At 46.0% G+C, this 57,671-nt stretch carries 27 protein-coding genes (2 of these 27 cut by a window edge); 11 read left to right on the top strand and 16 right to left on the bottom strand.

Going from position 1 to position 57,671, the window contains the following annotated elements:
- From bamA to BR62_RS0116930, 7 genes are all read left to right on the top strand, one after another.
- On the top strand, positions 1-8,522 hold the 3' portion of the coding sequence (gene bamA / locus BR62_RS0116960) for a bacillomycin D hybrid PKS/NRPS BamA (RefSeq protein ID WP_032871598.1). Its footprint begins 3,427 nt before the window's first position; only the last 8,522 of its 11,949 coding nucleotides appear in the window; its start codon lies off the left edge, out of view; its stop codon occupies positions 8,520-8,522.
- A gap of 44 nt (positions 8,523-8,566) precedes the next feature.
- Positions 8,567-24,691: a non-ribosomal peptide synthase/polyketide synthase gene (locus BR62_RS0116955; protein WP_032871596.1), complete on the top strand. Its 16,125-nt coding sequence runs from the start codon at positions 8,567-8,569 to the stop codon at positions 24,689-24,691.
- Between the two features lie 83 nt (positions 24,692-24,774).
- Positions 24,775-32,634 carry a bacillomycin D non-ribosomal peptide synthetase BamC gene (gene bamC / locus BR62_RS0116950; RefSeq protein ID WP_032871594.1) on the top strand — a complete coding sequence of 2,620 codons (7,860 nt, stop codon included), beginning with the start codon at positions 24,775-24,777 and terminating at the stop codon, positions 32,632-32,634.
- Positions 32,635-32,807: 173 nt separating this feature from the next.
- Positions 32,808-34,343, top strand: a complete 1,536-nt coding sequence (locus BR62_RS0116945) for a glycoside hydrolase family 43 protein (RefSeq protein ID WP_032871592.1) — start codon at positions 32,808-32,810, stop codon at positions 34,341-34,343.
- Positions 34,344-34,404: 61 nt separating this feature from the next.
- Complete coding sequence (locus BR62_RS0116940; RefSeq protein WP_020955895.1) at positions 34,405-35,676, top strand: glucuronoarabinoxylan endo-1,4-beta-xylanase XynC; 1,272 nt, start codon at positions 34,405-34,407, stop codon at positions 35,674-35,676.
- A 143-nt stretch (positions 35,677-35,819) separates the two neighbouring features.
- Entirely contained in the window at positions 35,820-36,527 is a 708-nt protein-coding gene (locus tag BR62_RS0116935) for a response regulator transcription factor (RefSeq protein WP_032871590.1), read from the top strand.
- Between the two features lie 2 nt (positions 36,528-36,529).
- Positions 36,530-37,927 carry a sensor histidine kinase gene (locus tag BR62_RS0116930; protein ID WP_032871589.1) on the top strand — a complete coding sequence of 466 codons (1,398 nt, stop codon included), beginning with the start codon at positions 36,530-36,532 and terminating at the stop codon, positions 37,925-37,927.
- Positions 37,928-37,980: 53 nt separating this feature from the next.
- Here BR62_RS0116930 and BR62_RS0116925 read toward each other — a convergent pair whose 3' ends face one another.
- A complete protein-coding gene (locus tag BR62_RS0116925) occupies positions 37,981-38,292 on the bottom strand; it encodes a magnetosome magnetite crystal formation protein family (RefSeq protein WP_007410147.1) in 312 nt (103 codons plus the stop codon).
- Positions 38,293-38,741: 449 nt separating this feature from the next.
- Between BR62_RS0116925 and BR62_RS0116920 the strand changes: the two genes are divergently transcribed.
- Both BR62_RS0116920 and BR62_RS0116915 read left to right on the top strand, forming a co-directional pair.
- Positions 38,742-40,241 (top strand): cellulase family glycosylhydrolase, encoded by a 1,500-nt coding sequence (locus BR62_RS0116920; RefSeq protein ID WP_032871586.1) that lies wholly within the window; start codon positions 38,742-38,744, stop codon positions 40,239-40,241.
- 255 nt (positions 40,242-40,496) lie between these two features.
- Positions 40,497-41,633 carry an alpha/beta hydrolase gene (locus BR62_RS0116915; RefSeq protein ID WP_032871585.1) on the top strand — a complete coding sequence of 379 codons (1,137 nt, stop codon included), beginning with the start codon at positions 40,497-40,499 and terminating at the stop codon, positions 41,631-41,633.
- 268 nt (positions 41,634-41,901) lie between these two features.
- Here the strand turns inward: BR62_RS0116915 and BR62_RS0116910 are convergent, their stop codons facing one another.
- The 14 genes from BR62_RS0116910 to BR62_RS0116845 form a co-directional block, all read right to left on the bottom strand.
- Entirely contained in the window at positions 41,902-42,171 is a 270-nt protein-coding gene (locus BR62_RS0116910; protein WP_014418037.1) for a hypothetical protein, read from the bottom strand.
- 13 nt (positions 42,172-42,184) lie between these two features.
- On the bottom strand, positions 42,185-42,592 hold the full coding sequence (locus BR62_RS19390) for a hypothetical protein (protein WP_231559591.1): 408 nt from the start codon (positions 42,590-42,592) through the stop codon (positions 42,185-42,187).
- 220 nt (positions 42,593-42,812) lie between these two features.
- A complete protein-coding gene (locus tag BR62_RS0116900) occupies positions 42,813-43,031 on the bottom strand; it encodes a hypothetical protein (protein ID WP_012117666.1) in 219 nt (72 codons plus the stop codon).
- 89 nt (positions 43,032-43,120) lie between these two features.
- Entirely contained in the window at positions 43,121-44,749 is a 1,629-nt protein-coding gene (locus BR62_RS0116895; RefSeq protein WP_015239942.1) for a YndJ family protein, read from the bottom strand.
- Positions 44,743-45,351 carry a DUF4166 domain-containing protein gene (locus BR62_RS0116890; RefSeq protein WP_032871582.1) on the bottom strand — a complete coding sequence of 203 codons (609 nt, stop codon included), beginning with the start codon at positions 45,349-45,351 and terminating at the stop codon, positions 44,743-44,745. The genes BR62_RS0116895 and BR62_RS0116890 overlap by 7 nt, the downstream gene beginning before the upstream one ends.
- Positions 45,348-46,163: a hypothetical protein gene (locus BR62_RS0116885; protein WP_025284796.1), complete on the bottom strand. Its 816-nt coding sequence runs from the start codon at positions 46,161-46,163 to the stop codon at positions 45,348-45,350. The genes BR62_RS0116890 and BR62_RS0116885 overlap by 4 nt, the downstream gene beginning before the upstream one ends.
- Before the next feature lie 118 nt (positions 46,164-46,281).
- The gene (locus BR62_RS0116880; protein WP_032871580.1) at positions 46,282-47,553 is read right to left on the bottom strand and encodes an MFS transporter; all 1,272 of its coding nucleotides are present in this window, start codon (positions 47,551-47,553) and stop codon (positions 46,282-46,284) included.
- Positions 47,554-47,627: 74 nt separating this feature from the next.
- The gene (locus BR62_RS0116875) at positions 47,628-48,629 is read right to left on the bottom strand and encodes a substrate-binding domain-containing protein (protein ID WP_020955884.1); all 1,002 of its coding nucleotides are present in this window, start codon (positions 48,627-48,629) and stop codon (positions 47,628-47,630) included.
- Between the two features lie 83 nt (positions 48,630-48,712).
- Positions 48,713-49,549: an SDR family oxidoreductase gene (locus tag BR62_RS0116870; protein WP_007410158.1), complete on the bottom strand. Its 837-nt coding sequence runs from the start codon at positions 49,547-49,549 to the stop codon at positions 48,713-48,715.
- A complete protein-coding gene (uxuA, locus tag BR62_RS0116865) occupies positions 49,546-50,622 on the bottom strand; it encodes a mannonate dehydratase (protein ID WP_032871579.1) in 1,077 nt (358 codons plus the stop codon). Before uxuA ends, BR62_RS0116870 begins: the two co-directional genes overlap by 4 nt.
- A 1-nt stretch (position 50,623) precedes the next feature.
- Positions 50,624-51,259 carry a bifunctional 2-keto-4-hydroxyglutarate aldolase/2-keto-3-deoxy-6-phosphogluconate aldolase gene (locus BR62_RS0116860; protein WP_032865994.1) on the bottom strand — a complete coding sequence of 212 codons (636 nt, stop codon included), beginning with the start codon at positions 51,257-51,259 and terminating at the stop codon, positions 50,624-50,626.
- A gap of 13 nt (positions 51,260-51,272) precedes the next feature.
- The gene (locus tag BR62_RS0116855) at positions 51,273-52,292 is read right to left on the bottom strand and encodes a zinc-binding alcohol dehydrogenase family protein (RefSeq protein ID WP_032871577.1); all 1,020 of its coding nucleotides are present in this window, start codon (positions 52,290-52,292) and stop codon (positions 51,273-51,275) included.
- A 29-nt stretch (positions 52,293-52,321) separates the two neighbouring features.
- Positions 52,322-53,278, bottom strand: coding sequence for a sugar kinase (locus BR62_RS0116850; protein WP_032871576.1), 957 nt, complete (start codon positions 53,276-53,278; stop codon positions 52,322-52,324).
- A 199-nt stretch (positions 53,279-53,477) separates the two neighbouring features.
- Positions 53,478-54,896 carry an alanine/glycine:cation symporter family protein gene (locus BR62_RS0116845; RefSeq protein ID WP_007410311.1) on the bottom strand — a complete coding sequence of 473 codons (1,419 nt, stop codon included), beginning with the start codon at positions 54,894-54,896 and terminating at the stop codon, positions 53,478-53,480.
- Between the two features lie 376 nt (positions 54,897-55,272).
- On the opposite strand from BR62_RS0116845, the gene BR62_RS0116840 reads away from it, so the two are divergent.
- Positions 55,273-55,626, top strand: coding sequence for a hypothetical protein (locus BR62_RS0116840; protein WP_003153956.1), 354 nt, complete (start codon positions 55,273-55,275; stop codon positions 55,624-55,626).
- Positions 55,627-55,650: 24 nt separating this feature from the next.
- On the top strand, positions 55,651-55,776 hold the full coding sequence (locus tag BR62_RS19970; protein WP_003153957.1) for a hypothetical protein: 126 nt from the start codon (positions 55,651-55,653) through the stop codon (positions 55,774-55,776).
- Positions 55,777-55,828: 52 nt separating this feature from the next.
- On the opposite strand, the gene parC is transcribed toward BR62_RS19970, so the two are convergent.
- A protein-coding gene (gene parC, locus BR62_RS0116835; protein ID WP_012117653.1) for a DNA topoisomerase IV subunit A crosses the window boundary here: on the bottom strand, positions 55,829-57,671 show its 3' portion. The gene runs 581 nt beyond the window's last position; the window shows 1,843 of its 2,424 coding nt (coding positions 582-2,424); the start codon falls outside the window, past its right edge — the gene reads right to left on this strand; it ends in the stop codon at positions 55,829-55,831.

The following is a 57,671-nucleotide window of genomic DNA, read 5'->3' as shown; positions in this document are numbered from 1 at the left end:
ATACAGCAAGTACGGGCAGGGCTCATTTGGATCATGGCATTGCCATGATTGTATCCGGTAAACAAGAACTATCGGATAAGCTGACCCGCCTGATTCAGGGAGACAGAAACCTTCCCGGTGTATACATCGGTTACAAGAATATGAAGGAAATGCTGCCTGCCCATAAAGAAGAGCTGAATCAACAAGCAGCCGCTCTGATTAAGCAGCGTTTACGTACGCAAGATGAACGGATCACATGGCTGCATCGCGCAGCCGAATTATTTGTGCAAGGAGCCGTTATCGATTGGCGCGCGCTTTATTCCGGTGAAACTGTACAAAAGACGCCATTGCCCCTGTATCCGTTTGAACGGAGCCGATGCTGGGCTGAAGCTGACCAATTGCGCTTAAACGAGGGCGAAAAGAAAGGAGGAGCAGCATTGAATATCAATCAATCGAAAGCGCACATTGAATCCTTCCTGAAAACTGTAATCAGCAACGCTTCAGGGATCAGAGCGGAGGAACTCGATCTGAATGCTCATTTTATCGGGCTCGGAATGGATTCTATCATGCTGTCACAGGTCAAAAAAGCCATTGCGGACGAATTTGGGGTAGACATTCCGATGGATCGTTTTTTTGATACGATGAACAACCTTCAAAGTGTCATAGATTACTTGGCTGAGACCGTTCCATCGTCCTTTGCATCCGCTCCCCCTCAAGAGAATGTTCCGGCGCAGGAAATACAGGTCATTTCAGAAGCGCAGTCTGAATCGGATCGCAGAGAAGGTCATCAAGAGCATATGCTCGAAAAAATAATCTCTTCTCAGAATCAATTAATTCAGGATACCTTGCAAGCTCAATTAAATAGCTTTAATTTGCTGAGAAACAGCGGGCATCATTCCGATGAGAAAGAACACGCTAAAGCGCAAGAGAAATCAATTCCTTCTGTCAAGCAGGGGCCTCCGGCCGTCACTGCAGAAAAGAAAGCGGCTCAAGAAGCGAAACCCTATGTTCCTTTCCAGCCTCAGAACCTGCATGATCAGGGACACTATACCGCACGGCAAAAACAATACTTAGAAGACTTCATCAAGAAATACGCCGATAAAACGAAAGGTTCCAAACAATATACGGACAACACCCGATTTGCTCATGCAAACAACCGCAATTTGTCCAGCTTCCGTTCGTATTGGAAGGAAATCGTATACCCAATTATCGCCGAACGTTCTGACGGTTCTAAAATGTGGGATATTGACGGAAATGAATATATCGATATCACCATGGGATTCGGGGTTAACCTGTTCGGGCATCATCCTTCCTTTATTACACAGGTTATCGATGATTCAACCCGTTCATCATTGCCTCCGCTCGGCCCGATGTCAGATGTCGCCGGTGAAGTTGCCGACCGGATCCGCACATGTACCGGAGTGGAAAGGGTCGCTTTCTATAATTCCGGAACAGAGGCCGTCATGGTTGCCCTGCGTTTGGCGCGGGCGGCAACAGGAAGAAAGAAAGTCGTGGCGTTCTCAGGATCTTATCACGGGACGTTTGACGGCGTATTAGGGGTTGCCGGCACAAAAGGCGGGGCTGCGTCTGCGAATCCGCTGGCTCCGGGCATACTGCAGAGCTTTATGGATGATTTGATTATTTTACATTACAACAATCCCGATTCGCTGGACGTGATCCGCAGTCTCGGTGATGAATTGGCAGCCGTACTGGTGGAACCGGTACAAAGCCGCAGACCGGATTTGCAGCCGCAGGCATTTTTGAAAGAATTGCGGGCGATCACGCAGCAATCCGGAACAGCTCTGATTATGGATGAAATTATTACCGGATTTCGGATCGGTCTCGGCGGCGCACAGGAATGGTTCGGCATTCAGGCTGATTTAGTGACCTACGGAAAAATCATCGGCGGCGGACAGCCATTAGGGGTAGTTGCCGGAAAAGCTGAATTCATGAATGCGATCGACGGGGGTACCTGGCAGTATGGGGACGATTCCTACCCGCAAGACGAGGCGAAACGCACGTTTGTGGCCGGCACCTTCAATACTCACCCGCTTACCATGAGGATGTCATTAGCCGTCCTTCGCCATTTACAAACCGAAGGAGAGCATCTGTATGAGCAGCTTAATCAAAAAACAGCCTACCTGGTCGATGAGCTGAATCGCTGCTTCGAACAAGCGCAAGTGCCTATCCGCATGGTTCGATTCGGTTCTTTATTCCGGTTTGTCTCATCGCTAGATAATGACTTGTTCTTTTACCATCTCAACTATAAAGGGGTCTATGTATGGGAGGGACGCAACTGCTTCTTGTCTGTGGCGCATACCGCGGATGATATCGAAAATATTATTCAAGCGGTGAAAGACACGGTGGAGGATCTTCGCCGAGGCGGATTTATTCCGGAAGGCCCGGATTCCCCTGATGGCGGAGGCCGTAAAAAGTCCGGGACGCGCGAGCTTTCACCTGAACAAAAGCAGTTGGTTATGGCATCCCATTACGGGAATGAAGCTTCCGCCGCTTTAAACCAGTCCATTATGCTGAAAGTGAAGGGCGAACTGCAGTATACATCATTAAAACAAGCCGTCCGGCATATCGTTGACCGTCATGAAGCTTTACGTACGGTGATTCATCCCGATGACGAGGTACAGCAAGTGCAGGAACGGATGAATATAGAAATACCTGTCATTGATTTTACCAGTCACCCGCATGAACATCAGGAGCCGGAAATCCAAAAATGGCTGACAGAAGATGCCAAGCGGCCGTTTCATTTCCATGAACAAAAGCCTTTGTTTAGAATCCATGTGCTTACATCGGCTCACAATGAACATCTGATTGTGCTCACGTTCCATCATATCATTGCCGATGGATGGTCAATCGCCGTTTTTGTTCAAGAACTGGAGAGCAACTACGCGGCAATAGTACAAGGAAAACCGATTTCACCGAAAGAGGCAGATGTTTCGTTTCGCCAATACTTAGACTGGCAGCAGGCACAGATTGACAGCGGCCATTATGAAGAAGGGGTCCGTTATTGGCGGCGTCATTTTTCTGAACCGATACAGCAGCCAATTCTGCCAAGCACAGCTTCTGTCCGTTATCCGAACGGGTATGAGGGAGACCGGTGTACCGTCAGGCTTGGACGGCCATTGAGCGAGGCTTTAAGGTCATTAAGCATTCAGATGAAAAATAGCGTATTTGTGACGATGCTGGGTGCATTTCATCTTTTTCTGCACCGGCTTACCAAACAGTCAGGCCTTGTGATCGGGGTCCCCGCAGCAGGTCAATCGCATATGAAACAGCATGATCTGATTGGAAATTGCGTCAATATGATTCCGGTGAAGAACACGTCTTCTTCAGAAAGCACTTTATCCGGTTATCTTGGCAGTATGAAAGAAAGCGTGAATCTTGCAATGCGGCACCAAGCCGTCCCGATGACACTGGTGGCCAGAGAGCTTCCGCACGATCAAGTGCCGGATATGCGTATTATCTTTAATTTAGACAGGCCTTTTCGAAAGCTGCATTTCGGAAAGGCGGAGGCGGAGCCCGTTGCATACCCGGTAAAATGCACCCTATACGATTTATTTCTGAACATAACAGACGCGCATCAAGAATATGTTCTTGATTTCGACTTTAATACGAACGTCGTCAGTCCGGAAATCATGAAAAAGTGGGGAGCGGGTTTTACAAAATTGCTGCAAAAAATGGTTGAGGGAGATTCAATCCCTCTTGACGCCATGATGATGTTTTCCGATGAAGAACAGCATGATTTACAAGCACTTTACGCCGAACACCAGAAGCGGATCACTTCAATAGGAAGCAATACGGCAAATTTTACTGAAGCCTATGAGGCGCCGGTAAATGAAACGGAACGGCAGCTGGCGCGGATTTGGGAGGAACTTTTCGGCCTTGAACGGGTTGGCAGATCAGATCGCTTCCTGGCTCTGGGGGGAAACTCACTCCAGGCAACGCTTATGCTTTCCAAAGTTCAGAAGACATTTCATCAAAAGGTTTCCATTGGACAATTTTTCAATCACCAGACTGTTAAGGAATTAGCACGTTTCATTCAGAACGAAACGAAAGTCGTGCACCTCCCAATGAAGGCTGCCGAGAAAAAAGCGTATTACCCGACATCGCCGGCACAGCAAAGAGTATATTTCCTGCACCAACTGGAACCGGATCAGCTGGCGCAAAATATGTTCGGCCACATATCAATAACAGGGAAGTACGATGAGCAAGCCCTGATCTCATCTCTTCAACAAGTGATGCAGCGGCACGAAGCGTTTCGCACGTATTTCGACATTATAGATGGCGATATCGTTCAGAAACTTGAAAACGAAGTTGATTTTAACGTTCATGTCCGGACAATGAGCCGGGATGAATTTGATGCCTATTCAGACCGGTTTGTAAAACCGTTCCGCCTGGACCAAGCTCCGTTAGTTCGTGCGGAGCTGATCAAGATTGAAAACGAGCAGGCCGAACTGCTCATCGATATGCATCATATCATTTCGGACGGTTATTCCGTCAACATCCTTACAAATGAATTGCTGGCTTTATATCATCAGAAACCATTACCGGACATTGAATTTGAATATAAAGATTTCGCAGAATGGCAAAACCAACGGCTGAATGAGGATGCCATGAAGCGGCAGGAGACATATTGGCTGGAACAATTTCAAGACGAAATTCCCATTCTCGACCTGCCGACAGACGGTTCAATAGCGGCAGAACGGTCTTCTGAGGGACAGCGTGTGACATGCTCCTTACAGCCGGATGTCATCCGTTCGCTTCAAGATTTGGCGCAAAAGGCGGAAACGACTCTCTATACGGTGCTTCTGGCCGCCTATAATGTGCTGCTTCATAAATATACGGGACAAGAAGACATTGTCGTAGGCACGCCTGCTTCAGGAAGAAATCATCCGGATATCGAAAAGATCATCGGTATTTTCATACAAACCATCGGAATCCGGACGAAGCCGCACGCCAATAGAACGTTTACGGATTATCTGGAAGAAGTAAAGCGGCAGACGCTTGACGCTTTCGAAAACCAAGACTATCCATTCGACCGGCTTGTGGAGAAATTAAATGTACAGCGGGAAACAACCGGAAAGTCTCTGTTTAACACGATGTTTGTGCTTCAAAACATTGAATTTCATGAAATCCGGCACAATGAATGTACATTTAAAGTGAAAGAACGAAATCCAGGGGTCTCTTTATATGATTTGATGCTCACGATCGAAGATGCCGGTCAACAGATAGAGATGCATTTTGATTATAAACCGGGACGATTCACAAAAGACACCATTGAACAGATCACCAGACACTATACCGCCATTTTAAACCGCCTTGTTGAGCAGCCGGAGATGACATTGTCTTCCGTTCCTATGCTGTCTGAAACCGAACGGCATCAACTGCTGACGGAGTGTAATGGCACAAAGACGCCGTATCCGCATAAGGAAACGGTATATCGGTGGTTTGAAATGCAGGCGGAACAGAGTCCCGATCATGAAGCCGTTATTTTTGGCAATGAGCGGTATACGTACAGACAGCTCAATGAACGGGCGAACCGATTGGCGCGGACGTTACGGACAAAAGGCGTACAAGCGGATCAATTCGTTGCTATCATCTGCCCGCATCGGATCGAGCTGATTGTCGGAATTTTGGCTGTTCTGAAAGCCGGCGGCGCATACGTGCCCATTGATCCTGAATATCCGGAAGATCGGATCCAATATATGCTGAGAGATTCAAGAGCGGAGGTTGTGTTGACACAGCGCAGCCTGCTGGATCAATTACCGTATGATGGTGACGTTGTGCTTTTGGATGAGGAAAACTCATACCATGAGGAGCACTCGAATCTTGAATCGGACAGCGATGCGCATGATTTGGCCTACATGATCTATACGTCAGGTTCGACGGGAAATCCAAAAGGTGTACTCATTGAGCATCAGGGACTGGCTGATTATATTTGGTGGGCGAAAGAAGTTTATGTAAGAGGTGAGAAAACCAACTTTCCATTATACTCTTCCATCTCTTTCGATCTGACTGTGACCTCGATATTTACGCCGCTGGTTACGGGAAATACCATCATTGTCTTTGACGGCGAAGACAAAAGCGCTGTGCTTTCTGAGATTATGCGGGACTCAAGAATAGACATGATCAAATTGACCCCGGCACATCTGCACGTCATCAAGGAGATGAATATCGCTGGCGGCACCGCAATACGGAAAATGATTGTCGGCGGAGAAAATTTAAGCACCCGTCTGGCCAAAAGTGTCAGCGAGCAGTTTAAAGGCCGGCTGGACATTTTCAATGAATACGGACCGACGGAAGCTGTCGTCGGATGTATGATTTATCACTTCGACGCAGAACGGGACAAGCGGGATTTTGTACCGATCGGCACTCCTGCTCTCAACACGGATATTTATGTGGCCGATGCAAGCAGAAACCTGGTTCCGATCGGGGTAATCGGCGAAATATATATCAGCGGACCGGGTGTTGCCAGAGGGTATTGGAACCGCCCGGATTTAACGGAAGAGAAATTTGTTGAAAACCCGTATGTCCCGGGAGCGAAAATGTACAAATCAGGGGATTTGGCTAAGCGATTGAAGGACGGAAATCTTGTATATATTGGGCGCGTTGATGAACAAGTCAAAATCAGGGGACACCGAATCGAGCTTGGTGAAATTGAAGCAGCGATGCATAACGCGGAAGCGGTGCAAAAAGCCGCGGTAACAGTGAAAGAAGAAGAAGACGGCTTAAAACAATTATGCGCGTATTACGTAAGCGACAAGCCTATAGCGGCTGCGCAGCTTAGGGAACAATTGTCATCCCAGCTTCCGGACTACATGGTTCCGTCCTATTTTGTCCGTCTGGAGCATATGCCGTTAACATCCAACGGGAAAATAAACCGTAAGGCACTGCCTGCACCGGAAGCGAGTCTGCAGCAGACAGCTGAATATGTTCCGCCGGGTAATGAGACGGAGTCCAAACTGACAGATTTATGGAAGGAAGTGCTCGGAATAAGCCATGCGGGGATCAAACATAATTTCTTTGATCTCGGAGGCAACTCCATCCGAGCGGCTGCCTTAGCCGCCAGAATTCACAAAGAACTGGATGTGAATCTGTCTCTCAAAGACATATTCAAGTTTCCTACCATTGAACAATTGGCTGACAAGGCGTTACACATGGACAAAAATCGATATGTACCGATTCCGGCTGCAAAGGAAATGCCATATTATCCGGTTTCTTCAGCTCAGAGGCGGATGTATTTGTTAAGTCACACAGAAGGCGGCGAGCTGACTTACAATATGACGGGTGCCATGAATGTGGAAGGGACGATCGATCCTGAACGGTTAAACGCCGCTTTCCGAAAATTAATCGCGCGTCATGAAGCGTTGCGTACCAGCTTTGATTTATATGAAGGCGAGCCGGCACAGCGTATTCATCAGAACGTCGACTTTACGATAGAACGAATTCAAGCTAGCGAAGAAGAAGCGGAAGACCGTGTGCTTGATTTCATCAAAGCGTTTGACTTAGCCAAGCCGCCGCTGATGCGGGCCGGACTGATTGAAATTGAACCTGCGCGGCACGTGCTTGTGGTGGATATGCATCATATCATTTCTGACGGCGTGTCCGTCAATATTCTGATGAAAGATTTAAGCCGAATCTACGAGGGGAACGAACCGGACCCGCTCTCTATTCAATATAAAGACTTTGCAGTTTGGCAGCAATCGGACATTCAGAAACGGAACATCAAGAGCCAGGAAGCGTATTGGCTGGATGAGTTTCACGGTGATATTCCTGTACTGGATATTCCTGCGGATTATGAGAGACCTGCCATACGCGATTACGAAGGCGAATCATTTGAATTTCTTATACCCGAACACTTGAAACAGCGTTTAAGCCAAATGGAAGAAGACACAGGAGCAACACTGTATATGATTTTATTGGCAGCCTATACGATTCTTTTATCCAAATACAGCGGACAAGAAGATATTATCGTAGGAACGCCATCTGCCGGGCGGACTCATCTGGATGTAGAGCCGGTCGTGGGAATGTTCGTCAATACGTTAGTCATTCGCAATCACCCGGCGGGCCGTAAAACATTTGATGCCTACTTAAATGAAGTAAAAGAAAACATGCTGAACGCCTATAAAAATCAAGACTATCCGTTGGAAGAATTAATTCAGCATCTGCATCTTCCAAAAGATTCAAGCCGCAATCCTTTATTCGATACGATGTTTGTGCTGCAAAATCTTGATCATGCTGAATTGACTTTCGATTCCCTTCAACTCAAGCCGTATCCATTTCATCATCCGGTTGCCAAATTCGATTTGACCTTGTCGATTCAGGCGGACCGCGACAACTATCACGGACTGTTTGAATATTCGAAAAAACTGTTTAAGAAAAGCAGAATCGAGGTTTTATCAAACGACTACTTACACATCCTATCGGCGATTTTGGAACAGCCAAGCATTCTAATCGAACATATCGGATTGAGCGGCAGCAATGAGGAAGAAGAGAACGCGCTTGATTCTATTCAATTGAACTTTTAGGGAAAAGCATTATTTCTTTAAAATATATAAAATGAGGTGCTCCAATGTCGGTATTTAAAACTCAAGAAACGTACTGGGAAAACCTGTTTGATGAAGAAGACGGTCTAAGCGCATTCCCTTACTTTAAAGCAGCGGATAAAGCGTCGTTGGTCCGTACCGGCTACCAGGAAAAATGCATCTGCCGTTCCTTATCTCCGGAAGTATCTCAAAGAATCATGACAATGGCGAATCATTCCGATATGGCGGCCTATCTGATTTTATTGGCGGGTATTGAATGCTTGTTATATAAATATACGGATCGAACGAGCCTGATTCTTGGCATTCCAACGGTATCGAAGCAAAAAGCCGGCCAGTCAGCCGTTAACAACATTGTCCTCTTAAAAAATACGCTTTCAAACGAGAGCACATTTAAAACCGTATTCGGGCAGCTGAAAGAAGCCGTTAATGATTCTCTGAAAAATCAAAACCTGCCGTTTAGAAAAATGGCCCGGCATCTGAGCGTGCAATACAATGACGAGCATATGCCTTTGATTCATACCGTCGTTTCGCTTAACGAAATTCATTCCTTGCAATGTAAAGAAGATACTGCAACCGATACGCTGTTTCACTTTGATTTGGAGAACAACGGGATTCATTTGAAGCTTTTTTATAACGGCAATCTGTACGATGAGCGCTATATCAATCAAATTGTATCCCATTTGGATCAGCTGCTGTCTGTGATCCTGTTTCAGCCTCAAGCCGCGATCCATACGGCAGAGATCTTACCGGAAGCGGAAAAACAGAAGCTATTGTTTGATTTTAACGACACCGTCAGAGATTTCTCCGGGAGCAGAACAGTCTATCAATTATTTGAAGAGCAGGCAGAAAGAACGCCTGAGAATGCGGCCGTCAAATTTAAAAACGACCATTTGACGTACAGGGAACTGAATGAGAAGGCGAGCCGTTTGGCAAGAACATTGCGTAATTGCGGGGTTCAACCCGATACGTTAGTCGCCATTCTCGCTGATCGTTCATTAGAGATGATCGTATCCATTATAGCTGTTTGGAAGGCAGGGGGCGCTTATGTGCCCCTGGATCCTGAATATCCAAAAGAGCGGCTTCAATATTTGCTTCATGATGCGGATGCAGACGTTCTCCTTGTTCAGCATCATTTAAAAAACAGCCTCGCCTTTGACGGCCCGGTGATTGATTTGAATGATGAAACTTCATACCATGCCGATTGCTCATTGTTATCACCAGTAGCGGGACACAGCCATTTAGCCTATGTCATTTATACGTCGGGTACAACAGGAAAGCCGAAAGGGGTCATGGTTGAACACGGCGGCATTGTGAACTCGCTTCAGTGGAAGAAGGCGTTTTTCAGGCATTCTCCGGCGGATCGCGTGCTTGTCTTGTACCCGTATGTTTTTGATGCGTTCATTTTAAATTTCTTCGGCCCGCTCATCTCAGGAGCAACTTTGCACCTTCTGCCTAATGAAGAGAATAAAGAAACTTTCGCCATTCAAAATGCCATAAAACAAGAAAGAATTACCCATTTTTCAACTTCTCCCCGTCTTCTGAAAACAATGATCGAACAGATGAACAGAGAGGATTTCATCCATGTTCAGCATGTTGTTGTAGGCGGTGAGCAGCTGGAAACAGATACAGTTGAGAAGCTGCATTCTCTGCAGCCTCGCATTCGGATCAATAATGAATACGGACCGACAGAAAACAGCGTGGTATCTACATTTCACCCTGTTCAGTCCGCTGATGAACAGATCACAATCGGCAGCCCGGTGGCCAACCATCAAGCTTATATTTTAGGAGCGCACCATCAAATCCAGCCGATCGGCGTACCGGGAGAGCTGTATGTCGGAGGAGCGGGAGTGGCCCGCGGCTACCTCAATCGGCCTGAATTGACGGAGGAAAAATTTGTGGAGCATCTGCATGTCCCTGGTCAAAAGATGTATAAAACGGGGGATCTCGCCAGATGGCTGCCGGATGGAAGAATCGAATATTTAGGGCGGATTGATCATCAAGTGAAAATTCGCGGCTACCGGATTGAGATCGGCGAGGTAGAGGCAGCCATGTTCAATCTGGAAAACGTTCGTGAAGCCGCAGTCGTCGCGCGGGAAGACGCAGACGGGGCCAAACAATTGTATGCCTATTATGTCGGCGAGCCTTCTTTGACCGCTGCGCAGTTCAGAGAAGAATTATCCCGGGAACTGCCGAATTATATGATTCCCTCCCGCTTTATCCCTTTGGAACGCATTCCGCTCACTTCCAATGGGAAGATTGATCTGAAAGCTTTGCCTGCTGCTGACGAAAATACGCGGGCGGAAAACGAATACATAGCCCCGCGGAACACAATAGAAGAACTGCTGGCGTCCATCTGGCAAGAAGTATTAGGAGCAGAACGTATAGGAATTCTTGATAATTTCTTTGATTTTGGCGGAGATTCGATTAAATCAATTCAGGTGTCATCCAGATTGTATCAAGCCGGATACAAGGTTGATATGAAGCATTTGTTTAAACACCCCTCGATTGCTGAACTTAGTCAGTTTGTAGCGCCGGTCAGCAGAGTGGCTGATCAAGGAAAAGTGAATGGCGGAACCAAGCTGACCCCGATACAGCATTGGTTTTTTGAGCAAAAAATGCCGCATGCACACCATTACAATCAGGCCGTCATGTTATATTCGGCGGAAGGCTTTAAAGAGGGCCCGCTTCGCCGGACGATGGAACGGATCGCGTCGCATCACGATGCCTTAAGGATGATTTTTGAAAAAACGCCGGATGGATACGCTCCGCGAATTACAGGAACAGATGAAAGTGAACTATACCATCTGGAAGTGATGAATTATAAAGGGGAAACCGATACGGCTCAAGCGATTGCCGATAAAGCGAATGAGATTCAAAGCAGCATGGTATTAGACAAAGGGCCATTGATGAAGCTCGGTTTGTTCCAATGTCCGGACGGAGATCATTTGCTGATTGCAATTCATCATTTGCTGATTGACGGAGTATCCTGGCGTATTTTACTCGAAGATTTTGCAAGCGGATATGAGCAGGCAGAACGCGGACAAACGATCCAGCTCCCGCAAAAAACAGACTCGTTTCCATTCTGGGCCGATCAATTGTCCAAATATGCGGCGGAAACCGATATGGAAGAGGAGATTGCGTATTGGACCGAGCTTTCAAGTATAAAGCCTCAGCCATTGCCTAAGGACACTATCAGCGAAGGATCGTTATTAAGAGACAGCGAAGAAGTGACGATTCAATGGACAAAAGAGGAAACGGAGCAATTATTAAAACAAGCGAACCGCGCCTACAACACGGATATCAACGATCTGCTGCTGACTTCGTTAGGGCTGGCTGTTCACAAGTGGACAGGCACGGAAGACATTGTCGTGAATTTGGAAGGCCACGGGAGAGAACCGATTATTCCGGATGCTGACATTTCCCGCACGATAGGATGGTTCACAAGCCAGTACCCTGTCGTCCTGAGGATGGAAGCCGGAAAAAACCTGTCGCAGCGGATCAAGATCGTAAAAGAAGGGCTGCGCCGTATCCCTGACAAAGGAATGAATTACAGCATCATCAAATATATATCCGGGCACTCGGAAGCCGACAGCCTGCAGCTGAATCCGGAGATATCGTTTAATTATTTGGGACAATTTGACCAAGACCTGAAGCATCAGGCTTTGCGCATCTCGCCTTTTTCCACAGGGTTGTCAATGAACGAAAACCAAGAGAGAACGGCCGTGCTTGATTTGAACGGAATGATTGCCGAAGGGACATTATCACTGACACTGAGCTACAGTAGCAAACAATACGAAAGATCTACTATGGCGCAATTTGCCCGGGGGTTGAAAGAAAGTCTGCAAGAAGTCATTGCGCATTGCGTAAGCCGGCAGCAGACTTCTCTCACACCAAGTGACATCCTGTTAAAAGACATCTCAATCGACGAACTGGAACAGCTTTTGGAGCAGACGCGTGAATTAGGCGAAGCGGAAAATATTTATCCATTAACGCCGATGCAGAAGGGCATGCTGTTTCACAGCTTATTTGATCCGAATTCTGGTGCTTATTTTCAGCAAACGATGTTTGATCTGCATGGAGATCTGGAAATTGATTCATTTTCAAAAAGCTTGGACGGCTTATCGCAAAAATATGATATTTTCCGCACGAATTTTTACAGAGGCTGGAAGGATCAGCCGCTCCAAATCATATTCAAAACGAAAAAAATCGGTTTTCAATTCAATGACTTACGAGAGATGAAGGAATCTCAAAAAGAAGCGATGATTCAGCAGTATGCCAGAGAAGATAAGATGCGGGGGTTCGACTTAGAAAAAGGCGCGTTAATGCGGTTATTCATCCTTCGTACGGATGAAAAAACATACCGTTTTATCTGGAGTTTCCACCATATTTTGATGGACGGCTGGTGTCTGCCGCTGATTACAAAAGAAATTTTCGAGAATTACTTTGCTTTGCTTCAGCAAAAGCAGCCTGAACAATCGTCAATTACTCCGTACAGTCAATATATTGAATGGCTCGGCCGGCAAGATGCGAAAGAGGCCACGGCTTATTGGGATCAGTACTTGGAGGGATATGAGGAGCAAACCGGCCTTCCTAAGGATCACCATGCAGCGGAGGACGGACGATACGTTCCTGAAAAAGTGACGTGTGACATAAGCTCTGATCTCACTTCGAAAATGAAGCGGACGGCAGGCAAGCATCATGTCACGCTGAACACGCTGCTGCAGACGGTATGGGCGGTTTTGCTGCAGAAATATAACCGCAGCCGGGACGTTGTGTTTGGAAGTGTTGTATCCGGAAGACCCGCTGGAATTCCAAACGTGGAAACCATGATCGGCTTATTCATTAACACCATTCCCGTCCGGTTCCGGTGTGAAGCCGGGACAACGTTTGCTGAGCTTATGAAAGAGGCGCAGGAAAGGGCTGTAGCGTCTCAACAATTTGAGACACACCCGCTGTACGATATTCAAGCGCGTACAACGCAAAAGCAAGATTTAATTACACATTTAATGATATTCGAAAATTATCCGGTTGATCAGTATATGGAAAGTATAGGCCGCCAAAACGGAACATCCATCACGATTTCCAACGTACAAATGGAAGAACAGACCAACTACGATTTTAATTTGACCGTTATACCGGGCGACGAGATGAACATCTCTTTTGAATACAATGCAAATGTGTATGATCGGGCAAGCATAGAGCGGGTTCGGGAACATTTCATGCAAATCCTGCATCAAGTCGTGACAGATGCGGATATCCGGGTGGATCAAGCGGAATTGTTAACGGAAGGCGAAAGAAGAACCCTTCTGCAGACGCTTAACGACACGGCCGCGCCGTTTCCGCAGACGCCGGTTCATCAATTATTTGAAGAGCAATCGGAGCGTACGCCCGATCAAGCAGCCGTCATTGATAAGGACAGGCAGCTCACGTACGGAGAGCTCAATAAGCGGGCCAACCGCCTGGCGCGAACGTTAAGAGCGAAAGGAGTGCAGACGGATCAGCCTGTAGCCATCATCACAAGAAACAGCATCGAATCGGTGGTCGGAATCCTTGCCGTTTTAAAATCAGGCGGAGCCTATGTACCTATAGATCCGGAATATCCGCAAGACCGCATCCGGTATATGCTGGATGACTCCCAAGCCGGAATCGTTTTAATGCAGCGGGACGTCAGGAAACAGCTTGCCTATGAAGGCGTCACGGTTTTACTTGATGATGAAAGTTCTTATCACCAAGATGGCTCTGACCTTGCTCCGATAAGTGATGTGAGCCATTTGGCATATGTCATTTATACGTCAGGTTCCACAGGCCGGCCAAAAGGCGTACTAATCGAGCACGGAGGCTTGACCAATTATATTTGGTGGGCGAAAGAAGTTTATGTAAAAGGCGAGAAAGCCAACTTCCCATTGTATTCGTCAATTTCTTTTGATCTGACGGTGACTTCTATTTTCACGCCGCTTGTCACAGGCAATGCAATCATCGTCTATGACGGAGAGGATAAAACAGCTCTGCTTGAATCAATTGTGCGGGACCCGAGGGTGGATATCATTAAATTGACCCCGGCCCATTTGCAGGTCTTGAAAGAAATGAACATTGCCGATCAAACGGCTGTCCGAAGAATGATTGTGGGCGGGGAAAACTTAAGCACCCGGTTAGCCCGCAGCATTCATGAACAGTTCGAAGGCCGGATTGAAATATGCAATGAGTACGGACCGACGGAAACCGTTGTCGGCTGCATGATTTACCGTTACGATGCCGCAAAGGACAGGCGGGAATCGGTACCGATCGGAACCGCTGCGGCAAACACGAGCATTTACGTTCTTGATGAGAATATGAAACCCGCGCCGATCGGTGTCCCGGGAGAGATCTATATCAGCGGCGCCGGTGTGGCAAGAGGATATTTGAACCGTCCCGAATTAACGGCAGAGAAATTTGTCGATGACCCGTTTGAACCCGGAGCGAAGATGTATAAGACCGGAGATTTGGCGAAGTGGCTGGCGGACGGAAACATTGAATATGCGGGCAGAATAGATGAACAAGTGAAAATCAGAGGCTATCGTATCGAATTAGGCGAGATCGAGGCGGCACTGCTTCAAGAAGAAGTGATTAAGGAAGCTGTCGTTACAGCCAGAGAGGACGTCCACGGGTTTAAACAATTGTGTGCATATTACGTGAGCGGCGGGCAAACAACGGCAGCCCGGCTCCGGAAACAATTGTCTCAAACCCTTGCAAGTTATATGGTTCCGGCTTATTTTATCGAGCTTGATGAAATGCCTTTAACTTCTAACGGAAAAATAAACAAAAAAGGGCTGCCGGCTCCGGATTTCGAACTGCAGGACAGAGCAGAGTATAAAGCTCCCCGAACAAAAGCTGAAGAAATATTAGTTTCTGCCTGGGAATCGGTATTAGGCGCTGAAAACGTCAGTATTCTTGATAATTTCTTCGATCTTGGCGGAGATTCCATTAAATCCATTCAAGTATCCTCCAGATTAAATCAGCAAGGATACAAAATGGAAATCAAAGACTTGTTTCAATATGCAACAATTGCAGAATTGAGTCCGCATATCAAGCAGAATCTGCGTATAGCCGATCAAGGTGAGGTCAAAGGAAAAGTCAGCCTGACTCCTATTCAGCATTGGTTTTTCGAACAAACAACAACAGATCAGCATTATTACAATCAAGCCGTCATGCTGCATGCGCCGGAAGGTTTTCAGGAAACGCAGCTTCGTCAAACCCTGCAAAAGCTTGCTGAACATCACGATGCGCTCCGCATGACGTTCCGGACTACGGAAAATGGCTGTGAGGCACAGAATGAAGAAATCGCCCAAAGCGGACTGTACCGCTTAGAAGTCATGAATCTGAAAGAAGATCCCGATCCGGGACGTACAATTGAAGCCAAAGCTGATGAGATACAAAGCAGTATGCATTTAAGTGATGGGCCGTTAATGAAAGCCGGGTTGTTTCAATGCGCAGATGGAGATCATTTGCTCATTGCCATCCATCATTTGATTATAGACGGGATTTCATGGCGCATACTACTGGAAGATATCGTTAGCGGCTACAAGCAAGCCGAGAACGGGCGAGTGATTCAACTGCCGCAAAAAACAGACTCTTTCCAATTATGGGCTAAGAGACTGTCAGAATATGCGCAAAGTGAAACCATAAAACAAGAACAGGAATATTGGACAAAAATCGAACAAACCGAAGTCAAACCGCTGCCTAAAGATTTTCATGAAACCCATACAACTGCAAAAGACAGCGAAACAGCAACTGTGGAATGGACGAAAGAGGAAACGGAGCTCTTATTAAAACAAGCGAATCGCGCTTATCACACGGAAATAAACGATTTGCTTTTAACTTCTCTGGGTCTTTCCATATCGCATTGGTCAGGACTGGAACAAATTCCGATTCATTTAGAGGGACACGGCCGAGAACAGATTATACAAGATATAGATATCTCCCGCACGGTCGGGTGGTTTACAAGTCTGTATCCGGTTGTGCTGCACGCGCAGCCGGGCAAAGAAATCTCTGATTATATCAAGACGACCAAAGAAGGATTGCGCCAAATTCCGTATAAAGGGATCGGATATGGAATAGCAAGGTACTTAAGCGGCGGAATGCCATCGAAACTCAATCCTGAGATCAGCTTTAACTACCTGGGACAGTTTGACCAAGATTTACAGCAGCATGGGGTTCAGTTATCTTCTTATTCTTGCGGTTCAGACTCAAGCGGAAATCAAGAAAGACCGTATGTATTGAATATAAACGGAATGATCACCGAGGGCCGGCTGAAGCTTACGATCAGCTACAGCAGCAAACAGTACGCAAAAGAAACGATCATGCGGTTATCGGAAACGATTCAAAGCCGCCTGCGGACAATCATTACGCATTGCGTTCATAAAGAACAATCGGAACTGACGCCAAGCGATATTTTGTTAAAAGGCATATCCATTGACGAATTGGATCAGCTCCTCATTCAACTGCCGCATGCAGGTGAGGTTGAAAACGTGTATCCGCTCACTCCGATGCAGAAAGGAATGCTCTTCCACAGCCTGCTGGACGAGGCCTCAAGTTCTTATTTTGAACAAGCATCGTTCGATTTGCAGGGAGAGTTAAAGATTGATTGGTTTAAAGCAAGCCTTGAACGATTATTTGAAACATACGCCGTGCTCAGAACCCGTTTTTACAGCGGCTGGAACGATACTCCTTTACAAATTGTCTATAAAACGCAAACACCGCAAATTCATTTTGCAGATTTGCGTGATATAGAGGAGCACCTGAGAGAGGATGCAATCGCAGCCTATCAAAGAGAAGACAAGGCAAAAGGATTTGACTTGGCTCGGGATCCGCTGATGCGCATAGCGATTTTCCGTATGGAAGACCGCAAATATCATTTGATTTGGAGCTTCCATCATATTGTGATGGATGGCTGGTGCCTGTCTCTTATCACGAAGGAAGTGTTTGATCATTATAGCGCCTTACAGGAAGGCAGGGAACCAGAACCGCCATCGGCAGCTCCTTACAGCGACTATATCGAGTGGCTTGACCGCCAAGATCAGGGAGCGGCAAAGCGGTACTGGAGCGGGTATCTTGAAGGATATAAAGGTGAAACCACGCTTCTTCATAAAATAGCGCAGCATGAACAAAAAGAATACGCTTATGCCAATGTGATCTGCCGATTTGATCACGAACAGACAAAACAATTACAGCAGATCGCAAATCAGCATCAGGTTACGTTAAATACGTTGATCCAAACGTTATGGGGGATTTTGTTACAGAAATACAGCGGGTCCGCAGACGTTGTCTTCGGCAGTGTCGTGTCGGGAAGGCCGGCGGAAATTCCTGATGTGGAACAGATGATCGGTCTGTTCATCAATACGATTCCGGTTCGCATCCGCTGCGATGAGGACAGCACTTTTGCTGATACGATGCAAATGGTTCAACAAAACGCGCTGGCTTCCCAATCGTACGATACCTATCCTTTATACGAAATTCAGGCCCAAACGGAACAAAAGCAAAACTTAATTGATCATATCATGATCTTTGAAAATTATCCGATAGGGCAGCAAGTTGAAGAGGGCCATGATGCTGCGGATTTAAATATCGTGAATTTCCATATAGAAGAACACACCCATTACGATTTTAATGTAGTTGTCATCCCTGGCGAACAACTCACTGTTCATTTTAGTTTTAACCGAAATGAATATGAACAATCAGAGGCAGAGCGGATTCGCGGACATTTTGAACAGCTTATGCAGCAAGTATTGCAGCTGCCGTCTGTCAAAGTAGAAGAAATGGAACTTCTGACGCAGCAAGAAAAAGAACAGCTGCACAGCCGTTTTCAGTCTAACGAAATGCATTACCCACGTGAACAAACGATTCATCAGCTGTTCGAGGAACAAGCACTCCGGACGCCGGACCATGAGGCGGTTATATTCGAGGAGCAGCGTATGACATACCTTGAGTTAAATGAACGGGCCAATCAACTAGCACGCACTTTACGAGCTGAAGGCCTACAGGCCGACCAGCTTGTTGCGATCATGGCTGAGCGTTCTCTAGAAATGATGGTCGGGATTTATGCAATCCTGAAAGCGGGAGGCGCTTATGTGCCAATCGACCCGGATTACCCGGAGGAACGCATCCGCTACATCCTTGAAGATTCAGGAGCGACCCTGCTGCTGTCACAGCGTCACGTGAAAGAACGGGTTGCTTTTGCAGGAACGGTCATCGATCTCGATGATACTTCCGTTTACGATGATGACGTTTCTAACTTGGATCCGCTGTCCGGTGCGGGCGATAGGGCATATGTAATCTACACGTCCGGATCGACCGGCAAGCCCAAGGGGGTTATGGTTGAACATCGTCCGGTTATAAACCGGCTGATGTGGATGCAAAAGGCTTATCCGATCGGCAGCGGCGATACGATTTTACAAAAGACAGCGATCACCTTCGACGTCTCGGTATGGGAGCTGTTCTGGTGGGCTTTGACCGGTGCGAAGGTGTGCCTGCTTCCGCTCGGCGGAGAGAAAGACCCTGAAGTGATTTGGAACACAATAGAAGAGCAAAGTATCACGACAATGCATTTCGTCCCGGCGATGCTGCACGCCTTCCTGAAGTTTGCGGAAACACAGACGGCGAGCGGACAGACAAGCAAGCTGCGTACGTTGCGGCAAGTGTTTGCAAGCGGTGAGGCATTAATGCCGGCACATACGGCAAGATTTCATCGCCTTATTACGCCTGTGAACGGCGCCCAACTGATCAACCTGTACGGCCCGACGGAAGCAACGGTCGATGTGTCGTACTTCAACTGCGAAGCAAACCAAGCGTATGCATCGGTACCGATCGGCAAGCCGATCTCGAATATACAGCTGTATATGATGGCACCGGGATCAATGCGTCTACAGCCAGTCGGAGTACCGGGAGAGCTTTGTATCGCGGGCGACGGACTGGCGAGGGGGTACCTGAACCGTCCTGAGCTGACTGCGGAGAAGTTCGCGGATCATCCGTTCGAGCCCGGCAAACGGATGTACCGGACGGGCGATCTGGCGAGATGGCTGCCGGACGGTAACATCGAATATTTGGGCCGGATCGATCATCAAGTGAAAATTCGAGGATACAGGATCGAACTCGGCGAGGTGGAAGCTCAGCTCTTAAAGATAGAGTCGGTACAGGAAGCAGTAGTCACCGCTCTTGAAGACGGAGCCGGAGAAAAGCAGCTATGCGCATACTTTTCAGCGAACACCGAGCTGATGGTGAGCGAGCTGCGAATAGCGCTGTCGCAGGAACTGCCGGGGTATATGATCCCGTCGTACTTTATCCAACTGGAGCGTTTGCCGTTAACGGCAAACGGAAAAATCGACCGCAAAGCATTGCCAGCACCAGAAGGAGGCGTGCAAACAGGGATCGAATACGTTGCTCCCCGTACAGCGGCGGAAGCGCAGCTGGCGCATATCTGGCAAGAGGTGCTTGGACTTCCGCGTATCGGCGTGAAAGACAATTTCTTTGACATCGGCGGTCACTCGCTGCGAGCAACGACGCTGACAGCGAAGCTGCACAAAGAGATGGGGGTCAGCCTGCCGCTGCGAGAAGTGTTCCGATCGCCAACAATTGAAGAAATGGCAGAAACAATTACCGGAATGAAACACACAGCATATACATCTATCCCGACCGTTGAAGCAAAAGAATACTATGCCGTCTCCTCGGCGCAAAAACGGCTGTACATTTTGAATCAGCTGAAAGGCGGAGAGCTGAGCTACAACATGCCGAGTGTCATGAGAGCCGATGGAGCTCTGGATCGGGAACTTGTCGAGAAGGCGATCCGCAAGCTGATTCAGCGCCATGAAACGCTGCGTACCGGCTTTGAACTGATAGATGGAGAACCGGTGCAGCGGATCTATGACGACGTCCAATTTGCAGTGGAATTCACTCAAGCGAAAGAAGAACAGGCGGAAGCCCTCGTTCATGGTTTTGTGCGTGCATTTGACTTGGAGAAAGCACCGCTGCTGCGGGTAGGATTGATCGAGCTTGCAAAAGACCGCCATTTGCTGCTGTTTGACATGCATCATATCATTTCCGATGGCGTATCTATCAAGAATTTGATTGAAGAGTTCGTTTCATTATATGAAGGAAAAGAATTCCCGCCATTGCGGGTTCAGTATAAAGATTATGCGGCGTGGCAGCTGTCGGATATGCAAAGCGAACGGGTGAAGAAACAGGAAGCGTACTGGCTGGATGTGTTCAGCGGAGAGGTTCCGGTGCTGGATATGCCAACCGACTACGGAAGACCGGCTGCGCGGAGCTTTGAAGGAGGACAAATCGAGTTTGTCATCGGACCGGAGTTGACGGAACAGCTGAAAGGCTTGGCGCTGAAGAGCGAAAGCACGCTGTACATGGTCCTGCTGGCTGCTTATACGACCATGCTTGCCAAATACAGCGGGCAAGAAGACATCGTAGTAGGCAGCCCGATTGCCGGAAGAACCCATTCGGATTTGGAAAGCTTAATCGGCATGTTTGTGGGCACACTCGCGATACGAACGAATCCGGTCGGGGAAAAAACATTCCGGGAATACGTGCAGGAAGTCAAAGAGCATACATTAAAAGCGTACGAAAACCAGGAGTATCCATTCGACGAACTGGTGGACAAGCTGAATGTGTCCCGGGATTTCAGCCGCCATCCGCTGTTTGACACGATGTTCATATGGCAAAACACAGAACAGGGAGAATTGAGCCTCGATGATGTGCGTTTTACCCCTTATCCGGACAACCATGCGATGGCGAAGTTCGACCTGACGTTCCAAGCGGCAGAAAATGAAGACGGAATTACAGGTATGATCAGTTACGCGGCAGCGCTGTACAAGCAGGAAACTGCGGAACGCATGGCAAAGCACTTTATCCAATTGATCGAGGCGATTGCGAATGATCCGCAGGCGCCGCTTTCATCGCTGGAGATGATCACCGCGCAGGAGAAAGAGCAGATTGTGGAAAGATGGGGTCAACCGGCGATAGACTGCCCAAGGGACAAAACAATTCACCAATTGTTCGAGGAGCAGGCGGAGCGCACGCCGGAACATACGGCCGCAGTTTACGAGAAAAGCCGATTCACATACCGTGAGCTGAATGAGCGGGCCAACCGCCTGGCGCGGATTTTAAGAAGCGAAGGCGTGCAGCCTGACCAGCCTGTGGGTATTCTGGCAGAACGTTCTCTGGAAATGATCGTGGGGATTATGGCGATCCTGAAAGCCGGGGGCGCGTATGTGCCGATGGATCCGGACAGTCCGCAGGAACGCCTCCGCTATATTCTGGAGGATTCAGGAGCAAAGGTTCTGCTGGCACAGCCCCATTTACAAGATCGTGTATCCTTTGCCGGAGAGATTTTACTGCTGAATGACGAACGAATGAACAGCGGGGATGGCTCGAATCTGGTGACGGCAGCCGGACCGGATCACTTGGCGTATGTGATTTACACATCAGGCACAACCGGCAAGCCAAAAGGCACGCTGATCGAGCATCGCCAGGTCCTTCATTTGATGGAGGGGCTCCGCGGACAAGTGTACGGTGCTTATGATTCGGGATTGCGTGTGTCTCTGTTGGCACCGTACTATTTCGACGCATCGGTCAAGCAAATTTTCGCGGCACTGTTAGGGGGACATGCACTGTATATCGTCCCTAAAGCATCAGTATCAGACGGTTATGCCTTGTCAAACTATTATCGCACCCACCGCATTGACGTAACAGACGGAACACCGTCACATTTGCAATTGCTTATCGCTGCAGACAGCCTTCATGGGGTAACGATCCGGCACATGCTTATTGGAGGAGAGGCGCTCCCGCAGGCGACGGTGGCGCAATTGCTTGAATTGTTTGCTTCGAACGGGTCATCAATGCCGCTCATAACCAATGTATACGGTCCGACGGAAACCTGCGTGGATGCATCGGTCTTTCACATCGTACCGGAGACATTGGCATCCGCTGACGACGGCGGTTACGTGCCGATCGGCAAACCGCTGGGCAACAACCGTGTGTATATTGTTGATTCCCATGATCGGATGCTGCCTATAGGTGTAAAGGGTGAGCTGTGCATCGCCGGAGACGGAGTAGGACGAGGGTATCTGAACTTGCCTGAATTAACGGGCGAAAAGTTTGTAGCCGATCCGTTTGTAATCGGAGAGCGGATGTATAAAACAGGCGACCTTGCCCGTTACCTGCCGGATGGAAACATTGAATATGCCGGAAGAAAGGATCACCAGGTCAAAATTCGCGGTTACCGGATCGAACTTGGCGAGGTGGAAGCCGCTCTTCTCAACATCGAGCATGTACAAGAAGCGGTGATCCTGGTCAGAGAAAATGCAGAGGGGCAAAGCGATTTGTATGCCTATTTTACAGGGGAGAAGTCACTGCCGATCAATCAGCTTAAAGAAAAACTCTCCGATCAAATACCAGGCTACATGGTTCCTTCATACTTGATGCAACTGGAGCAAATGCCGTTAACCTCCAATGGAAAAGTGAATCGCAGCGCGTTACCGCTGCCTGAAGCAGGCTTGCAGACCGGGATTGACTATGTTGCTCCAAGGACAAGACCGGAAGAGCAGCTGGTTCACATCTGGAAAGAAGTATTGAAGGTAGAACAAGTCGGCGTCAAAGATAACTTTTTCGATCTAGGCGGGCATTCGTTACGGGGGATGACGCTCGTTACCAAGATCCATAAGCAATTCGACAAAAGCATTTCATTGAGAGAAGTGTTTCAATACCCGACGATTGAAGAAATGGCGAGGGTCATTGCAGGCGCGGAAACCAGCGGACCGGATGAAATCCCTATTGCAGAAGCCAAAGATGTTTATCCTGTTTCTTCTGTGCAAAAGATGGTTTACCTGTCTACACAAATTGAAGGCGGAGAACTAAGTTACAACATGCCGGGGATTTTGACATTGGAAGGCAGGATCGACATGAATCGTTTACAATCTGCGTTCCAAAGTCTGATCCAACGCCATGAATCGCTACAAACCGGATTTGAAATGATCCGCGGAGAGCTGGTGCAGGTGATCAAGCCGCAGGCGGATTTCTCTATAGAAAGGTACAAAGCAGCTGATGAAGAGGTCGAGGAGCTGTTCCGCAATTTCGTGCGGCCTTTCAATCTCAGTCAGGCTCCATTGCTTCGGGCCGGACTCATCGAATTAGAACAGGACAGACATGTTTTCATGTTTGACATGCATCATATCGTTTCAGACGGCGCTTCTATGAATATTTTTGTTGAAGAACTGATTCAATTGTATGACGGCAAAGAATTAACCCCGCTCCGGATTCAATACAAAGATTACACTGTATGGCAGCAGCAGGCGGAGCAGAGGGAACGCATCAAGAGGCAGGAGAACTATTGGCTGAACGTATTTCATGAGGAACTCCCGCCATTTGAGCTGCCGAAAGATTTTGCCAGACCGCGAATTCGAAGCTTTGAAGGCAAGCGATACAATTTCGCTCTCGATGAGACCGTGGTCCAGGGTATAAAACAGATGGAAGAATTGACCGGATCGACCGCTTACATGATCTTGCTGTCAGCCTATAACATACTGCTGGCCAAATACAGCGGTCAGGAAGATATCGTCGTCGGTACGCCTATTGCGGGAAGAATGCATGGAGATTTACAGCATATTATCGGGATGTTTGTGAATACGCTGGCCATCCGTACGGCCCCGGCTGGAGAAAAGACTTTTATGGACTATGTAACGGAAACAAAAGAAACGATGCTGAAAGCTTATGAAAATCAAGAGTATCCTTTTGAAGAATTAGTTGAGAAACTGGGAGTGAAACGGGACTTAAGCCGTAATCCGTTATTCGATACGATGTTTGTTCTGCAAAATACGGAACAAACGGATATCGAATTGGACTCTCTCGCGGTCAGACCATATGAACAAACAAATACGGCGGCCAAATTTGATTTGCAGCTGACCTTCGTGATGAATCCGCACGAGATTCAAGGAAGCTTTGAGTATTGCACGAAGCTGTTTAAACAGAAAACCATCGCTACGCTGAGCAAGGATTACGCCATGATTCTGTCGGCGATCATAAAAGACCCATCGATTCCTTTAAAAGAAATTCAATTAAGTGAGAAAGTAAACAAAAGTGAACACTTTGCAAGCGAAATCGAATTGAATTTCTAAAAACGGCCGGTACCGGCTGTCCCCGGCATGATGTTTTTACGGGGACAGCGGTCAGCCGGCTAAAACTTACTGGAGGGATATTAATGTCAGAATTTAAGCAACAGGAGTTGTTCTGGAGCAGCATGTTCGATGCGGAAGATCGTCCCAGTGCAATCCCTTCGTTTCAAATGTCGGACTCAGCAATAGAGCATGATGCGTCGAGTGCACCCAACCGTATTCACAGTTCATTGAGCCCCGATGTATCCCTGCGCATCATGAAGATGACGAATAAATCGCCAATGGCCGTTTATATGGTTCTCCTGGTCGGAATCGAGTGTCTTTTGTACAAATATACGGGGGAAGAGGGCGTTATTGTAGGTGTACCGACCTTTGAAGACGAAACCGATGAAGACCTTCGTTTAGACCAAGTCATGTTAATCAAACAAAACATAAATGCGGACAGCACGTTTAAATCCATATTTAATGAATTCAAACATAAGCTGAACGGAGCCATCTTACATCAGCACGTTCCTTTCGATAAAATGGCCGGTCCATTAAATCTGAACTACGATTCAAATCATTTGCCAATGATCCACACGATTGTATCACTAGATCAGCTTCACCCCATTCGTTTTATAGAAACGGCTGCTTCTGATACGTTATTTCAGTTTTCCATAGAAAATGATTCGATTCATTTAAAGTTAACTTATAATGAACAAGCTTATGATCGCCAGTATATGATGCAAGTGATCGAACATGTAAACCGGATTTTTTCGATTTTGTTATTCCAACCCGACCTTATGATCCGCCAGCTTAATATTCTGTCAGACTCAGAGACAAATCAACTCATCGCCTATAATCAAACGGCTGCAGAGTATCCAAGAGAAAAAACGATTCATCAATTTTTGGAGGAACAAGCGGAACGTACCCCTGATCAAACGGCTGTTGTCTACGAGGATAGCCGTCTGACGTACCGGGAATTGAATGAAAGGGCGAATCAACTCGCTCGGACACTGCAATCTGAAGGCGTACAGCCGGATCAGCCGGTCGGGATTATGGCCGAACGCTCCCTGGATATGATTGTAGGGATCTTCGGGATCTTGAAAGCCGGCGGGGCGTATGTACCGATTGACCCGGGCTATCCCGAGGAACGGGTTCGATACATATTGGAGGATTCGGATACGAAGTTGTTACTCGTGCAGAATCAATCGCGAGAGAGAGTACCTTTTACGGGAAAAGTACTGGATATGAAAGATCCGCAAAACTTTTGTGAAGACGGGTCGAATGTAGAGCCGGCTGCTGGTCCGGATCATCTGGCCTATGTTATTTATACATCGGGTTCAACGGGTAAGCCGAAAGGGGTTATGGTTGAGCACCGGTCGGTCATCAATCGGCTGGTGTGGATGCAGGAAAAATACCCTCTCGATGAGCGGGATGCGATTCTGCAAAAAACTGCGATCACCTTTGATGTATCAGTGTGGGAACTGTTCTGGTGGACGATATCAGGTTCCAGATTGGTTCTGTTGCCAAACGGAGGAGAAAAGAATCCCGAGCTGATTTTAGATACAATTGCACAAAAAGGTGTCAGCACAATGCATTTTGTACCGGCGATGCTGCATGCCTTCCTGGAATCCATGGATCAGAAGCCAAGCGGGATGTTGAAACAAAAATTAGCGTCATTAAGACATGTGTTTGCAAGCGGTGAGGCTTTGAAGCCTGTACATGTCGCAGGCTTCAAACGCATCATAACGTCGGTGAGCCAGGCTCAAATCATCAACTTGTACGGACCGACTGAGGCAACAATTGATGTATCATACTTTGATTGCCAGACGGAAGAAACATATGCATCGATTCCGATAGGCAAACCGATTTCCAACATTCAATTGTATATATTACATGCTGATTTGGAACATATGCAGCCGATCGGTGTGGCGGGAGAACTGTGCATAGCGGGCGATGGGCTTGCAAGGGGCTACTTGAATCGTCCCGAACTGACGGCCGAGAAGTTTGTAAACCATCCGATTGCAGCAGGAGAACGGATATACCGGACGGGAGACTTGGCAAGATGGCTGCCGGATGGCAATATCGAGTATTTGGGCCGGATTGATCACCAGGTGAAAATCCGCGGTTACCGCATTGAAATCGGCGAAGTCGAAGGCGCTTTTTTTCAGCTGCCGGCGATCAAAGAAGCCATCGTTATCGCCCGGGAAATCGATGGGGAAACATCCTTGTGCGCCTATTATACCGCACAACATGCTTTAACTGCAGGCGAGCTCCGTGAAGAGCTGTCCCGGCAGCTTCCATCCTATATGATACCTGCGTATTTCGTTCAGCTGGAAGAGGTGCCGCTTACTTTCAACGGGAAAATAGACCGTAAATCCCTTCCTTCTCCAAGAGAGAATCTTACAGGCATGAACTATGAAGCTCCTCGAACAGAACTGGAAAAAATACTGGCCGCGGTCTGGGAGTCGGTCTTAGGCTTAGAACGGGTCGGAATCTCAGATCATTTCTTCGAATTGGGGGGCGATTCCATTAAGTCGATTCAAGTGTCCTCAAGATTATACCAAGCCGGGTATAAGTTTGAAATCAAACACTTGTTTAAATACCCAACGATCTCTGAGCTTGTTCCATACGTAGAGCCGGTAACCCGAATCGCAGAACAAGGGGAAATTAAAGGCCGGGCGCTGCTGACACCGATTCAGCATTGGTTTTTTGACCAGAAATACCCGGAATTACACCATTACAATCAAGCGGTTATGCTTTATTGGAAAGAGGGACTGGATGAATCAAAGCTTCGGGACGTCATGAAGAAGATCACAGAGCATCACGATGCTTTGCGCATGGTCTATGTTCCGACAGAAGATGGATATGAAGCCCGAAATCGCGGGATCGATGAAGGTGATCTGTTCAGCCTTGAAGTGATCTCATTACGCGAAGAAAAAAATGTGTCCCAGACGATAGAAACCATTTCCAATGAGATTCAGCAATCCATTCATTTAGCCGAAGGACCGCTCATGAAACTGGGATTGTTCCGGTGTCAAGAGGGAGATCATTTGCTGATTGCGGTTCATCATCTGGTCATCGACGGCGTATCGTGGAGGATTTTACTTGAGGATATAGGGGCAGCTTATGAGCAGCTTCAAAACGGCGAAGCGATCCGGCTTCCGAAGAAAACGGACTCTTACCTGTTATGGGCTGAACAGTTGAATCGTTATGCAGAAAGTCAGGAATTCGAAGCGGAAAATCAATACTGGTTCAGACAGAAACATAATCCGCAACATACATTGCCAAAGGACAATGAACAGGAGACCGGTCTGGCCAAAGACAAGGAAACGGTCATCGTTCAATGGACCGTTGAGGAAACCGAACGTTTATTAAAAAACGCTCACCGGGCTTATTCGACCGATATGAACGATTTATTACTGACCGGTCTGGGAACTGCTATTCATCGTTGGACCGGATGTGAAGACATTCTCATTGATCTTGAAGGACACGGCAGAGAGTCTATCATTCCGGATCTCGATATTTCGCGTACGGTGGGATGGTTCACAAGCCTATATCCGGTTTCGCTTCAAATCAAAGCTGAACAGGATATCCCGCAGCGGATTAAAACAGTGAAAGAAAATTTGCGTCAGATCCCCCAAAAAGGAATAGGTTACGGCCTGATCAAATATTTGTCCGATCACCCGAAGGCACATGAATGGACCGGACATCCGGAAATACGTTTTAATTATTTGGGTCAATTTGATCAAGATGTCCGGAACGGCAAGATGGAGGTATCCCCTTACTCAAGCGGGAAAACAGCCAGTGACAATCGTCCCTTGACCTATACACTTGATATCAACGGCATGATTTCAGACGGCCGATTGTCGCTGGCCATCAGCTATTGCGGTAAACAATATCAAAGAGAAACAATGGAAGCCTGTGCCGATATCTTAAAAAGCAGCCTGCAGCAAGTCATCGCACATTGTGATGCTCAAAATCAAATTCACCTGACGCCAAGCGATATTTCGTTAAAAGGTATAACGATCTGTGAACTGGATCAATTTGTGCAGCAAACGAGTCATCTCGGTGACATTGAAAATATATACCCATTAACCCCGATGCAGAAAGGAATGTTGTTCCACAGCTTGATCGATTCGGCTTCCGAAGCTTACTTTGAACAAGCCGCTTTTGATCTGAAAGGTTTCTTGGATATCGATGCATTCAGGATGAGTTTGGCGCATCTGGCCGAAAAATATGACATTCTTCGGACTCTTTTTTATACAGAATGGAAAGATCAGCCTTTGCAGATTGTATTCCGGCAAAAGCCGATTGAAACGGCCGTTGAAGATATTCGCAGCATGAACAGTCATCAGCGCAGCGAGTTTATTGCCGATTTTGCAAGAAGAGATAAGGCGCGGGGATTCAATCTCACCCGGGATGCTTTAATGCGCATATCGATCCTGCGGACAGAGGAAGACCAAGCGCGATTGATATGGAGCTTTCATCATATTTTAATGGATGGCTGGTGTTTGCCTCTTGTTACGAAAGAAGTATTTGAAACCTATTATGCGATACTCGAGCAAAGGCAGCCGAAGCGGGGAGCCGTCACTCCATACAGCCGATATATCGAATGGCTGGATCAACAAGATCACAAGCAGGCGTCAGCCTATTGGCGTAACTATTTAGAAGGTTATGAAGGGCAGACTGTTTTGTTACAAGAACAATCTTCCGGCCAGGCGAAAGGATACGAAAAAGGTGAGCATGAGTTTCGTTTAGGAAAGCGGCTCACAGATGAAATCAAACGGGCCGCAAGCCGTCAGCAAGTCACCGTCAATACATGGATACAAACCGCATGGGGCTTATTGCTGCAAAGATACAACGGGAGTCAGGATGTCGTCTTCGGCACGGTCGTATCCGGCAGACCGGCAGAAATTCCGGGAATTGAAACCATGGTCGGTTTATTTATCAATACCATTCCCGTACGTATTCATACGCAGCCTGAAATGACAGCTGCACAAGTATTGAAAATGAACCAGGAGCGGGCACTGGCTTCTCAAAAATATGATACATTTCCGTTGTATGACATTCAGGCTCAAACTGAGCAAAAGCAGCAGTTGATCAATCATATTATGGTATTTGAAAATTACCCGGTTGAGAAACAAATAGAACATATGAAGCAGGATGACAACGCATTAGACATTCTCGATTTTCATATGGAAGAACATACTCATTACGATTTTACTTTTATAGTGATGCCGGATGGAGAAATTGACATTCGTTTTGTATACAATCGCGATGTTTATGACCAAGCAAGTGTCGAACGGATGCAGACGCATTTCATGCAAATCATGAAGCAAATGGCGGACGATCAAGAAATTCGCGTTCAAGACCTCGATATCGTAACAGCGGATGAGCGATCGCTCCTGATAGACAAGTTCAACGATACGGCAGCCGAGTATCCAAAGGAAAAGACGATTCATCAATTGTTTGAAGAACAAGCGGAGCGAACGCCGGAGCACGTGGCGATTGTTTTTGAAAATAAGGAGCTGACGTATCGGATAGTAAATGAACGCGCCAATCAGCTGGCCCGAACCTTGGTTGCCAAAGGACTTCAGGCCGAGGAGCTTGTCGGCATTATGGCAGAACGTTCACCGGAGATGGTGATAGGCATCCTTGCTATTTTGAAAGCCGGGGGCGTTTACGTACCGATCGATCCGGATTATCCAAAAGAACGCATCCATTATATGCTTGAGGATTCTAACGTCTCTATCTTATTATTGCAGCATCATCTTCTGGAAGGTACCGATTATCAAAGTCAGACTGTCTTCCTTGACGATCCGTCATCATACGGCGCCGAAGCATCTAATCTCAATCTGAACGTGATGCCAAATCAATTAGCCTACATTATTTATACATCAGGAACAACGGGGAATCCGAAAGGCACGCTCATTGAACATAAAAACGTGGTTCGTCTGTTATTTAACAACAAAAATGTTTTTGATTTTAATGCATCGGACACATGGACTTTGTTTCATTCCTTCTGCTTTGATTTTTCAGTATGGGAAATGTACGGAGCGCTGCTGTATGGGGGCAAATTAGTGATTGTTCCGAAACAAATAGCAAAAAACCCGGAAAGGTATTTGCAATTGTTAAAATCGGAAGCTGTGACCATTTTAAATCAAACGCCAAGTTATTTCTATCAACTGATGCAGGAAGAGAGAGCAGATCCCGAATCCAATTTAAACATCCGAAAAATCATATTTGGCGGAGAGGCGTTAAATCCATCCTTCTTGAAAGACTGGAAGCTTAAATATCCTTTAACACAATTAATCAATATGTACGGCATCACCGAAACTACCGTTCATGTCACATATAAAGAAATCACGGAACGGGAAATCGACGAGGGCAGAAGCAACATCGGACAACCTATTCCTACTCTGCAAGCGTATATTTTGGACGAATATCAGCGCATTCAGGTAATGGGCATACCGGGCGAGCTCTATGTTGCAGGAGAGGGACTGGCCAGAGGATATTTGAACCGCCCGGAATTAACGGCCGAGAAATTTGTTGAACACCTGTTTGCCGCAGGCGAAAAAATGTACAAAACGGGAGATGTCGCCCGGTGGCTGCCTGACGGCAATATCGAGTATTTGGGAAGAATTGATCATCAGGTGAAAATCCGGGGCTACCGGATTGAAATTGGCGAGGTCGAAGCGGCTTTATTGCAATCGGAATCTGTCAAAGAAGCGGTCGTCATCGCAATTGAAGAAGAGGGCTCAAAGCAGCTGTGCGCCTACTTGTCAGGAGACGATTCATTAAATACGGCGCAGCTGAAGAGCCATTTGCTGAATAAACTGCCCGCTTATATGATACCGGCTTACTTTGTCCAAATGGAGAAGATGCCGATAACCGCAAATGGAAAAATCGATCGAAAAGCTTTGCCGGCTCCTGAGGGAAATAGGCTCACCGGAACCGAATACGAAGCGCCCGGAACGTTAATTGAAAAGCAGCTGGCCGAGATTTGGAAGAACATTTTAGCTCTCAGTGACCCGGGAATTAAAGATAACTTCTTTGATGTTGGCGGCCATTCGCTCAAAGTATTGCAAGTTATTCATCAAATCAACGACCGTATGGGAATCAAAATGCATTATCAAGCCGTATACGATTTTCCTACCATCGAAACAATGGCACGCGCCATTCAAGCGGCAGTTTTCGAGTCCAAGACGGATAACGTATTCGTCAAGATGAATCAGAGCGGTTCAATCCCTGTGTTCTGTTTCCCGCCTTTAATCGGATACGGGCTGGTCTATAATGAAATGGCGAAAAGACTTGACGGCCGCTGCACCGTCTATGCCGCTGATTTCCTAGAAGAGCCGTCTTACGAAAAAGAGATCGTTGACCGGTATGCAGAAAGCATGATAGGCATTCAGGAACAAGGGCCCTTTGTTTTACTTGGTTACTCCTCGGGGTCGAATTTGGCTTTTGAGGTTACCAAAGCCTTAGAGAAGCGCGGACGCATCGTATCGGACATTATGATGCTTGATTCTAAAAGAGCCGTTTCGGTGAATTATTTTTCGGAAGAGGAAACCGAAGAGATCATTCATCGGAATCTGGATATCATTCCGGATTATTATAGAGAATTATTAACCATTCCTTCGATTAAGGATAAAATCAGAAGCTATCTCACATATCACAATAAACTGATCAATTCCGGCGCGGTGAACGCCAACATTCATCATTTTCTATGCGGCGAGTTGACCGATAGAGGATGGAAGCAATCAACCGCACAGCATTACCTTGAGTACAAATTAAAAGGAGACCATGTGACGATCTTTGACCCTCACAATATTGAAGAAAATACGGATACAATTCGATCTATTATCAAAAGGATTGAAGAACGGCATCATCACGGACTTGTTCTTGAAGAACAACTGTCAATAGGATCGTTTGCTGGCGACACGAAGTTTGACAAAATGTAAGTGATTCAGGGCAAAATGCCGCTGACTGCAACCGGCGGCATTTTTCATAAAAGAGGGTCAGATATTTGCAACGTTCTCACTCTATAAATCATTCATTTTACGCATTCTTCATGACCTGTTGTTATCATATTTTTAAAAAACCTAATATGCGGAAACAGGAGGATGTTAAGCAGATGAAAAAGTGCAGCGTATGTTTATTGATTCTTGCTTTATTATTGAGCTGTTTACCTGGGGAATATGCGAATGCGGTAAGCACTCCAATTGCAAAACATGTTGGGAATTCAAATCCGCTTATCGACCATCATCTGGGCGCAGATCCGTTTGCACTGACCTATAACGGAAGAGTCTACATCTATATGTCAAGCGATGACTATGAATATAATAGCGACGGCACGATTAAGGATAATTCATTTGCCAATTTGAATAAAATATCCGTCATATCTTCAGCGGATATGGTGAACTGGACAGATCACGGAACGATTCCCGCAGCGGGTGCCAATGGGGCGAATGGCGGCCGGGGGATTGCCAAATGGGCAGGAGCATCATGGGCCCCGTCAGCCGCGGTGAAAAAGATCAATGGTAAGGATAAATTTTTCCTTTATTTCGCAAACGGCGGCGGAGGTATCGGGGTTCTCACCGCAGACAGCCCGACCGGCCCATGGACAGATCCGATCGGAAAAGCGCTGGTAACGCCAAATACGCCAGGAATGTCCGGTGTTGTATGGCTTTTTGATCCGGCAGTATTCGTAGATGATGACGGTACCGGTTACCTATATGCCGGCGGAGGCGTTCCGGGCGGTTCAAATCCCGCACAGGGGCAATGGGCCAATCCTAAAACAGCAAGAGTCATGAAATTAGGTCCTGATATGACCAGTGTTGCCGGAAGTGCGTCTACGATTGATGCGCCTTTTATGTTTGAAGATTCGGGAATGCATAAGTATAACGGAAAATATTACTATTCCTATTGTATCAATTTCGGGGGCGCGCACCCGGCCGATAAACCTCCAGGTGAGATCGGTTATATGACCAGCTCAAGTCCTATGGATTCTTTTTCGTATAGAGGGCACTTTCTGAAAAATCCGGGAGCATTTTTCGGAGGCGGCGGGAACAATCACCATGCTGTTTTCAATTTTAAAAACGAGTGGTATGTGGTGTATCATACTCAAACTGTCAGCTCCGCTCTTTACGGGGCCGGCAAAGGATACCGTTCTCCCCATATTAATAAGCTTGTGCATAATCCAGATGGCTCCCTGCAAGAGGTAGCGGCAAATTTTGCAGGTGTCAAACAGCTATCCAATTTGAATCCATATCACCGGGTAGAAGCGGAAACGTTTGCCTGGAACGGACGGATTTTGACAGAGGCATCCTCAGCACCCGGCGGCCCGGTCAATAATCAACATGTCACAAACATTCATAACGGAGACTGGATTGCTGTTGGAAATGCAGATTTCGGGTCAGGCGGTGCCAGGACGTTTAAAGCAAATGTAGCGTCCGCTCTTGGCGGGAAAATAGAAGTGCGGCTAGATACTGCAAACGGTAAGCTTGTCGGAACCTTGAATGTCCCTTCCACAGGCGGAACGCAATCTTGGAGAGAAATAGAAACTGCGGTAAGCGGCGCATCCGGTGTTCACAACGTATTCTTTGTATTTACCGGAACTGGTACAGGAAACTTGTTTAATTTCGATTACTGGCAGTTTACACAAAGATAAGCAAAGGGAGACAAAGGTACGTTTTCTAAGTCCATAAACGACATATGAAGGAGAGGAAAAAATGATATCGAGCGTAAAAAAAACAATTTGTGTATTATTGGTATGTTTCACAATGCTGTCCGTCATGCTCTTAGGACCGGGAGTTACTGAAGTTTCAGCAGCAAGTGATGCAACAGTTAATATATCTGCAGAAAGACAAGTGATTCGCGGTTTTGGAGGAATGAACCACCCGGCTTGGATTGGAGACTTGACTGCGGCTCAACGGGAGACCGCTTTTGGCAATGGACAGAATCAGTTAGGTTTTTCGGTCTTAAGAATTCATGTAGATGAAAATAGAAATAATTGGTACAAGGAAGTGGAGACTGCAAAGAGTGCGATCAAACATGGAGCAATCGTTTTTGCTTCCCCTTGGAATCCGCCAAACGATATGGTTGAGACTTTCAATCATAATGGTGACACAACAGCTAAGCGGCTGAGATACGATAAGTACGCCGCATACGCGCAGCATCTTAACGATTTCGTTAATTTCATGAAGAGTAATGGTGTGAATCTGTATGCGATTTCTATGCAAAACGAGCCTGATTACGCTCACGAATGGACATGGTGGACGCCCCAAGAAATCCTGCGTTTCATGAGAGAGAATGCCGGTTCCATTAATGCCCGCGTGATTGCGCCGGAATCATTTCAATACCTGAAAAATATATCGGACCCCATTTTAAATGATCCGCAGGCGCTTAGGAATATGGATATCCTCGGAACCCACCTGTACGGCACTCAGGTCAGTCAGTTTCCTTATCCTCTTTTCAAACAAAAAGGAGGAGGGAAAGAGCTATGGATGACGGAGGTATACTATCCGAATAGTGACAACAATTCAGCGGATCGCTGGCCTGAGGCTTTAGGTGTTTCAGAGCATATTCATCATTCAATGGTAGAGGGAGATTTTCAAGCTTATGTGTGGTGGTATATCCGCAGATCATACGGCCCTATGAAAGAAGATGGGATGATCAGCAAACGCGGATACAATATGGCTCATTTCTCAAAATTTGTGCGCCCAGGCTATGTAAGGATTGATGCAACGAAAAATCCTGAACCGAATGTTTACGTGTCAGCCTATAAAGGAGACAATAAAGTCGTGATTGTTGCCATTAATAAAAATAACACAGGGGTCAACCAAAACTTCGTGTTGCAGAATGGAACTGCTTCGCAAGTATCCAGATGGATCACGAGCAGCAGCAGCAATCTTCAACCTGGAACGGATCTCAAAGTAACGGACAATCATTTTTGGGCCCATCTTCCGGCTCAAAGCGTGACAACATTTGTTGTAAAGCGTTAAAGGCATCAGCATCGCAATAAGCCAATTTTCTTACTCAAAAAAGAAAATTGGCTTATTTTCTGTGGGAGAGAAGTGTTGATTTTTTTAACGATACACAGACATTGGGTATAATAATGACAATGACTTCAAGGAGTGATCAATATATGTCACGGCTTCACAGCAAAGTATTAATCATAGACGACGAAAAAGAAATTTTGGAACTGATTAAAACCGTATTAATAAGAGAAGGCATTGATCGCGTAGTGACCGCTTCGACTGCCCGTGACGGATTGGCTCAATTTCATCAAGAAAATCCCGATCTGGTGATATTGGATATCATGCTGCCAGACGGTGAAGGCTATGATATCTGCAAGCAAATAAGAGACATTTCACACGTTCCTATTATCTTTTTGTCTGCAAAGGGGGAGGAAACGGATAAAATTGTAGGACTTGCCATCGGCGGGGACGACTACATTACAAAACCCTTCAGCCCTAAGGAAGTTGCATATCGGGTCAAAGCGCAGCTGAGAAGATCATCTTACTTACAGCCTTCTCAAACCGGAACCCTAATAAAAAAAGGGCCATTTGAATTAAACCAACAACAAGCCGAGCTCACCAAAAATGGAGCGGCTATTGAGTTAACACCTAAAGAACTTATGCTTTTGACCTATTTTCTGCAGCATCCCAATCGGGTGATCAGTAAAGAAACACTCTATCAAGCTGTATGGGGAGAAGATTTCTTCGGTTCTGACAACACAGTGATGGTTCATATACGCAGGCTCCGTGAGAAAATAGAAAACACCCCATCAAAACCAGACTTTCTCGTCACTGTGAAAGGGTTAGGCTACAAATTTGTTGTAAAGGATGCGTAAGGATGAATTGGCGATTAACAGGCAGATATATGGTCTCTGTCATTATCGTGACCATCATTACAGTCTTCATTAATTTATTTATTTTTATGTTTTGGCTCGTTTTCCAGGCGAACAGCCAACATGACGAAGAAAGTACACCGGAAACTTTCACAAGATCATTCCGACAATATGTCACGTTATCGAACAATGGTATCACAGTAAACAAAGAGGGCCAAAAAGCTTTAAAAGAGCAGAATGCATGGATTCAAATATTAGATGAAAACGGACAGGATGTTTATCATGATAGAGAACCTAAAGGACTGAAGAAAAAATATACGCCTATTGAAATTGTAAATTTACATAAATATAAGGATGAACAATTATTATCAACCATTTACGCTGGCGGGAAAAAAGTAAATGGCAAGGAGTACAGTTACTTTATAGGGTTTAAAAATCCCTCTCTCGGAAAATTTGTCCTCTCATATGATACCAAGGAATTTGTGACGAAGTTCAATGCAGGAACCATCATATTATTATCAATAGATGCATTGATCGCGTTACTCATTGGCTATCTATTCAGCCGGCAGCTCACAAAACCGCTCGGCCGTGTCATTCAAGGAATCCAGCGGTTAGCTAATGGAGATTATACGATCAACATGAAATCCAAAGGCATTTATAAAGATGTCTTCTATAATGTCAATCACTTATCGGAACAACTATCTTTAAGCAAAAAAGAAAAAGATAAATTAGAGCAAATGCGTGAAGAGTGGATCAGTCATATTTCTCATGACATTAAAACACCATTAGCATCTATTCAAGGCTATGCAGAAATCATCAAAGATCCGAATTATCATCTCACAGTCGAGCAGATCAGAGAGTACGCCCAGATCATTGAGAGTAAATCCCTCTATATGAAAGATGTGATGGAAGATTTAAATTTAACGACAAGGCTGAAAAACAACGATGTGATGTTACATACAGAGCGGGTAAACCTTGTATCGCTGCTGCGGGAAACGTTAATTGATATGTTAAACGATTCTAGATATGCGGATAAGTCCATTGAGCTTCAAACGAACCTGGAAAAGCTGATGCTGAACCTTGATGCGATATTGATTCGGAGAGCGGTCACGAATCTCATTTTAAATGCCCTCGTTCACAATGATCCTGATGTGAAGATCGTTGTACGGCTTGAACAAAAAGAACGAACTCATGTGACAATTAAGGACAACGGCAAAGGGATAGAAGAAGAGGAGCTGGAAAAAGTGTTTGATCGCTATTACAGGGGCACAAATACAGGAACGACGCATGCAGGCTCTGGTCTTGGAATGGCCATAGCAAAGGATATTATCCAAAAGCACGGAGGGGACATCACCATTCACAGCACCGCGGAAGAAGGGACAACGATAGATATACAATTATGATAATGGCTATACAAAAAAACGGTTCTGTTGATTAATAACAGAACCGTTTTTTCCTATTGTTCCGAAAACACTTTGATTCCTTTGACAATGTTCCAAATGAAAAAATAGATCGCCACAAGGAATGTAACAGCATACGTCGCAAGCAGGAAAGGCCCGGCGTGTCTGATGTCATTCATACCAAGTAAACCTGAAGCGATGATGCCAATTCCAAAAATCAAATAAGGAATCAGATGCGTCCACAAAGATTTTTTCGCATGATATTTCACATCGTCCTGGCCTAAGAAATAGACGATAATCGGAAACAGAAACGGCGCAAAAAATATACTGAAGTAACATAATGAAGACAACATTTTATTTTCTCTCAAACCTTTTCACCTCTATGATTTATTGAAGGGGGAATTCTTCTGGCTGAATCCCTCACTGAAGTACAATCTTATTGTACAACTCCAACCTTAACCCGTATTAATCCGAACCTTACATCAACCTTAAATTAACAAGGACTCGTCTTCTTACAGCAATCATAAGATTCAATGCCATATTGAGACTCATCACATTCAGCGTGTCTACGTTGGAAATACATTTAATTTTTCGATTCGATTGAAAAATGACGTGTAAAGTCCCGATTCAGCCCGGTTTTCTTTGTTCTATATGTGTCAGGTGTGTCTTATTCAATAGAGATAGAGCAAATTGACAGGCTTTTACACCTCCCAAAAACAAGAAATTAGGTTGATAGACAATCATGAGAAAGATTTTTACAATGAGTTCGAGCTCATAAGAAAGAGCCAAAATGATGCGAAGGAGGAAAAGATCAGATATGAAACGGTCAATTTCTATTTTTATTACGTGTTTATTGATTGCGGTATTGACAATGGGCGGCTTGCTGCCTTCGCCGGCATCAGCAGCAGGGACAAAAACGCCAGTAGCCAAGAATGGTCAGCTTAGCATAAAAGGTACACAGCTCGTAAACCGAGACGGCAAAGCGGTACAACTGAAAGGGATCAGTTCACATGGATTGCAATGGTATGGCGATTTCGTCAATAAAGACAGCTTAAAATGGCTGAGAGACGATTGGGGCATAACCGTTTTCCGCGCGGCGATGTATACGGCAGATGGCGGTTATATTGACAACCCGTCCGTGAAAAATAAAGTAAAAGAAGCGGTTGAAGCGGCAAAAGAACTTGGGATATATGTCATCATTGACTGGCATATTTTAAATGACGGCAACCCAAACCAAAATAAAGAGAAGGCAAAAGAATTTTTCAAGGAGATGTCAAGTCTTTACGGAAACACGCCAAACGTCATTTATGAAATTGCAAACGAACCAAACGGTGACGTGAACTGGAAGCGTGATATTAAACCGTATGCGGAAGAAGTGATTTCCGTTATCCGCAAAAATGATCCAGACAACATCATCATTGTCGGCACCGGTACATGGAGCCAAGATGTGAATGATGCAGCCGATGATCAGCTAAAAGATGCAAACGTCATGTACGCGCTTCATTTTTATGCCGGCACACATGGCCAATTTTTACGGGATAAAGCAAACTACGCACTCAGCAAAGGAGCGCCTATTTTCGTGACGGAATGGGGAACAAGCGATGCGTCTGGAAATGGCGGTGTATTCCTTGACCAGTCGCGGGAATGGCTGAAATATCTCGACAGCAAGAACATCAGCTGGGTGAACTGGAATCTTTCTGATAAGCAGGAATCATCCTCAGCGTTAAAGCCAGGAGCATCTAAAACAGGCGGCTGGCCGCTTACAGATTTAACTGCTTCAGGAACATTCGTAAGAGAAAACATTCGCGGCACTAAAGATTCAACGAAGGACAGCCCTGAAACGCCAGCACAAGATAACCCCGCACAGGAAAAAGGCGTTTCTGTACAATACAAAGCAGGGGATGGGCGTGTGAACAGCAATCAAATCCGCCCGCAGCTTCACATAAAAAATAACGGCAATGCGACGGTTGATTTAAAAGATGTCACTGCCCGTTACTGGTATAACGCGAAAAACAAAGGCCAAAACTTTGACTGTGACTACGCGCAGATGGGATGCGGCAATCTGACCCACAAATTTGTGACGCTGCATAAACCTAAGCAAGGTGCAGATACCTATCTGGAACTGGGGTTTAAAACAGGAACGCTGTCACCGGGAGCAAGCACAGGGAATATTCAGCTTCGTCTTCACAATGATGACTGGAGCAATTATGCACAAAGCGGCGATTATTCCTTTTTCCAATCAAATACGTTTAAAACAACGAAAAAAATCACATTATATCATCAAGGAAAACTGGTTTGGGGAACAGAACCCAATTAGTTAAGTGGCGGACATCAGCAACGATGTCCGCTTTTGTCATCTTAAACAGCAATACAAGGAGGTTTACGTGGCGGATGAAACTCTGAAACAGTATATGGGCCTGTACAAATGTTGTTAGCAATCTCAAGAAAGCCAAGGAGTAGATATGATTCACTGAACATATGATGTAATCGTTTCACAGTTTTGAAAAGCGTTTATAGCGCAATGTGTGTATTTCACATCCGCCACTTTTATTACGTAAGGGGGAACAAGAGAATGAAAAAGTATGACGCGTTTCCGGAGCCAATTGGCGGCTATACTGTCGGCCGAACCCAGATGGATTTTGAGTACACGGCATCAGATCATACAAAAAGAGAACTGACGGCGTTTGTGTACTATCCGTCCGACAGCAGCGAAGGGAAGACTACATCAACGTACATGTTTCCTGAAGTCTGCGAAATGCTTGATGAGCAGCCGCTTCTCACTGCGTTGAAGGATGCTTACACTATAGATATCAAGACCCAATGTTACGACGACCTTGCTCTCTCCGGGAAGGAAAAACGCTATCCAGTGTTATTTTATGTTTGCGGCGGGGGCAGTTCTCCAGAATGGGGTACAGTGATCTGTACAGACTTGGCAAGTATGGGATATATTGTGGTAAGCATCGGCCATCAGAATAGCACGATGTATAAGCGTAAAGATGGGCGCCTGTTTAATGTATCAAAGGATTTTTCGGATGTCATTATAGCGTTTTCTGAAGATCCGGAGATGATGGCGTTGGCTGGTAAGATGGAGATGCGTCCTGACGATGAAACTGCCATTGAGATGTGCCAAAACGTGCTTACACTGCCGATACTTGACAAGTTAACAGAGTATAGTGAATTACAGGCAGAAGATGTAAGGTATGTAGCCGATTATCTTGTCAAACTGGACTCTGGAGAGCTGAATTCCATCTTTAAGGGCAGATTGTTGCTTGACATCGGCATGGGCATAGTCGGACATTCTTATGGAGGGCCTACGACGGCGATTGTTTGCCGGGACGACGAACGGTTCGCCTGCGGGATTGGCTTGGATAGCGGTGCGTTCGGCCTTCAGGGCAGCGACATTAAGAAACCCTTTTTGCTGCTGTTTTCTGAACCGAACTATAACATGAATGCGATCATTGGCGCTAACAATAGCATGGATACCTATTATTTCTCTGTTGATCGTGCTGCGCATTTAGATTACTGCGACATCGTGTTTACCAGTGTGAATAAGGAACTTAGAGGTGAACGGGATGCCATGGAGATGCGAAATCTTGTTACAGACTACACGAAGAACTTTTTTGATCATTACATACTGCAGAAGGCTGCAAGTGTGGAAAGTCTGGCATACGATGGCGTGGACTTGATCAAGAAGACCAGCAACATGTGACATAACCGATTAAAATACTCAAACTGAAAAACCTTTATGACCAATTTAATTTATTAAGGTCGTAGAGGTTTTTTAATATTACCTTACAAAAAGGGGATGTTCTTAGAATATGGATCCACTTTTATATTCTCTACATCATTCCTAGTTTACATAATATATATTCTAGGAAGTAAAATCTTCAATGAAAATCCTGTCTCGTTATCTTAAGTATACTTAGTTGATGAGACAGAATTAAAAAATAGGATGTTTTACGATTTGTATTTATTTCTTACTGCTTTACATAGCATCGATCTTTATAAATTGTTTCACACTTTACTTCTTCCACATCAACTTTGCCATCGGATAATCTTGTGTAAACATAAACCCATTTTTCATTTCCGTTTTTAATAAACATGTCGAATTTAAAAGCGTCAGTATATTTGTCCATGACCCAGATCAATCCCGGAAGAGTTTCTGCTTTTGCTGGCGACACGGAAACCAATAATGCTCCAGCAATTACAGCCGCACCGGCTATTTTTTTAATTTTACTTTTTAACATTAATATTGCCCCCTTATGATTTATTGCCTGCTGCTTTCTCACTTAGCAGGTAATCTGATTTTACCATCTTGAACAAAGGGAATTTGTCATATTTTGTAGATCGAATACTTACTTTCACTAAAAATACATATATTGGAATGGATTTTATCCGAATAAGATCTCTTCTTTTTTGAAAGCGTACACAAAAAATAAAATCATGTCTGATAATACTTTGCCGCATCTTCCCTGCTTTTTTCCGACGAGTTTTTGCATCGGCTCCCCACATATGAGCAAGTATGACAGCTGCCAGCCCGAGCACCCCCGCGAAATAAAATCCGGCTCTGAGCCCCAGCCAATCATTAAAAAATCCCTCGGCTAAAGGTTCTCCGAAAATACCGAGTGCACAAAGCGCCTGGTACACCCCCATCGATGTTGCTCTCATGTCTTCCGGAACAGACTCAATCGACATTCCAAGCAGCAAAGGAAAAATAATGCCCGAGTGAAAAACCTATTAAAACCTGGACCAGATAAAGCGCCATCGGGCTGACGGTAAAAGGAATGATAAAAATAAAAACGGATGCGAGTAAGTAAAACAGCTTTAATGTTACCCGTTTCCGCACCTGCGAACTAATGTTCCTATCACTAGCAGAGCCAGTGCGTGCTTAGTCATAAACGAAAAGACAACAAGCTGATTTCTTTCTCGCCATTGTGAAGCCAAACATTGCTGTCATTTTCATTTCGCGAATCATGAAAGACAGGCAAAGACCGAGGCCGCTCCCGATCCAAAATGCCGCGTGCCATCCCCATTCACTGACAACATAACCGCTCATGCTCATCCCTGACAGCTGAGCTAACACGAGAATAAATGAGATCCAGCGCATGACTCCTTTCGTGTCATCCGCCGCAAAATAGCTCGCAAATAAAGTAGATGAGAAAAAGCCGCCTGATGAACAGACGGCGCTGCAGCTTGTTATTTGCTTCGGTTACCTGCGGAAGCATGAGTGATCCGATAATGCACAGTTAAAAATTTCAGTCCGAACAGCCACATATGATGAACGGCCTTCAGGCTTGTTTCGCTCTGGGCTGAAATAAGAAATGTCTCTGCCAGCGGAAGATGACACGTCCCCCATTTCGTCTGCAGATAAATCCCTTCATCACCCGCTCCGCTTTTTCGCCGTCTGCTTGTCAAAACAAGATTCTGCTTACGCGCATAAGGTTTTAAAATGCCCGTCATTTGGCCGTACGGCAGCGGAAGAGAGATATTCATGTATCCTTCCCCTTTTGCCCTGTACGCTGAATACAGCGCAGTAAAAACGGTTTCCTGCTTTTCATTTGTTCTGATCCACGCACGGACATTTTTTCTGCCGTCTTTGTCAGAGTCAACTCCTATAATATCACTGTGCATGATATACCAATCCGGATTCATGGACAGGTGAATCTGCCCCGCTCTTCTGCTGAACGGCTCGTACACGCGCGCGAACGGACGAAACCATCCGCTCCACGTCACTTTTGCCATGATATCATAATCAATTGTCTCTTCATAAAAGGAATTAACGGCCGGCGCCAGTTTTTGAGTTGAAAAGTCTTCAGAATGCAGTTCTCTCATCTGATCCAGAAGGCCGGTATAATGGATGTCATTTGCTGCATGAATATCAGTCAAAAAGTCTTTGCCTATCGTTCTCTTCCCGTAAATACGGCTGAACGTTCTTTCGCTGCCCTCATCAAACGATCTCGGATTTTCCAACCTCCACCCCGCCAAAGCCGGCAGGATAACGCCGAATGCATTGACGGCCCCGTGAATCCAAATCATCTGGCTGATCGTGAGCGTTGCCTCCTCGCGGTAGACACCGTACGAATATATCAAAGAAAAAGCTATTGTAATCATTAACACAGCCGAAGAACTCCTGATCAAGATCCTGCCTGTTTTCGTAACAAACGGCGCCGTAAAGACGAGATATGCATTTACATACAGACCCGCCAGATACAGAGCGACAGCAATCACATCAAGTGTCTTTGAAAATGTAATCCCCAAGGCAATAAGGATCGGCGAAATCAAAATAATGACCGTGCTCCATCTGTAAAGAACCCGTTTCTCCCGTATGATCCTGCCGAGCAATCCGTTAAAGATCGGAATCAGGAAAGCGGAATAGTGAAAGTGCACCGCCGTCAGCAGAACGATAAGCGGGCCGAAATTCATGACGGGAATCTCAAGGACATATGCGAAGAACCAGAATCCGCCCCCGGCCAAATAAATGAAACCCGCCATAACAGACATCTCTTCTGTTCTGTGAATATTTGTTTTCATCAGCCGCCGGACAGCATACAGTGCCAGCCCAAGCGTATAAATGAGCCACACAAAGGCAAAAAAACTGAAGTCTGTGACAAGCGCAAGCACCGCACATAAAGCGGCAACAGGATAACTCCGTAATAACACATTCTCTAAGGTCTTTGACGGCCGAAAAGCAAAATCGAATACAGCGGGAACGAAAAAAAGTACGGAAAATAAAACAAACGTCTCAGCAGCTGATATATGCGGAGCTTCAGCCGCCGCAAATCCCAAAAAGCAAATCACGCTTACCATGAGATAACGCTTCAGCATGTTTCCCCCTCTGTTTCACGGAAAGTCCCCCGGTAAGAGAAAAGCGTGCCGAGTATCCGGTTTTTCACATAAACCTTTATGCTGAAGCAATTCATTTCCTCATCATAAGCCTCATAAACGGTTGAACTGCCGCACAGCCATGCCGGAAGCGGGATTTTCTTTCCGACTATCAGGAGCCACTGCCTTCCGGATGTAATAACAAGCCCTCCGTCTGAAGACGCTTCTAAATGCAGTTCAGACAGTAGGATGCGGGGTTTGCCGAAGTAATCAAGAATTCTGTTTTCCCGCTCATCATATTCCATGACGGCATCAAAAAAACGCGTTTTGCTTTTAAAGAAAAAGGTACGATTCCATTCCACGCCATTTTGCCTGTTTTTGTTTTCGATAGTGAAAGGGATATCGTTTCCCCTCTCTGAGAAAAAACATCTGAAAAAAACACCTGTCTTTAAAAGCATTCTGACAAGAAAAGAACCTCCCTTTATTTCTGACATAATTCCTTCTCCGCAAAACGTGCGTGATCCGTCAAATCTGTACCGTTTCTGCAGCATCGGGTGCAGTGATTGATAATGAGTAATCGCTTTTTCATACATTGAATCCGTCATTTCACTTCTCTCTTTCGTTTTGTATGCCAGGCGCTCGGCAGCTTGGGCTTAAGAATCATTGCGGCTATCGTAAGCACCCCTAATGAGATCACGAATCCGCCGCCGGAATATAGCAGTGCCGTTACACAAAAGAAGACTGACTGCCCGGTGTGAATCAGCCACTTTCTCCGCATGGGAAGCAGCCATAATACCCCTAACCCTGTCTCCAGCGCTCCCCTCACGATCTCTGCATCGGCACAGCCATCATGAAAGCCTTGAAAAAACCAATACAGACTGAATACGAGACACATACAGACATAGACAAATCCGAAACGGACTGATATCTTCGGATGTCTGTTTTGTTCTATCCAAAGCCGCAACACATCAAAGCTCCATGCGGTAGCCCAGCTTAGCAGAGGACGAAATAAAAAACGGTCTATCCAACTTCCCGGCAGACCGCGGGCCGTTTCATATTGATATTGAGTCAAAAATGCGGTTTGTCCGTTATCCCGCTCTATATACTTCCAGTAGCCCCTGCCTTCTTTTATAAGTGACAGCGGATGATCAGAGGCAAAAGCGAGCGAAGACACTCTTTCTGACGAGCGAGGCCTTATGTCACCTATTGATTCGCCCGTGCCGGATACCTTCAGCCCAAAACCGATTCGTGTTTCATATAGAAATCTCTGCGGTTCATCTGGCAGCCTATGAAGATATGTAATGTCAGAAAACCGCAGATCCCATTCCTTATGAAGATGCGGGTTTTGCGTATATTCCCAAAGCGTTTCTATATCAGATGCAATATTGATTTCGACATATATCGGCTTCTGTTTCATGCCCCCTCCTCTTCCCTTCTTTTGTAAACAATTCCTATATTATCATAGGAACAGATCAAGCGGCAGAACAAAAAGGCCATCCCGTTATCTGCAGGACAGCCTCAGTGGCTTTGATAACTTATGAATAAGGTATCGTGTCTTTTTTATCTTCAGAAGCGGTTTGAATGATAATCGGGCGCACGAAACGGATTACCGCAGCCGAGGCCAAAACGGCTAATCCGCCTGCAAGCAAAAACGCCCCGGAGAATGATCCGCTTTTGTCCGCGATAAAGCCGGTTAAAGCAGGCCCGATAATACCGGCCGTGTTTGCAAGAAAATGCATAAAGCCGCCGACTGATCCGACATTCCTTTGATCAACCACATCATGAATCACCGCCCAATAGATAGAGCCCGTTATATATAAAAAGAAGACTGATAAAGCAACGAGAATAACGGCACTTACGGTAGTGGTAACAAGTCCGGCAAATCCGATCAGTACAGCGGAAGCGAACAAACAAGTGACAAGAATGACTTTCCGTGAGAACAAAACCCCTTTTCCGGCGGTTTTTTTGAATACATAATCAGAAATCATTCCGCCTGCCGCCAAACCGATAAATCCAAGAATCCAGGGAATAACAGTCACCACGCTCATAAATTCAACACTTAAACCGCGTTCTTTCACCAGATAGCTCGGAAACCATGTTAAGAAGAAAAATAAGATGTAATTGTAAGCGAAAAAGGCAAAAGCCGTGAAGAGAACCGTTTTTTGTTTCAAATAAAAGGTCATCGGGATATGCTGCTCATGCGGTTGAATCTCCGCTTTCATTGCCGGGGCGTCTTCCGTCGGCGCCGGCCGTTCTTTGACAAATTTAAACCAGATGACCGCCCAGACTAAACCGATGATCATGATCAGGACAAAGGAAACTTTCCAGCTGAACGCCACAGCAATCATCCCGACAATCGGGCCGGAGATCGCTCCGCCGAGCGGCGTTCCGCTGTTTGTCAGGCCGATGACCGTGGCACGCTGAGACGGAGGAAACCAATTGTTGACCATTTTGCTTATGGCAGCCGACAGCGGCCCCTCTCCCATACCGAATAAAACACGGATAATCAATAGACTTACAAATCCGAAAGCAAGCGCAACCGCTCCGCTGAAAAGAGACCAAACGATCATCGCCGTACACAATGTCAATTTAGCCCCATACCGGTCAGATGCAACACCGCCGAGAAAGTTAAACACAGCGTATCCGACAGAAAAACTGCTGAAAATCAGCCCCATTTGGGTTGCCGACAATGTGAGATCCTGCTGTATGAACGGCGCTGCAATAGACAGCGCTGAGCGGTCTAAATAGTTAATCACCCCGGCTGAAAATAAAAGAAGAATAATAGGGAATCTATCTTTTGAGAACATATAATCCCCCTCTTATTTCATAATATTCAGACATTTAAATTGCCGGAGTAAACCGGTTTATGCAATGAAACCGGTTATCCGGATTGCCTTGCGAGCAGCGCCGGTTTATAGCGGTGAATCCGTTTTTCACCGCCATCTTTTTCTTGTATCTGGCGAAGAAGAAGGCTTCCCGCTTTTCGCGCCATTTCTGCCGCAGGCTGGACGATCGTCGTAATCGGAGGAGTAAAAAAACCCGCAAAAGGAACTTCATCAATTCCGATGACGGCTGCCTTATCCGGAATTGTCATATCATGCTCCTTCATATACTTCAGCACCTCAACAAGAACGATATCGTTTGCCGCCAATATCGCTTTCGGAGGCTCCTCAAGTGAGAACAACTCTGACAAAACATTGGAAATATCAGCCGCATCGGCTGTTTTGATATATTCGTCCCGCACCATCATTCCGTGGCGGTCAAGCGCCTTCTTATACCCTTCAATCCTTTCTACCCTCGGACTGATTTCCCGAATAATGGACGTCGTAATAATCGCAATTCTCTTAATGCCGCTCTCGATAAACCGGTCAACGGCAAGACCGGCTGCATGATGGTTATCAAGCATCACTGTCGGAATCCCGAGTTCTTCAATGGTTCTGTCCATAAACACGACCGGAAACGTATCGCGTTTCATCTTTTCATATAAAGAGAGATTTTCGCCCGTCGGAAAAATAATAATTCCGTCCACCTGCTTAGCCCGCAGCATTTCAATATATTTCTTTTCTTTTTCCGGTTCATCATCCGCATTGCAGACAATAATATGAAATCCTTGTTCATGAAAATAGTCTTCCACCGCCCTGATGACCTGAGTGGAAAAAGTGTGAAGAATATTAGCCACCACCACACCTACCGTAAATGTTGATTTCTGTTTTAAGCTGCGGGCGACGAAATTCGGCTGATAGTTCAGCTCTTGAATGGCCGCTTCTATTTTTTGTTTCGTTTTCTCGCTCATATAGTCATAGCGCTGATTTAAAAATTGAGATACGGTGCTTTTAGATACGTTTGCATATTTCGCCACATCAGAAATTGTAATGGTTTTCATAGACTCATCCCCGTCTGTCTTCATTTTTCACTAGTATAAGTCAGAAGTAAATGGTTTACAATCTGACAGGGACATGGATTCTGTCACACTCCGGAATAAGCCATAAAACCTCCGTCGACGGGAACGGTGACCCCGGTGACGAAGCCTGAGCATGAATCATCCGAAAACCACAGGAGCGTTCCCAGAAGGTCTTCCGGTTTCCCGAAACGTTTCATCGGTGTATGTGCCATAATCTTATTGGATCGGTCTGTCAGACTTCCATCTTCCTGTAATAACAACCCACGGTTTTGCGCTGTCAAAAAGAAACCCGGAGCGATGGCATTCACCCGCAGCCCTTTTTTTGCGAAATGAACAGCCATCCACATCGTAAAATTCTGAATCGCCGCCTTGGCCGCGCTGTAGGCGGGCACCTTTGTCATCGGTGTATACGCACTCATAGAAGAAATATTAATAATCGCGGGACATTCCGCCTTCAAAAGGTCTTTTCCAAACACTTGCGATGCCAGAAATGCACCGGTAAAGTTGGTTGAAAATACGCTGGAAAACCCCGTTTCGTCCATATCAAAAAATGATGTGCCCTGCTCATCCTCTTCATACGTCTCGCTGGCAGTGATCGCATCAGGGTGGTTTCCCCCGGCTCCGTTAATTAAAAGATTGACAGAACCGAACCGGCTGATAATCTCGTCTTTTGCCTTTTCGAGCGAATCACGGGCTGAAACATCAGCCGGTACAGAAACCGCGGTTCCTCCAGCGTCAGCAATCTCGCCCGCCGCACGCTCTGCTTTATCAGCATTCCGGCTGACGATCGCAATTTTCATCCCCTGCCGTGAAAGCTCCTTTGCCATTGCTGAACAGAGAACACCGCTCCCGCCTGTTATGACAGCGGTTCTTCCTGATAAACGTTCATGAATCGGTCTCATCCCTTCACCTCTTTCTCATGAGACGAGAACGCATCCCACAGCCCGTTCAAGTACATAATTCCTAAAGCACGATCATATAAACCATAACCCGGCCGGCATTGTTCGCCCCAGATATGACGGCCGTGATCAGGCCGTACATATCCTTTATAGTCTTGGCCGTGCAATTCTTTTACCACACCGGTAATATCAATGGACCCATCACTGGTAAGATGCGAAGTTTCCGTAAAATCACCGTTATCGCAGATTTTCACATTTCGTATATGGGCAAACGGCGCAGCTCCCGCATAGTGTTTGGTGATCTTCACCATATCATTGGCGGGATCCGCTCCCATCGAACCCGTGCACAACGTAATACAGTTGGCGGGTGAATCTGAAATCTCTCGCAGCTTTTCATAACTTTTCTCACCGGTGATAATACGGGGCAGGCCAAAAATTGACCAAGGCGGATCATCCGGATGAATGGCCATTTGAATGTCGTGTTCCTCCGCTACAGGAAGGACTTCATGTAAAAAGAATTCTAGATTTGCCCAAAGCTGTTTTTCATCAACCGTTTGATAGGCCTCAAACAGTTCCTTGATCCGGGCCATTTTCTCCGGCTCCCACCCGGGAAGCGTCAAATCGGAAGATTCTTCAACTGTGCGGATCAGTTCCTCCGGAGGGAGACTTTCCACTTTCGCTTTTTCAAAAAACAAAGCGGTTGACCCATCCTCCAGCGCGCGGAACATATCGGTACGCGTCCAGTCAAATATCGGCATGAAATTGTAACAGATGACTTTCACGCCGAATTCGGACAGATTGCGAATGGTCTGTTTATAGTGCTCAATATATTGTCCGCGTTCTTCATGACCGAGTTTAATGGCTTCATGAACATTCACGCTTTCCACGACCTCTGCATGAAACCCATAGGATTGAATGAATCTGACTTCCGCTTCAATGTCCTCCTTTTCCCATACATCGCCTGCGGGCTTCTGGTGAAGAGCCCAGACGATGCCTTTGACCCCGGGAATTTGTCTGACATGTTCAAGAGTCACCGTATCATTACCTTGGCCGTACCAGCGAAACGTGATATTCATGTTATACCCCCGTATATTCGTTTTTTCGGCAGACGTATTCTTTGCTGAGGGATACGGCAGCTTCATAGCCGCCCTTTTGATATGCTTTTGTCAAGTCGCCTCCCACACCGACCGCGACCGCTCCGGCAGAGAGCCAGTCATTCATGCTGTTTAATGAGATACCCCCGGTCGGCATAATGCGGACATTCGGCAGAGGACCGTTGACCGACTTGATAAATGAAGGGTCAAACGAATTAGCGGGGAACAGCTTTACCACATCACATCCGGCTTCAAGGGCCAAAGCCATATCAGACACACTCATGCATCCCGGAAGATACGGTACGCTGTACTGGTTGCATAGAGATGCTATCTCTTTTACAAAATGAGAGCTGACGATAAATGAGGCGCCTGATAAAATGGCGTGTCTCGCCGTTTCTGTATCCATTACAGAACCGGCTCCAAGAAGAATATCTTGATGCCGGAGTTCCTTAAAGACATCTTCCACTTCAGGAGTTGTGTATGTAAGCTCAATGGCGCTGATACCTCCTGAAATGGCCGCTTTTGAAACTTCAAGCGCCTCTTGGCTGTTTTGTCCCCTTATGACAGCCACCACTTGTGCATGCAGAAGTTTTTCGTAAATGGCGTACTTAGGCAGCATTCTCGCTCCTCCTTTAATCAAACGTAATGATTGCTTTTCCCACCTTGTCCGGGTGCTGTTCGATCAACTGAAATGCTTGATGGACGTCATCTGCTGAAAATGTATGTGTAATAAGACCGCCGTGCGTTAACAGGCCTTTATTCAGTAAGTCTGTAATGTACGGAAACTGATTCGTCTGCAATCTTGAACCGGTTATCGTGACTTCCTTTTTTGTGATCGGAAGCTGAGAAATGCCGGCAGTCCTCTCATCAAAACCAAGCACAACCACATGACCGGCCGGAGACACCGCGTCAATGGACGTTTCAAACGTTGAGGGGAGACAGACGGCATCAATGACGACATTGGCGCCTTCTTTTTTTGTCCATTCGTTCACCCGCAAAACGGGATCTTCTTTTTGCGCGTTGACGGTAACGTCCGCACCGTTTTTTTCAGCGAATGCCAAGCGTTCATCATTCAAGTCGGTTATCATGACAGTAGCACCATTGAACTTTGCCATTTTTAATATGCAGATTCCGATCGGTCCCGCTCCCTGAATCAAAACGGTATCTTCCTTCTCGACACGGCCTCTCCAAACAGCCTGGGCGCCGATCGTATATGGTTCTGCCATGACCGCTTCCTCCCAGGCCAGATCGGGGGAAACGGCATGCAGCTGCTTTTCCGGAACCACGATATATTCCCGCATCCCGCCATCTTCATGAACGCCGAACACCGAAAGCGCTTTGCAGACGTTCGGACGTCCTTTCCGGCAGGCATAGCATGTTCCGCAATAAGATATCGGTTCAACCACTACGCGGTCACCCGGCTTGAAACGCCGGACATGAGAACCGGTATTTGCGACTTCCCCTGTGACTTCATGTCCGATTACTCTCGGCAGGGACGCTAACGGATTTGTCCCATGATAAATATGCAAATCTGATCCGCAAATTCCGACCCGCTTCACCTTGACAAGAACATCATCCGCGTGGACAACAGACGGTTTCTCACATTCCGTCACCACCAGATCAAATGCTTTCCGTACTAGAACCGCTTTCATTTTCTCACCCGCTTTTTAAGTTGTGCTTGCTACCGTTCAATCACAGTCTCTTTGTTTACAAATGACAGAACCTCTTCTAGATAGGGAAGCCCTTCATTGTCACCGGAAACTGTGGTGACGAGCGCACCGACCGCATTGGCAAACTCCAGACGTTTTTCCGGTTCAAAACCATGCAGATAACTGTACAGGTAGCCGGCATTAAAGCCGTCACCCGCTCCTACCGTGTCAACAGGCGCAACCGGGAAAGCCTCTTTGTGAATCCACTTATGATCATGATACAGCGCAGAACCTGCTTCACCGTCTTTTATGACAAGCTGACTGATTGAATAGGTCTCTGCAAACCGGGCTAATGCTTCATTTTCCCCTATACCTGTCAGCTGTTTCATTTCGTCCCGGCCCGCCAGAAGAATATCAGTATGCGGAAAGATTTGATGAAATGCCGCACGCGCCTCCTCGATCGTCCACAGCTTCAGCCTGATATTCGGATCAAAAGATACGGGAATCCCTCTTGCTTTGGCGATGGAAAGCACCCTTTCAGCAATTTCAAGATTTTTCTTATCAAGCGCGAGGAACACACCGGTAAGATGAACAATGTGAATGCCGGCAAACATATTCTCTGTTATATCTTCCGGTGCAAGAGTCAGAATTGGTGAATTGAAACGATAATAAAACGTCTTGCCTGAACCGTCATTTCTGATCTCTTTGACATTTAAAGATGTAGGAAAGCCTTCAACATAGGAGACGTCAGTCACATCAATTCCTTCTCCTTTGGCAAACTGATAAATCACTCTGCCGAACTCATCCTTCCCCAGTCTGCTGACCCACTTTGAGTGCAGATTCAATCTGGCGCATGCAATCGCAAAATTCAGTTCAGCTCCTCCTGCTTTTCGTTCAAAATGGGTAACAAAACGCAAAGGTCCTGTGCTTGCGGGATTTAAGGTGATCATCGCATCACCGATCGTAAAAATGCCATAATCAGAAGCCACATCAATACTCCTTTCTTTTAAGACTAAATCGGTTTGGTAAACCGGTTTAGTAAAACTTTATATGAAAACCCTTACACACGCAAGAGAAAAATACAATAAATTCAAAAAACTGTTTTCGGTAAAAATAACCCGGTTTTTCACATGAAAAAACCCTCACAACAAAATGTAAGGGGTTTTTGAAAATTGTATGCATGTTTCCTTAGTTAGCAGTCTTACGTTCGGGGCTTGTACCTTCTTCTTCCGCCCATGTTTCAATATGCTTGAGCTCCGGGGTATTCTCCGCTTTGAATACAGGATCAAGACCTTTTTTGCGCTGAGCGGCATAATCCTTATAGATCTTGTAGGCTACATTACTCAGCAGTAAGATTGCCACTAAGTTAATGAGAGCCAACAGTCCCATAAACAAGTTTGCCATATCCCAGACGATCTGGAAGTCAGCCAAACATCCGTATACCACCATCACTACAACGAATACGCGGTAAATATTAAGCCATGTTTTGCTTGTTTTAATAAATTCAATATTCGTTTCACCATAGTAATAGTTGCCGACAACTGAACTGAATGCGAATAAAAACATCGCAATCGCAATAAATGTCGGGGCCCAGCCGCCGAGGTGGTGCTGCAGCGCGGCTTGTGTCACTTGGATGCCGTCGCCTTTAGGCGTAAAGCTGTACAATAAAATGATAAAGGCAGTCGATGTACAAACGATAAATGTATCAAAAAACACGCCGAGCGTCTGAATTAATCCCTGCTTAGCCGGATGCGACACATGTGCAGCCGCTGCGGCATTCGGCGCGCTTCCCATACCCGCTTCGTTTGAAAACAGGCCGCGCTGCGCTCCGATAATAATGATGCTTCCTAAGCTTCCGCCGACGATCTGTTCAAGACCGAACGCATTTTTCACAATCGTAACAAACAGCTCAGGTACCGCTGTAATATTTACAATCACGACATACAGCGCGATCAGAATATACATACCCGCCATGACCGGAACGATTAATTGCGAAACGGAAACAACACGTTTCAGACCGCCGAATATAATGAAAGCCGTTAATACAGCTAAAATGATTGCGATAACTGTTTTATTCACATGGAATGCTTCGTCAAACGCGACAGAAATCGTATTTGACTGCACGGCGTTAAAGATAAGTCCGAAAGAAACGGTAATCAATACGGCGAATAAAATACCGAGCCAGCGGGCGCCCAGTCCCTTAGCCATGTAATATGCCGGACCGCCGCGGAATTCGTCACCGGAACGCACTTTATACAGCTGCGCCAAGGTGCTTTCCACAAAGCTGGAAGCCATACCGACAATCGCTACGATCCACATCCAAAATACTGCGCCGGGACCGCCTGTTGCAATCGCCAGCGCGACGCCGGTCAAGTTTCCGGTTCCGACACGAGAAGCGGCTGAGATAAAGAATGCCTGCATTGAAGACACTCCTTTATTCCCTTGCGGCTTCTCCCCGACGATTCTGAACATTTCAATAAAGTATTGGAATTGAATAAAGCGAAAACGGAACGTAAAGTACAATCCGATCCCGACTAAAATATAAACAAGATACTTCCAAATAAAATCATTTGGAACATTTATGATTTCACTGATGAAAGCCTCCATGTTTAACCTCCCTTTTACATATCTTTTACTGTCATTTTTGCTGCATATGTTAGATCTTTTAACACAACGAGTATTATTATATCACAACAACAGTGGTTGAGAAGTTTTTTTAAGAAAATGTTTCGGTTTCTTCATCACGTCTTTTGCTGTCATGCCCCGTTTTTTATCTTACAGCCTGAAAAATGTTGTCACGTCATAAGGAATGCGTGCATATCATAACAAATAGGTCTTTAAGAAAAAAGAGATGAAAAGATGGATGGAATGGTATATACTTAACCAGGATAATATTTTTTTAAATTTAATAAATATGTTTACTTTACATTTAAATTAGGGTATTATAATAAAAATATTCAGACTTATGAAGGGGGGAGAACATTTGAAAAAAATCTTGTTTTTAAAAGCTTCTATTTTATTTTTAGCGATTGCAAGCTTTCATTTGCTCTCCATTCCCCATGCGTTTGATACTGCTCATCATTTTAAAGCGGTAGCCGACCAGCAGGAAATGCACGAAATGAAGGCCGGCCAAAATGCTGATGATGAGAAAAAATCGCTGACGGGCTCATATATCTTGACGGCGCTTTTTGCCGCTTCTGTCTCACTGATCGTGATATCAGACAGGAGACGCCCCGCTTCCCGGAGAAGACAGCGAAAGAAAAGCTTTTTAATCGCTAAATTTTATCAGTCCTCTTATTTCGATGAGCTTCATGTTCAACATCGCCTATCTATGTAACATAAAATGAGGAGGTTGTTAAACATGTTGTTTATCTTACGAATGGTGATTTTAGGGTTATTTTCATTCACTGCATTGAATTTATTTGTATGGCAGGGAATCGAAGTCATTCACGCTATCACTGACTTATTCGGCAGCCATGAAAGCTAAATAGTAAAACCTCCGCTCAATGAGCGGAGGTTTTTTTATTTTATTTTTACTCTTAAACATCAGACGCGGGGATACGCCATACATCTGTTACCGGCCCTGTCTCATCTTCATCGGTAAAGAAGGAGCCGTTGCTGTATCGGTCATTCGCCCGCAAGGACTTCACGGCGATTTCAATTCTCTCGCCTTTTTCTGTTTCCGCAGCGATCATGTCGGCTAAAGCGCACGCGAATACGCCGACTGCGCGATGCGGGTTCTTTTTAAGCTCACGCAGCATGATGACACCGCGCTTCGCCCTGGATGTTTTTTCGAATTCAGATAGGTTCATCCGCTTGATTGCTCCCCGCTGTGTGACAAGGACAAGCGAATCTGTCTCATGCAGGATTTGTCCTGATACGACGGTATCACCGTCTTTTACATTTATGCCCTTTACGCCGGCCGCACGGGCACCGACTACATTTACTTCATCTTCACCGAACCATAAACCGTACCCGAGGCGGGTGGCGATAAACAGCTGGCTGCCGCCGTCTGTGACATGAACATCAATCAGCTCGTCGTCCCCTTTAAGGTTAAGGGCAACAAGCGCTTTCGAGTAACGCTGCGCTTTGTAATGCGTCATTTCAGTTCTCTTCACCATGCCGTTTTTCGTCATAAACAATAAATATGAAGATGGATCAAATTCTTTTACCGGTATAGCTTTCACGATGGTTTCATCACGGTCAATCGTGATGATGTTCGTTACGTGCTGCCCCATGTCTTTCCACCTGATATCGGGAAGCTGGTGAACCGGACAATAAACATAGCTTCCCTTATTGGTAAAGAGCAGGAGAACATCCGTTGTATTCATTTCAAATTGGTGAATCAGCCTGTCAGTATCCTTCATACCGAAATCCTGGCCGTTAGAAGCGGCAAATGACCGCTGACTTGTTCGTTTTACATAGCCGTCTTTTGTGACTGTCACATATACGTCCTCAGAGGCTACCATGACTTCAAGATTGATTTTAATTTCCTCAATCTTTTCTTCAATGACAGACCGTCTGCTGTCAGCATAGGTCTTTTTCAATTTTTTCAGGCTGCTTGTAATGACTTTTAACAGCTTTTTATCATGACTTAAAATGGCTTCGAGCTCCTGAATTTTCTTGCTGAGCTCTTCCGCTTCCTCTTTTAGCGCCGTAATATCCGTGTTTGTCAGACGATACAGCTGCAAGGATACGATCGCTTCGGCCTGCGGCTCCGTAAATGTGAATTTAGACATTACGTTTTGTTTCGCATCTTTCTTGTCGCTGCTTGCCCGGATGACGGCTATGACCTCATCTAACACAGACAGTGCCTTCATCAGTCCTTCAACGATGTGGTGCCGCTCTTTTGCTTTTTGCAATTCAAAGACGGAGCGGTTTGTCACCACTTCCTTCTGGTGGGAAATATACGCATCCAGGATGGCCGTAAGACTCATCAGCATCGGCCGGCGGTTATGTATGGCGACCATATTAAAGTTATAAGTTGTCTGCAGATCAGTGTTTTTATATAAGAAATTCAAAATGCCTTTTGCATCGGCTTCTTTCTTTAACTCAACGACCACCCGAAGCCCCGTGCGGTCAGTTTCATCCCGGACTTCAGAAATGCCTTCGACTTTTTTGTCTATGCGGTATTCATCCATTTTCTTTACGAGATTGGCTTTGTTTACTTCAAACGGAATTTCTGTAATGACGATCTGCTCCCGTCCGCCTCTTACGGATTCCACTTCAGCCTTGCCGCGGATAATAATTTTGCCTTTCCCGGTTTCATAAGCCTTCCGAATGCCGTCGACTCCTTGAATAATGCCTCCTGTCGGAAAGTCAGGCCCTTTAATCACCTGCATCAAGTCATCGACGGTGCAATCCGGAGATTCAATCCGTTTA

Origin of the sequence: Bacillus sp. UNC69MF (assembly GCF_000746035.1) — a bacterium.
Lineage (GTDB): Bacteria > Bacillota > Bacilli > Bacillales > Bacillaceae > Bacillus > Bacillus velezensis.
This window is presented reverse-complemented; position numbering and strand designations above follow the sequence as displayed.

Excerpts from the sequence above, each read along its gene's own strand:
- bamC (WP_032871594.1), top strand. The coding sequence starts at position 24,775 with ATGTCAGAATTTAAGCAACAGGAGTTGTTCTGGAGCAGCATGTTCGAT.
- BR62_RS0116920 (WP_032871586.1), top strand. The coding sequence starts at position 38,742 with ATGAAACGGTCAATTTCTATTTTTATTACGTGTTTATTGATTGCGGTA.
- BR62_RS0116885 (WP_025284796.1), bottom strand. The coding sequence starts at position 46,163 with ATGAAACAGAAGCCGATATATGTCGAAATCAATATTGCATCTGATATA.
- BR62_RS0116895 (WP_015239942.1), bottom strand. The coding sequence starts at position 44,749 with ATGCTGAAGCGTTATCTCATGGTAAGCGTGATTTGCTTTTTGGGATTT.
- BR62_RS0116875 (WP_020955884.1), bottom strand. The coding sequence starts at position 48,629 with ATGAAAACCATTACAATTTCTGATGTGGCGAAATATGCAAACGTATCT.
- BR62_RS0116955 (WP_032871596.1), top strand. The coding sequence starts at position 8,567 with ATGTCGGTATTTAAAACTCAAGAAACGTACTGGGAAAACCTGTTTGAT.
- BR62_RS19970 (WP_003153957.1), top strand. The coding sequence starts at position 55,651 with ATGTTGTTTATCTTACGAATGGTGATTTTAGGGTTATTTTCATTCACT.
- BR62_RS19390 (WP_231559591.1), bottom strand. The coding sequence starts at position 42,592 with ATGAGAGCAACATCGATGGGGGTGTACCAGGCGCTTTGTGCACTCGGT.
- BR62_RS0116910 (WP_014418037.1), bottom strand. The coding sequence starts at position 42,171 with ATGTTAAAAAGTAAAATTAAAAAAATAGCCGGTGCGGCTGTAATTGCT.
- BR62_RS0116880 (WP_032871580.1), bottom strand. The coding sequence starts at position 47,553 with ATGTTCTCAAAAGATAGATTCCCTATTATTCTTCTTTTATTTTCAGCC.
- BR62_RS0116930 (WP_032871589.1), top strand. The coding sequence starts at position 36,530 with ATGAATTGGCGATTAACAGGCAGATATATGGTCTCTGTCATTATCGTG.
- BR62_RS0116855 (WP_032871577.1), bottom strand. The coding sequence starts at position 52,292 with ATGAAAGCGGTTCTAGTACGGAAAGCATTTGATCTGGTGGTGACGGAA.
- BR62_RS0116860 (WP_032865994.1), bottom strand. The coding sequence starts at position 51,259 with ATGCTGCCTAAGTACGCCATTTACGAAAAACTTCTGCATGCACAAGTG.
- BR62_RS0116900 (WP_012117666.1), bottom strand. The coding sequence starts at position 43,031 with ATGCGCTGGATCTCATTTATTCTCGTGTTAGCTCAGCTGTCAGGGATG.
- BR62_RS0116870 (WP_007410158.1), bottom strand. The coding sequence starts at position 49,549 with ATGAGACCGATTCATGAACGTTTATCAGGAAGAACCGCTGTCATAACA.
- BR62_RS0116940 (WP_020955895.1), top strand. The coding sequence starts at position 34,405 with ATGATATCGAGCGTAAAAAAAACAATTTGTGTATTATTGGTATGTTTC.
- BR62_RS0116890 (WP_032871582.1), bottom strand. The coding sequence starts at position 45,351 with ATGACGGATTCAATGTATGAAAAAGCGATTACTCATTATCAATCACTG.
- BR62_RS0116935 (WP_032871590.1), top strand. The coding sequence starts at position 35,820 with ATGTCACGGCTTCACAGCAAAGTATTAATCATAGACGACGAAAAAGAA.
- BR62_RS0116845 (WP_007410311.1), bottom strand. The coding sequence starts at position 54,896 with ATGGAGGCTTTCATCAGTGAAATCATAAATGTTCCAAATGATTTTATT.
- BR62_RS0116915 (WP_032871585.1), top strand. The coding sequence starts at position 40,497 with ATGAAAAAGTATGACGCGTTTCCGGAGCCAATTGGCGGCTATACTGTC.
- BR62_RS0116945 (WP_032871592.1), top strand. The coding sequence starts at position 32,808 with ATGAAAAAGTGCAGCGTATGTTTATTGATTCTTGCTTTATTATTGAGC.
- uxuA (WP_032871579.1), bottom strand. The coding sequence starts at position 50,622 with ATGAATATCACGTTTCGCTGGTACGGCCAAGGTAATGATACGGTGACT.